At 54.7% G+C, this 57671-nt stretch carries 47 protein-coding genes (2 of these 47 cut by a window edge); 25 read left to right on the top strand and 22 right to left on the bottom strand.

What is annotated here, in order from left to right; translation table 11 throughout:
* The 12 genes from K7H08_RS06695 to K7H08_RS06640 form a co-directional block, all read left to right on the top strand.
* Window positions 1-631: the 3' portion of an MFS transporter gene (locus tag K7H08_RS06695; protein ID WP_231657520.1), read on the top strand. It extends 518 nt beyond the left edge of the window; only the last 631 of its 1149 coding nucleotides appear in the window; its start codon lies off the left edge, out of view; it ends in the stop codon at window positions 629-631.
* Between the two features lie 30 nt (window positions 632-661).
* Window positions 662-1282 (top strand): hypothetical protein, encoded by a 621-nt coding sequence (locus tag K7H08_RS06690; protein ID WP_231657519.1) that lies wholly within the window; start codon window positions 662-664, stop codon window positions 1280-1282.
* A 163-nt stretch (window positions 1283-1445) separates the two neighbouring features.
* Window positions 1446-1781, top strand: coding sequence for a zinc ribbon domain-containing protein YjdM (locus K7H08_RS06685; RefSeq protein ID WP_038477126.1), 336 nt, complete (start codon window positions 1446-1448; stop codon window positions 1779-1781).
* A gap of 281 nt (window positions 1782-2062) precedes the next feature.
* Complete coding sequence (locus tag K7H08_RS06680; protein WP_231657518.1) at window positions 2063-3487, top strand: bifunctional diguanylate cyclase/phosphodiesterase; 1425 nt, start codon at window positions 2063-2065, stop codon at window positions 3485-3487.
* 84 nt (window positions 3488-3571) lie between these two features.
* Complete coding sequence (locus K7H08_RS18490; RefSeq protein ID WP_269438844.1) at window positions 3572-3736, top strand: hypothetical protein; 165 nt, start codon at window positions 3572-3574, stop codon at window positions 3734-3736.
* 99 nt (window positions 3737-3835) lie between these two features.
* Complete coding sequence (locus tag K7H08_RS06670; RefSeq protein ID WP_269438833.1) at window positions 3836-4144, top strand: nucleotidyltransferase family protein; 309 nt, start codon at window positions 3836-3838, stop codon at window positions 4142-4144.
* 81 nt (window positions 4145-4225) lie between these two features.
* Window positions 4226-4924 carry an esterase/lipase family protein gene (locus K7H08_RS06665; protein WP_231657516.1) on the top strand — a complete coding sequence of 233 codons (699 nt, stop codon included), beginning with the start codon at window positions 4226-4228 and terminating at the stop codon, window positions 4922-4924.
* Between the two features lie 462 nt (window positions 4925-5386).
* Window positions 5387-6436 (top strand): DUF2235 domain-containing protein, encoded by a 1050-nt coding sequence (locus K7H08_RS06660; protein WP_231657515.1) that lies wholly within the window; start codon window positions 5387-5389, stop codon window positions 6434-6436.
* 146 nt (window positions 6437-6582) lie between these two features.
* Window positions 6583-6951 carry a DUF427 domain-containing protein gene (locus K7H08_RS06655; RefSeq protein ID WP_231657514.1) on the top strand — a complete coding sequence of 123 codons (369 nt, stop codon included), beginning with the start codon at window positions 6583-6585 and terminating at the stop codon, window positions 6949-6951.
* 140 nt (window positions 6952-7091) lie between these two features.
* Entirely contained in the window at window positions 7092-7892 is an 801-nt protein-coding gene (locus K7H08_RS06650; RefSeq protein WP_231657513.1) for a hypothetical protein, read from the top strand.
* 123 nt (window positions 7893-8015) lie between these two features.
* On the top strand, window positions 8016-8903 hold the full coding sequence (locus K7H08_RS06645) for a hypothetical protein (RefSeq protein ID WP_231657512.1): 888 nt from the start codon (window positions 8016-8018) through the stop codon (window positions 8901-8903).
* A gap of 82 nt (window positions 8904-8985) precedes the next feature.
* On the top strand, window positions 8986-9435 hold the full coding sequence (locus tag K7H08_RS06640; RefSeq protein WP_231657511.1) for a hypothetical protein: 450 nt from the start codon (window positions 8986-8988) through the stop codon (window positions 9433-9435).
* A gap of 162 nt (window positions 9436-9597) precedes the next feature.
* On the opposite strand, the gene recD is transcribed toward K7H08_RS06640, so the two are convergent.
* Together recD and recB are read right to left on the bottom strand one after the other, a co-directional pair.
* The gene (gene recD, locus K7H08_RS06635) at window positions 9598-12012 is read right to left on the bottom strand and encodes an exodeoxyribonuclease V subunit alpha (protein WP_231657510.1); all 2415 of its coding nucleotides are present in this window, start codon (window positions 12010-12012) and stop codon (window positions 9598-9600) included.
* Window positions 12009-15848 carry an exodeoxyribonuclease V subunit beta gene (gene recB, locus K7H08_RS06630; RefSeq protein WP_231657509.1) on the bottom strand — a complete coding sequence of 1280 codons (3840 nt, stop codon included), beginning with the start codon at window positions 15846-15848 and terminating at the stop codon, window positions 12009-12011. Before recB ends, recD begins: the two co-directional genes overlap by 4 nt.
* Before the next feature lie 145 nt (window positions 15849-15993).
* On the opposite strand from recB, the gene pncB reads away from it, so the two are divergent.
* Window positions 15994-17175, top strand: coding sequence for a nicotinate phosphoribosyltransferase (gene pncB / locus K7H08_RS06625; protein WP_231657508.1), 1182 nt, complete (start codon window positions 15994-15996; stop codon window positions 17173-17175).
* Window positions 17176-17192: 17 nt separating this feature from the next.
* Here pncB and K7H08_RS06620 read toward each other — a convergent pair whose 3' ends face one another.
* On the bottom strand, window positions 17193-17681 hold the full coding sequence (locus K7H08_RS06620) for a DUF2938 domain-containing protein (protein ID WP_231657507.1): 489 nt from the start codon (window positions 17679-17681) through the stop codon (window positions 17193-17195).
* A gap of 221 nt (window positions 17682-17902) precedes the next feature.
* On the opposite strand from K7H08_RS06620, the gene K7H08_RS06615 reads away from it, so the two are divergent.
* On the top strand, window positions 17903-18367 hold the full coding sequence (locus K7H08_RS06615; protein ID WP_231657506.1) for a helix-turn-helix domain-containing protein: 465 nt from the start codon (window positions 17903-17905) through the stop codon (window positions 18365-18367).
* Window positions 18368-18421: 54 nt separating this feature from the next.
* Here K7H08_RS06615 and recC read toward each other — a convergent pair whose 3' ends face one another.
* A complete protein-coding gene (recC, locus tag K7H08_RS06610; protein ID WP_231657505.1) occupies window positions 18422-22048 on the bottom strand; it encodes an exodeoxyribonuclease V subunit gamma in 3627 nt (1208 codons plus the stop codon).
* Window positions 22049-22200: 152 nt separating this feature from the next.
* Between recC and ilvD the strand changes: the two genes are divergently transcribed.
* Window positions 22201-23877, top strand: a complete 1677-nt coding sequence (ilvD, locus tag K7H08_RS06605; protein WP_120386581.1) for a dihydroxy-acid dehydratase — start codon at window positions 22201-22203, stop codon at window positions 23875-23877.
* Window positions 23878-24117: 240 nt separating this feature from the next.
* On the top strand, window positions 24118-25311 hold the full coding sequence (gene chrA / locus K7H08_RS06600) for a chromate efflux transporter (RefSeq protein WP_231657504.1): 1194 nt from the start codon (window positions 24118-24120) through the stop codon (window positions 25309-25311).
* Between the two features lie 19 nt (window positions 25312-25330).
* Here chrA and K7H08_RS06595 read toward each other — a convergent pair whose 3' ends face one another.
* The 4 genes from K7H08_RS06595 to K7H08_RS06580 form a co-directional block, all read right to left on the bottom strand.
* Window positions 25331-28426 (bottom strand): molybdopterin dinucleotide binding domain-containing protein, encoded by a 3096-nt coding sequence (locus K7H08_RS06595; protein ID WP_231657503.1) that lies wholly within the window; start codon window positions 28424-28426, stop codon window positions 25331-25333.
* Window positions 28419-29606, bottom strand: coding sequence for an NrfD/PsrC family molybdoenzyme membrane anchor subunit (nrfD, locus tag K7H08_RS06590; RefSeq protein ID WP_231657502.1), 1188 nt, complete (start codon window positions 29604-29606; stop codon window positions 28419-28421). Before nrfD ends, K7H08_RS06595 begins: the two co-directional genes overlap by 8 nt.
* Window positions 29590-30366, bottom strand: a complete 777-nt coding sequence (dsrO, locus tag K7H08_RS06585; protein ID WP_231657501.1) for a sulfate reduction electron transfer complex DsrMKJOP subunit DsrO — start codon at window positions 30364-30366, stop codon at window positions 29590-29592. The genes nrfD and dsrO overlap by 17 nt, the downstream gene beginning before the upstream one ends.
* Window positions 30367-30622: 256 nt before the next feature.
* Window positions 30623-30895 carry an XRE family transcriptional regulator gene (locus tag K7H08_RS06580; RefSeq protein ID WP_038477068.1) on the bottom strand — a complete coding sequence of 91 codons (273 nt, stop codon included), beginning with the start codon at window positions 30893-30895 and terminating at the stop codon, window positions 30623-30625.
* 218 nt (window positions 30896-31113) lie between these two features.
* Here K7H08_RS06580 and purE point away from each other — a divergent pair, with 218 nt between their 5' ends.
* The gene (gene purE, locus K7H08_RS06575; protein ID WP_120386585.1) at window positions 31114-31626 is read left to right on the top strand and encodes a 5-(carboxyamino)imidazole ribonucleotide mutase; all 513 of its coding nucleotides are present in this window, start codon (window positions 31114-31116) and stop codon (window positions 31624-31626) included.
* Between the two features lie 12 nt (window positions 31627-31638).
* Window positions 31639-32814 (top strand): 5-(carboxyamino)imidazole ribonucleotide synthase, encoded by a 1176-nt coding sequence (locus K7H08_RS06570; protein WP_231657500.1) that lies wholly within the window; start codon window positions 31639-31641, stop codon window positions 32812-32814.
* 53 nt (window positions 32815-32867) lie between these two features.
* Here K7H08_RS06570 and K7H08_RS06565 read toward each other — a convergent pair whose 3' ends face one another.
* From K7H08_RS06565 to K7H08_RS06550, 4 genes are all read right to left on the bottom strand, one after another.
* Window positions 32868-33686: a TraX family protein gene (locus K7H08_RS06565; protein WP_231657499.1), complete on the bottom strand. Its 819-nt coding sequence runs from the start codon at window positions 33684-33686 to the stop codon at window positions 32868-32870.
* 104 nt (window positions 33687-33790) lie between these two features.
* A complete protein-coding gene (locus tag K7H08_RS06560) occupies window positions 33791-35419 on the bottom strand; it encodes a serine hydrolase (protein WP_231657498.1) in 1629 nt (542 codons plus the stop codon).
* 57 nt (window positions 35420-35476) lie between these two features.
* Complete coding sequence (locus tag K7H08_RS06555) at window positions 35477-37153, bottom strand: ShlB/FhaC/HecB family hemolysin secretion/activation protein (protein WP_231657497.1); 1677 nt, start codon at window positions 37151-37153, stop codon at window positions 35477-35479.
* The gene (locus tag K7H08_RS06550; protein ID WP_231657496.1) at window positions 37150-38448 is read right to left on the bottom strand and encodes a serine hydrolase domain-containing protein; all 1299 of its coding nucleotides are present in this window, start codon (window positions 38446-38448) and stop codon (window positions 37150-37152) included. Before K7H08_RS06550 ends, K7H08_RS06555 begins: the two co-directional genes overlap by 4 nt.
* A 215-nt stretch (window positions 38449-38663) precedes the next feature.
* On the opposite strand from K7H08_RS06550, the gene K7H08_RS06545 reads away from it, so the two are divergent.
* On the top strand, window positions 38664-41393 hold the full coding sequence (locus K7H08_RS06545; protein ID WP_231657495.1) for an AAA family ATPase: 2730 nt from the start codon (window positions 38664-38666) through the stop codon (window positions 41391-41393).
* Between the two features lie 325 nt (window positions 41394-41718).
* Here K7H08_RS06545 and K7H08_RS06540 read toward each other — a convergent pair whose 3' ends face one another.
* The 5 genes from K7H08_RS06540 to K7H08_RS06520 form a co-directional block, all read right to left on the bottom strand.
* Complete coding sequence (locus K7H08_RS06540) at window positions 41719-42489, bottom strand: transporter substrate-binding domain-containing protein (RefSeq protein ID WP_038477046.1); 771 nt, start codon at window positions 42487-42489, stop codon at window positions 41719-41721.
* 197 nt (window positions 42490-42686) lie between these two features.
* Entirely contained in the window at window positions 42687-43418 is a 732-nt protein-coding gene (locus K7H08_RS06535; protein WP_038477043.1) for an ABC transporter permease, read from the bottom strand.
* A 1-nt stretch (window position 43419) separates the two neighbouring features.
* The gene (locus tag K7H08_RS06530) at window positions 43420-44121 is read right to left on the bottom strand and encodes an ABC transporter permease (RefSeq protein ID WP_038477040.1); all 702 of its coding nucleotides are present in this window, start codon (window positions 44119-44121) and stop codon (window positions 43420-43422) included.
* Between the two features lie 15 nt (window positions 44122-44136).
* Window positions 44137-44907 (bottom strand): ABC transporter ATP-binding protein, encoded by a 771-nt coding sequence (locus tag K7H08_RS06525; protein ID WP_038477037.1) that lies wholly within the window; start codon window positions 44905-44907, stop codon window positions 44137-44139.
* Between the two features lie 239 nt (window positions 44908-45146).
* Window positions 45147-46130: a succinylglutamate desuccinylase gene (locus K7H08_RS06520; protein ID WP_231657494.1), complete on the bottom strand. Its 984-nt coding sequence runs from the start codon at window positions 46128-46130 to the stop codon at window positions 45147-45149.
* A gap of 329 nt (window positions 46131-46459) precedes the next feature.
* Here K7H08_RS06520 and wrbA point away from each other — a divergent pair, with 329 nt between their 5' ends.
* Window positions 46460-47059 (top strand): NAD(P)H:quinone oxidoreductase, encoded by a 600-nt coding sequence (wrbA, locus tag K7H08_RS06515; RefSeq protein WP_231657493.1) that lies wholly within the window; start codon window positions 46460-46462, stop codon window positions 47057-47059.
* 63 nt (window positions 47060-47122) lie between these two features.
* On the opposite strand, the gene K7H08_RS06510 is transcribed toward wrbA, so the two are convergent.
* Entirely contained in the window at window positions 47123-48196 is a 1074-nt protein-coding gene (locus K7H08_RS06510) for a tartrate dehydrogenase (protein ID WP_231657492.1), read from the bottom strand.
* A gap of 17 nt (window positions 48197-48213) precedes the next feature.
* Window positions 48214-48729: a lipocalin family protein gene (locus K7H08_RS06505; protein ID WP_231657681.1), complete on the bottom strand. Its 516-nt coding sequence runs from the start codon at window positions 48727-48729 to the stop codon at window positions 48214-48216.
* A 225-nt stretch (window positions 48730-48954) separates the two neighbouring features.
* On the opposite strand from K7H08_RS06505, the gene K7H08_RS06500 reads away from it, so the two are divergent.
* Together K7H08_RS06500 and K7H08_RS06495 are read left to right on the top strand one after the other, a co-directional pair.
* Entirely contained in the window at window positions 48955-49383 is a 429-nt protein-coding gene (locus tag K7H08_RS06500) for a secondary thiamine-phosphate synthase enzyme YjbQ (RefSeq protein ID WP_038477024.1), read from the top strand.
* Window positions 49384-49434: 51 nt separating this feature from the next.
* Complete coding sequence (locus K7H08_RS06495) at window positions 49435-51672, top strand: glycosyltransferase (RefSeq protein ID WP_051626342.1); 2238 nt, start codon at window positions 49435-49437, stop codon at window positions 51670-51672.
* An 8-nt stretch (window positions 51673-51680) separates the two neighbouring features.
* Here the strand turns inward: K7H08_RS06495 and K7H08_RS06490 are convergent, their stop codons facing one another.
* Window positions 51681-52376, bottom strand: a complete 696-nt coding sequence (locus K7H08_RS06490) for a TVP38/TMEM64 family protein (RefSeq protein WP_038477021.1) — start codon at window positions 52374-52376, stop codon at window positions 51681-51683.
* A 209-nt stretch (window positions 52377-52585) separates the two neighbouring features.
* Here K7H08_RS06490 and K7H08_RS06485 point away from each other — a divergent pair, with 209 nt between their 5' ends.
* The 3 genes from K7H08_RS06485 to K7H08_RS06475 all read left to right on the top strand — a co-directional run bounded on the left by K7H08_RS06485 (window position 52586) and on the right by K7H08_RS06475 (window position 55151).
* A complete protein-coding gene (locus K7H08_RS06485; RefSeq protein WP_038477018.1) occupies window positions 52586-54037 on the top strand; it encodes an alanine/glycine:cation symporter family protein in 1452 nt (483 codons plus the stop codon).
* Window positions 54038-54218: 181 nt separating this feature from the next.
* Window positions 54219-54824 (top strand): FMN-dependent NADH-azoreductase, encoded by a 606-nt coding sequence (locus tag K7H08_RS06480; protein WP_231657491.1) that lies wholly within the window; start codon window positions 54219-54221, stop codon window positions 54822-54824.
* A gap of 27 nt (window positions 54825-54851) precedes the next feature.
* The gene (locus K7H08_RS06475; RefSeq protein ID WP_038477012.1) at window positions 54852-55151 is read left to right on the top strand and encodes an MGMT family protein; all 300 of its coding nucleotides are present in this window, start codon (window positions 54852-54854) and stop codon (window positions 55149-55151) included.
* A 49-nt stretch (window positions 55152-55200) separates the two neighbouring features.
* On the opposite strand, the gene K7H08_RS06470 is transcribed toward K7H08_RS06475, so the two are convergent.
* Both K7H08_RS06470 and K7H08_RS06465 read right to left on the bottom strand, forming a co-directional pair.
* Window positions 55201-56769: a carbon-nitrogen hydrolase family protein gene (locus tag K7H08_RS06470; protein WP_038477009.1), complete on the bottom strand. Its 1569-nt coding sequence runs from the start codon at window positions 56767-56769 to the stop codon at window positions 55201-55203.
* Window positions 56770-56811: 42 nt separating this feature from the next.
* Window positions 56812-57671 carry the 3' portion of a DMT family transporter gene (locus K7H08_RS06465; RefSeq protein WP_038477006.1) on the bottom strand. 58 nt of this gene lie beyond the right edge of the window, so 860 of the gene's 918 nt are visible here — the last part of the coding sequence; its start codon lies beyond the right edge, outside the window; it ends in the stop codon at window positions 56812-56814.

Raw genomic sequence — 57671 nt, 5'->3', positions numbered from 1 at the left:
TTATCCGAAAACAACTGGCGCTGAACCAATGCAGCGTACTGAACGGCATCAAACGTTGGTGGCATATACAAGGCGCGCGCTGACTGACAATACGCTGCTCATTGCCTATCTCGCGGGTTTTGCACTGCTCTTCACGCAAAGCGCGGTGTTTACGGCACTGGGTCTATGGCTTGCCCAAGAACCTTATTATTGGGATTCACAGCAGATCGGCACGATCTATCTGGCGTGTCTGCCCGCACTTTTCTGCGTGCTAACTGCCAGCGTATTGCGGCGCTACCTAAGCGAAGTAGCGATTGCCATATCACTCATAGCGTTGATTTGGGCAGCGCTGTGGCTGATTAGCACAACACGCATGTCTATCATGCTGAGCGTTGCGCTGTTTGCCATAGGAACCTATCTGTTCCAAACAGTGATGACCCAGTTATTAAGCAGCACGCGCCGCGTACCCGCCGGTGTTGCCGCTGGCATCTATCTCTCTTGCTACTATTTAGGCGGCGCAATGGGCGCAAGCCTTGCGGCGTATGCCTTTGCGATATGGGCCTGGAAAGGGGTAATTGCCTGTATAGCGATAGCTCAGACAATTATCTTTTGCCTAGTGATGGGGGCTCGGCATTGTGCCAAGGAGCGGTGAGCGAAAATCTTCTTAATCTTGATGGGCGCCATGCTCTCTGGGGCGGATTGCCTGATTCTTGATGAGCCAAACAACCATCTCGATCGACCAAATCGGCAGGCACTCATCGAACAGCTGCAGCGCTGGCCGCGTGGGCCAATAGTGGCCAGCCATGACCGGCAACTGCTGGAGGCCATGGAACGTATTGTGGAACTGTCGCCCTTAGAGCTGCACAGCTACGGCGGCAACTACACGTTCTATGCTCAAGCAAAGGCGCACGAGCAGCAGGCTGCCCTTGATCAGCTCAGCCAGCAAAAGCTCGAACGCCAACGCGAAGAGCGCGCGATGCGCAAGCAGCATGAACGTCAGGAGAAACGACAGGCTCGCGGCAATCGGCTGGGCAAGGAAGCCAACCAGACTAAGATTCTGTTAGAGCGCCTGAAAGGAGCGCTGGCTTGCATCCTCTACGCCGATTCCCCACCGCAACTATTGCTCCTTGACGAGCCGAATAACCACCTTGATTTGCCTTCAGCACAAGCACTGGAAACCATGCTGCGCAGTTACCAAGGCGCGTTAGTGGTGGTATCCCACGACGATACCTTTCTGGAAAACCTAGCCCTGACAGACCGCCTGCTAGCAACCGAACAAGGCTGGCATCTGGAGCCGATTTGATCGTACTGCACCTCCTACCACATGCCCCGTAGGAGGTGGCTTTAGCCCGCGACGATTCAAACACTGAGCCATCAACAGGCACCGCTTACCCTGAACCTGCCTGGATGCATTCGCCAAGGCTCAGTATCATAAGCAGCCAACCAAATCACAGAAGTCACCTTCCATGTCATGCCCACCTTGCCCCAATTGCCAATCTGAATTCGTCTACCAGGATCAAAGCCTGTTCATCTGCCCAGAGTGCGCCCACGAATGGAACCCTTCCGAGGTTGAAGCGGAAGACACCGTCACGGTGAAAGATGCCAATGGCACCTTGCTTGCTGAAGGCGATAAGGTAACGCTTATCAAAGACCTCAAGGTCAAAGGCAGCTCAATCGTGCTTAAGATTGGCACCAAGGCCGTGATCAAGCGGCTTAAGGAAGGCAAAGACCACCAGCTCGACTGCAAGGTCGATGGCGCTGGCGATATGATGGTCACCGCCCAATTTGTCAAAAAAGCCTGAGTCACCTTCACTCACCTAGAGAGCCATCATGGAGGTCAGACTCAACACTTAAGAACAGACCATAAAAGGGATTGTGGAACGGCGATCCATGGGGAGCCATTTAAAATGCGATGCGATATGAGGTGTCAGGTGTTTGAGTACATCGTAGAGTACAACAAACAACGGCGGCACTGTGCTAACGGGGCATGATTAGCCCATAGGCCTTCGAAGCCCGAATGATTGCTTAAAACAGTGTCAACTATTGCTGGATAAAGTCACATGGTTTCATGAAAGGTGTGTCTATGAAAGACGATAAGCTAGGAGAAACGACTAAAGCTTTGGTTGATGACGGCGACGTAAATTCGATTTCACCATCACTATTCACCGAAGTATTCGACGCTTTTGAAGAAGCTGTTGTCATTACCGACGCAAGTCGGCGTATTGTTTATGTGAATTCTGCGACAGAGCGGCTGTTTGGATACTCAAAGAACGAGCTGTATGGTGAAGAGACAAAAATACTTTACGCCGATGAAAACGATTTTTCCGAACAAGGTCGGAGACGCTTTAATACTTCTAGCAAAATAGCTGCGGAGAACTACAGAGTTGCCTATCGTCGCTCGGATGGAGAACAGTTTTTTGGCCTGACGACGGGGGCAGTTATGCGGGCTAAGGATGGGAAAGTAGCCGGGTTTATTGGCATTGTTCGTCCAGCTCGCTCAACAGATCAGTCTTTGGATACTCTACAAAAGATCCACAATATAACTTCAGATGTCGCGCTGAGCCATAGTAATAAAATAGAACTATTGCTTCGGGTTGGCCTGGACCACTTTGGTCTCGAAAAAGCTATTGTTTCTCGTATTGTGGGAAGCCAATACACCATCGACTACTGCGTTGATCTCAAAGGAGAGCTGGAACCATTAACAACGTTTGATTTATCGGGAACTTATTGTGTTCACACGTTGAGTGCGGGTAAGTCGGTCGGTTTTCATTTCGTGGCGAAAAGTAAAATACAAAATCATCCATGCTACGCAAACTTCAAACTGGAGTCGTATATTGGAGCTCCGATAAGATTGTCTGGTCAACTATATGGAACTATTAATTTTTCTAGCCCTTCTCCGGTTGAGCCATTTTGCAAGGATGACCATATTCTTATTACATTGCTCTCAGATACTGTTAGTTATCTCCTATATAAGAAGCAGTCTGAGGAGGAAATGAAACGCTTGGCTAGTGTTGATGGATTAACTGGGTTGCCAAATCGGCGCGCAACAATGGAGCGCCTGAATGAACTAGTAGATCAATCATCACGGTTTGGTAATAGTCTCAGTGTTCTTTCGATAGATATTGATCATTTCAAGAGCATTAATGATAAATGGGGGCATGCTGCAGGTGATCTAGCCTTGACCGAATTTGCTCGTTTGGCGTCAGAGGTAAAGCGCAAAACCGATTTTTGTGGCCGCATGGGGGGAGAAGAATTTGTCTTTTTCCTACCTGGTGCAAACTTGGAAGCCAGCCAGGAGTTGGGTAATAAACTGAGAAAGCGTTTAGCGGTTGCGCCTGTCGATTTTGGCAGCGGAGCGTCGACTACCCTAAGTATAAGTGTTGGGGTCGCCATGTTGGAAAATGGAGAGTCTCTTGAAAGCTTACTTGCTCGTGCTGATGAGGCTATGTACAAAGCCAAGCAAGAAGGTAGAGACCGTGTCTACCTTGCATCTCATACAATCAATTAAGATGCTCGCAAACTCGCGCTAATCCATGCAAAAGACCACTTGAGTAGCGCTACACTTTAGAGTCCGATCCTATGCGTAAGGAGATTGGACAGGAAGAAGCGTTTCAACGAAGAACAGATCATTGGCTTCGAAGCGGGGCTCCCCATCAAAGAGCTCTGCCGTCGGCATGGCTTCGCGAAGCAAGCTGCCAACTCGCCGCCAGGCGAGGAGGGTGGCACCGTCGAGATAGTGGATAATGTGACTCAATAAGCTCATACCCGAATGAATGAGTTAAAAGCCATCAATCGGCAAGTCTACAGCCCGAATAATCTGATCCCTGAAGTGGGATAGGGACGACAGCTTGAGCAGCTGATCGCGAGCGTCTTGGATTTCCCATGGTCGGTTAAAAACCAGGCGCGAATGCATAAGCGGAACTACGATAGACCCTACAAGCCAACTTCAGATGCTATGAGCTATTGGGTTGAAGTCGAAACGGCGCTCGGAGCTGCTTTGGACAACTCTGGAGACGTTATACTAATGTCACCTTTTGGTTTCGACTCTCTGTTTAATTATACTGTAACTATGAATTCCAAAAGGCCAAAGCCACAGGGTTTCAATGAGCGATTGACGACTAAGCGGTGGCTGCAAATTTGGCCAAGGTTAGTAGTAAATACCTAACCAGGAAGTTAAATTTGCTCCCTACGGCCGCCGGACGCTAGTTTCTCGCGCCATTTATAGCGCGCATCATGGATATTACGTATGAAGTTTATATTGTTAGCTTTCTTGCTGGTTTTCTCCAACAGTGTCCAAGCGTCATGCGTGATTCTCCTCCACGGCTTAGCACGAACACATGGCTCAATGGAGCCACTAGAGAATGCGCTGAAAGAAGAAGGCTTCTTGCCTATTAATGAAGGGTATCCATCAAGGGAATACTCAATTGAGCAGCTTGCAGAAATAGCGATAAGACCTGCCCTTGAAAAGTGCCCAAAGGGCGAAAAAGTCAATTTTGTGACTCATTCCCTTGGCGGAATTTTGGTAAGGCAGTATCTGAGCAGGCATGATATAGCCAACTTAAACCGTGTAGTGATGCTTGGCCCTCCAAACCAAGGCAGCGAAGTCGTCGATGAACTCCGGGATGTCCCTGGCTTCCACTTCATCAACGGTGATGCAGGTATGCAGCTTGGAACAGATGAGTTAAGCATTCCCAGTACCCTAGGTAAGGCTAACTTCGACGTGGGTATTATTGCCGGGACAAGCAGCATCAATTGGATACTGTCCTCGCTGATACCGGGCACAGATGATGGAAAGGTCTCGATAGAAAGCACGAAACTAGACGGCATGAATGACCATATCGAAATGCCTGTTACGCATCCTTTTATGATGAAGAACGATAGAGTCATCGCTCAAGTTGTTAACTATCTAAAAAATGGGAGTTTTGAGCATGATGACAATCCATAACAAGCACAGCAAGTAGAACATCGATAGACACTCTTTCGTGGGTTAGCCATTGACTGGCAAGACGCATCCGCAGCTCCGTGGCATAGCGCAGGGGCGGCATCAAATGTGTCGATGCTCTGAAATGACGTCTCCGCATCCGATAGAAGCTGATGCTTTCCACCTTGAGGTATAAACACAGCGCTCCCCGTTCCACGCCCAACCAGCTGTGCCTTTGATGCTACAGACCAACACCTCTTCGTTACTTCGGCATGGCTTGGTTTATCCAAAAGCCAGACAGCAAGAGCGCCCGCATCGGGGGCGCTGCTTCGAGTTGACTATCAACAGGTGACGGGATGAATTGTCGACTAACCTTCATTAAATAATGTGGAGGTCGCAGGTACGCGTTGGCCAAGAGCGCATCGTCTGCCCCTCATTTAGTGATCATGAGTACTGTTCAAAGGCGTGCATCATCATGGGGGCACCATGGCAAAACAAAAATTGATTCTGCTATTCGATGGCACCTGGAACGACCCTGAAGATCAAACCAGTGTTTATCGTATTACCCGGCTGCTCCATGATGACGATGACGGTATCAGGCAGCGGTTCTATTACGACCCCGGCGTAGGGACATCCAAATTTCAGCGCTTTTTTGGCGGAGCCTTCGGTTATGGGCTGAGCAAAAACCTACGGGAAGGCTATGACTGGCTGGCAAGGCATTACAGTGAAGGCGATGAAATCTGGATATTGGGATTCAGCCGCGGTGCCTACACCGCCAGAAGCCTGGTGGGGATGATTCGTAAATGCGGGCTAGTGCATGTCGTTACGCCAGGGCTGCTCGATAAGGCCGAACGTATTTATCGAGACCGTGATTGTCATCCCGATTCTGAGGTATGCACAGAGTTCAAGGAGCGCTTCAGTCGCCAGCCCAGGGTTCATTTCATTGGTGTGTGGGATACCGTTGGCGCACTAGGCGTGCCCGGAACCAACCTGTTCAAAAGCAAATACGATTGGCACGATACCGAGCTTTCCAGCATTGTCGATCATGCCTATCAAGCGGCCGCGCTGGACGAACACAGGTCGGCGTATAACGTATCGCTCTGGACGAGCAAGGATGGCAAACAGAAAACAGGCAATCGCAACGTAGAACAGCGCTGGTTTATCGGCGCCCACGCCAATGTCGGCGGCGGTTATGGCGCTGACGACACACTGGCCGACATACCGTTGAGCTGGATGTTAACCAAAGCGCAGCAGGCAGGCCTAAAAGTGGCCCCTTTCAATGTTGCAGAGGATGCTTGGAAAATGGCACCGAAAGATTCGTTTGCTGATTTTTTAAACGGGCTCTACGCCAAGTATGCACGTCTTAGATACAAGGGCGACGGCCGATTTTACCGGCAGTATGCGCAGGGCATGCAGGGGCTGCCTGCGGTGAATATTTCAGTCGATGAGAGTGTATGGAAGCGTTGGGCCGATACCACGTGTGAGTACCGGCCACGTACCTTGACCGATGCCCACCTTTCCCCGCCGGAGGAGTAGGCTGGGCGTCAGCGTGGAAGTGATGAATGACCTAGGTCATGAAGTGACCAATATCGACTAAAAACTAAGTGCTCAAAGTAGGCTAAATATAATTTAACTGCTAGGATCGAAGCATTAGAGCGAACAACGCCGCAGGGAACAACCTAATGCCAAATCCCCCACGCATTGAGCTTCACCCTATTAGCCAACGCGTGCAGGCGCATGTTGATGGCACGTTAATCGCCGACTCCACCAATACGCTTGAACTCCGCGAACGTGACTACCCGCTACGCCACTACTTCCCACGTGAAGACGTGCGGATGGACTTACTCACCGTTTCAGAAACCACCACGTATTGCCCGTTTAAAGGGCATACGATGTATTTTTCGTTGGGTGAAAGTCAGGATGTCGCTTGGAGCTATGAGCAGCCGATTGAAGGCATGGAAGCTATTGCGGGCAGGGTGGTTTTTTATAAGGAACTGAGCGGCTATGTCGGGAAATGCAGCAGGCGCGCGAATTTTGGATATATTGCCTAATTAAAATAAATGTTTTTAAGAATCATAGGTTTGGGAGAATCTGGCAGGCGGCATTTGCCGGGAAAAAGTGCCGGCACGTTCATTCAATCATAGAGTGCGCCGTCTAATACACTGTTAGCCATTTAAAGGATTATGCATTCATGCAAGGCTCTAAAGAAGTTCTAGAATTACTTAGTAAATTAAAAGATACACGCTTAAATTTGGCTATTTTTATAGTGTCTAATTTAGTTCTTGCTTTAATAAAATTGGATTTAATTACATTGAACCATGTTTCTGAAGCGGTGCTTCAAGGTTTAGTTTTTGTTACCAGTATTCGGTTAGTTTATGCGGTTATTGGAGCGGCTTTAGATGTTTTAAATAATAAAAAGGATTTAAAAAACAAGGAAGCTGAAGCAGTATTAAAGCTAGAGCAAGAAAAAATAGCTGAAACTCAAGCTAAAGAAAAAATGTTAGCTAATTTTAGAAAATTAGATATATTTCAACTTTATGTAATCCAAGAGCTTAAAAGGCAGAATCATATAAGCATCCCTAAGGGAGCACCTTTGTTTACGTTAAAGAGTATGAATATTATCTACACTCCTGCTGTTGGTGAAAGGTCCGAATCAGCCTCCTTAACTAACACAGCAAATGAATTATTAACTACAATGGTTTGGGGTGAATTTGATGATTTAAAATATAGTGCAGCAAAACGTTTTTTTACTGGTCTTCAGCCAGGAGAAGTAAAATGTTTTATTGAGTTCCTAAAACAAGATGATATCAAAACCACTTTTAATTACCATGGTAATACAAAGTATTATGATAACTACTACGTATTTAAAAAATATGCGGATACTACTTTATTCTCACAGCCTCGCCGAGGCACGGTGTATACAATAGATCCAATCTCTAAAAATGTCATTTTCAGTATTTATGGAGAAGAGAGAGCAGCAGTAAATGGCTAACAAGTCGTTTAAAAGGGCAAAAAACAGTTGGCTTTTGCTCCTTCGTCGCTAATTTTAGCCAACAATTTTTTGCCTCTTAACGAGGTGTTAGGGCATCTGAGCGTAATTTAGGGAAATGATAAGATGAGTCTAGAAATTATAATTGGAATGACGGTAAGCATTGCTTCCATAATTGCTGTCTTATTTATAACTAGATTCCTCCAAAAGGGACGAGTAGAGTCCTCTCTAACTAGAAAGGAGGTAGAGTATCTAAAGGAAGAGTTAAGAGAAGCACAGAAATATAGCGATAGCCGACCTAAAGACCTTATCAATTTGGTTAACTCGCTTAAAAATGAAGTTCATAGCATAAAAAATGAACTTTCACATCTGAATGATGAACAACGACAAGAGATTGTTCTCCACCTCAAAGAAAGCTTAACAAAAACAACCGCTGAAGATGTTCTTGATTCAATAAAAAAACAAATCTCTGAAGAGTTAAGCGCCAAACAGCGCTCATCAATGGTTGAGTCTAATTTTGAAAATACCGTTAGTAGGCTTCGTGAGGAGCTCTTTTCTTTAACTAAAAGGAGTAACCTAAATTTGGCCATAGGAATTGTTACAACCATTATAGGTTTGGCGCTCTTGGGTATGTTTGTTCTTACATCTCCCATTTCATTCGAAGAGCCAATTGATTTCATAGAAAATTTTGTACCAAGGCTATCACTGGTTGCCTTTATAGAAATTTTTGCCTACTTTTTCCTACGTTTGTATAAAGACACCTTGGCTGAGATAAAGTACTTTCAAAATGAAATAACAAATATTGAATCCAAGCATCTAGCTGTGGCTTTAGCGTTGGCAAATGATTCTTCAGATGGGGTTGCTTGCGCCATTGAGCAGCTATCAAAAACTGAAAGAAATCACATTCTTAATAAAGGCCAAACAACAGTAGAGATTGAGAAGGCTAGGACTGAACAGCAATTAACAAACTCTGTGATGGAAAAGGTTTCTTCACTCTTCTCCAAAAAGCCCTAACAAGGTTGTCAACGCGGATTGCCAAACCGCTGCGCGTTTTATCAACCGGTTACAACGGCGTTAGACCGACGCAGGAGGATCAATGCAGGGAAAGGATGCAAGGCTCGCAGAGATTTGGCGCAAAGCCAATCCACCTGTGATCTTCAAAAGAAAGTCGGGAGAGCCTCTTCTTGTGCGATTGTGCTTTAGCTCAAATAACTTCGACATCGTGCGTGGCGACAAAAATCACAAGCCGAAGTGGAATGAGAAATTCAAATGCTGGGAGACTCCAGTCGCTTGGTATGACGACCTCGCAAGGCGTTTGCTCAGCCGTTTTGGTGGTGTATATCTGATTCAACTTTATCGCGAACAACAAAAGTGTGCCCCTGCTTGCTGGAATGCCTCTGGCCTACACTGTGAGTGTTCATGCATGGGGGCAAACCATGGGTCAGGACATCCTGGTGGGAACTGGCATGAGGTCAGCGAAACATTTGCTTTCGACTGGGGTGAAAAAAAGTATGCCAGCCGTTTGCTGCTACCAAAATCGACGTGAGCGCTGGCCTAACAATCGGCAGTATGGTGACCGCTTTTCCGCCGCTCTGCGACTGCAAATCGACACGTGTGCCGAGCGTTATATCAGCACTCCCTCAAAGACCGCTCATGGCCGAAGACCGCCACCACCAGCCCCACTAATGTCGGTTTTGATTACAACCTTCTACATCCCACTCACCCTCATCACTTCCCTAGTAACCGCCTCATTCAACACTCCGCGCTTGGCTTCCACTAGCGTGAGCCAGTCGCGGGCGCGGGTGATGCCGGTGTAGACCAGCTCGCGGGTGAGAATCGGGTTGATGGTGGGCGGTAGCAGTAGGGCGGTGTGCAGGAACTCCGAGCCTTGGGATTTGTGTACCGTCATCGCGAATACGGTTTCTACCGAATGCAAGCGGGAGGGTAGTACCCAGCGGATGGGATTATCGGCATCGCTCGTGGCATTTGATGAAGGAAAGGCCACTCTCAACAGTTTCTGTTGCGGATTGCGCGGATCCGGCACGGCCAGGGTGATGCCGATATCGCCGTTCATCAGTTTTAGGCCGTAGTCGTTTTGGGTGACCAGTACTGGGCGGCCTTCATACCAGCCTTTCTCCAACGTGTAATCACTGCCAAACAGCAGCTTTTCGCTGCGTAGGGTTTTGGCGATATGCAGGTTTAAGCCTTCTACCCCCCAGGGGCCTTTGCGCAGCGCGCATAGCAGTTGAAAGTGGCTGTAGGCACTTAGCACCTCTGCGGCCCAGGCGTTATAGGCCGCTGGGTTGTCCTCAAACGATTCCCCACGCGGGCGCTGTGCGTTCAGCACCTTTAGGTAATGGCGATAGCCGGTGGGCGGGGCGATGGGTTCATATTTATGGTTGGTGCGGCCTTCACCGCCATTGAGAAACTTATCCGCGCTGCCGTGAATGACCAGCTTATCCAGCGCGGTGTCCTCTGCAAGCGTTAGGTAGTGCAGGTCTGGGTAGCCATGGCGCAGCACTGCGTTAACTGCCTGCTGTTTTTCCCGGTCAGTTTGGGCATGGCTGGGCTGGTTAATCGCCTGGGCCAACTGGCCGATGCCGCTGTGTTCGTTAAAGCGGTGGCTTACCCGCAGCATGGTAATGGCTTGGTCGAGCGGCTGACCTTCAGCATCCAGGTACTCTGGCGGCAGCGGCTGGCCGGTGGCGCTTTCCAGCCATTGGGCGGTTTCTGGGGTGTAGTGGGCGGCCTCGGCACGGCGGCATAAATCGCCGAGTACCGAGCCAGCTTCTACCGATGCCAACTGGTCTTTATCCCCCAGCAGCACGCACTGGGCATTGGCGGGCAGGGCACTCAGCACGGCGGCCATCATTTCGATATCCACCATGGAGGCTTCGTCGATCACCAGTACGTCCAGCGCCAGCGGGTTGGCGGCGCTATGGCGGAAGTGGCGGGTGTCGGGGCGGGCACCTAGTAAGCGGTGGAGTGTGGTGACTTCAGTGGGAATTGCTATTGCGCTTGATGATACTGTGTTGAAGCGCTCCTCAAACTGCTCATTTACAGGATGTAAACTCCGCGTTTTCGTCGCGCTTCGCCTTGTCTCATCTTCGCTCATAACGCAATTCGTTAAGAGTTTTTCTAACTGTGCCAATGGCAAACTGCTTACCTGCCCGGCGATGGATTCATTTAGGCGGGCGGCGGCTTTACCGGTGGGGGCGGCTAGGCGAATGCGCAGCGGTTGGCTGGGGGCGTTGGCCAGTTGCAGGGTTTGCAGCAGGGCGAGCAGGCGCACCACGGTGGTGGTTTTGCCGGTGCCGGGGCCGCCGGTAATAATGCCGAAGCGGCTGCGGGCGGCCAGCGCACAGGCGGTTTTTTGCCAGTCGAGGTTGCCGCTTGGCTTGAACAGAATGTTCAGGGCCTGGGGGAGAAGGCCAGGGTGACTATCGTCACCCATCGCCCAATAAATTGGCCTCCTACAACGGTTATAAGTTGCCGTCGTGGCGTTATCATTCATCGCCTGTGTGTGTGTGGTGTTTTCATCTTCTAGGCGGCTGGCGATTTGCTGGTGCAGGGTTTGCTCGTACTGCCAGTAGCGGCGTAGGTAGAGCCGCGTGTGGCTCTTATCACCGGCGCCTGAGTGAGTCGTTACTACCACCAGCGGTGTATTGCCAGGGCCTTCGCTGGTGAGCAGTGGGTGATGCAGCGCGGCTTGCCATTCGCTTAGCGTGAGCGTTGCTAGCACATCGCTGGGCAGCGGTGGCGGGTCGGTTAAGTCATCCCCTTCGGGCGGTAGCGAGAGGGCGAAATCCGGTGCGTTAAGCGTGGCGTTTAAATCCAGACACACATGCCCTCGGCCTAGCTGGTGGCTGGCCAGGGCGGCGGCTAACAGCAGCAGCGCGGGGGCATCCGCTGCTTCGGCCGCTAAAAAGCGCACCAGAGCGCGGTCTAAATCACGCAGCCAGCCCCTGGCTACCCAGCGCTCACATAGGGTTAGCAATTCAGCGGTATCGCTTAACGCAGGGTGAGCGCTCACTGGCGCGGGGGCCATTGAGGGCTGGGCATCCTGTGTTTCAACGGCATCGCCAAACAGGTCGAAGGTGTGGGTGTCTTTGGGCTTACTCATACCGTCGCTTCCTGTGCGGGGCTTGAAAACGATGCGCCTGCAAACAGGCTATCCAGTGCTTCGATCAGTTCAACCGGGGCGGGCTCGGAAAACACCCCGCGCCCTGGGCTGCGGCTGCCGCGCAGAAATACCGTCATCGAACCGCCTAGGTGCTGGTGCGGGTCGTAGTCGGGCAAGCGCGCTTTTAGCAGCCGATGCATAGCCAGCAGGTAAAGCGCGGCCTGGAGGTCGTAGCGCTTGGCCAGCAGCGCATGGCGCAGGGCTTCCGGTTCGTAATCGCTGTCATTCGGCCCTAAATAGTTCGATTTCCAGTCCAGTACGTAAAAGCGCCCTTGGTGCTCGAAGGCTAAATCGATAAAGCCTTTGAGCATGCCGTTTAGGGTATCGGCATCCAGCGCTGGGCGCTCAACCCCTGGCAGTAAGTGCTTGCTTACCAGGGCATCAATCGCTTGGGTGTTGACCCGCTTGGCGGCTAGCCAGAACTCTAGCTCTACTTGGTAGCTGGTGAGTTCAGTGAGCGCGACGCTTTGTTGATTCGGCGCGGCCAGCGGTAACGGTGTGGTGAGCAGCGCTGAAAGCCAGCCAGCCAGCGGTTCCTGCCATGTTTGCCAGCCGCGTAGCTGCACGCGCCGCCATAGCATGTCGTTGAGTGAATCTTGATCGTTAGCAGCGGCTGCAAACCCTTGCCTGCCTGCCCATTCCAATAGCCCGTGCAGGAAAGTGCCCGGCCCTGGCCCCCTGGGAAATTTATGCAGGTGGAAAGTGTCTGCGCTCGCCCATTCGTTGTTAATCGTTCGCTCGAAATGCTCATTTAACCCCTCGTAAACTCCGCTTTCTCGCGAAAGATTGCCTAGACTGGCCTTCGCTCGAAGACTTTCCATGTCATCAGGCATGAGCGAAATATCTTGTGGTTCATCCAGTACTTCAAATGTTGTGGCTTCCTGGGCGGTGGTGGGTTCCAGTGGCGTGGCCGTGGGGGCAGTGAGCGTGCCGGAAAGGCGCAGCGCCGAGTAGCTGGCAATCCACCAGTGTTCCTTGGCTGGGCGCGTGGGCGTGCGGGCGTGGCCAAGCGCGGCGTTTTGTTCGGCGCTTTGTGCAGAGAGGGCAAGGCGCTGGGCCGTGGGTGCCGGTGGCTCGCTGACAACAATCTCGCTGCCTTGTGCCAGCGCTTCCAGCGCGCTGGTTAGCTCTGCCGGTGCAATGGTTTTTCCGCCGCTAATCAGGTAGCCGAGGGCGCTATTTTCCAACCCTTGCAGCGAGGCTAGCCCCAGCCAAGTCGCGTGGCGGGCGCGGGTAAGCGCTACATAAAGCTTGCGCAGGTCTTCTCCTAGGCGTTCGCGATCGGCGGTGGCCAGCGTTTCTTCATCGGCGCTTAGGCTGAGCTGAAGGTTGCCGTGGGCGTCGTGCCAGCGCAGCGGTATGTCTTTATCGCTCACCGGGCGGTGGTTGGCGATAAACGGCAGAAATACCAGCGGGTACTCAAGGCCTTTGGATTTGTGGATGGTGACCACTTTGACCAAATCCGCGTCGCTTTCCAGGCGCAGCTTGTGGCTGTCGCCGTGGCTTTCCGGGTCGGCAATGGCTTCATACAGAAAGCGAATCAGCGCGTGTTCGCCATCCAGTTCTGCGCTGGCTTGCTGCAGCAATTCGCCCAAGTGCAGCAGGTCGGTGAGCAAGCGCTCACCCTCTTCGAATTCCCCCAGTAGGCGGGCGGGAATATCGAAATCCACCATCATACGGCGTACCAGCGGCAGCACACCTTGGCTCTGCCATAGGCGATGATAGTGGCTGAATTGCTCCACCCGCGCTTCCCAGGCCAGTTCGTTTTGTTGCAGGTGATCAAGGTCGGCCAAACTGAGCCCCAGCACTGGCGTCGCCAAAGCGGCGCGCAGATGGGCTTCGGCTTGGCGAGAGCTGGCCAGTGGCTCAGCGCTGGCGCGCAGCCAGCGTTCTACCTGCTTCGCCATGGGCGAGCTGAACACCTTGTCGTGGTCGGAAAGGTAGACACTCTTCACCCCACGGCTGGCCAGCGCTAGGCGAATGGCGCGGGCTTCCTGCAGGCCGTTGACCAGCACTGCCATATCGGAAGGTTTTAGCGGGCTTAGGCCATCGCCTTTTTGGAAGCCGCTTTGGCCTTGTTTATTGCCACTTTGAGCTGCCGCGAGCAGTTCCACCATATAAGAGGCGCAGCGTTCGGCCATTTCGGTTTGGTAGGCGGTTTTGGAAAGTGGCTCTTCGCTTGTTAACGGCCACAGCGTCATGGCGGATAGCGGTTGGCCTTGGTGAACCAACTGTTCGTCGCGGCCTTTGGCGGCTACTGATAAGAACGGCAGCGGGTTCTCACCGCCTTCTTCGCGAAATAGAAACGCCCCAGCCGGGTGCTGATCGGCGTAGTGGAAGCAGTGATTGACGGCTTCCACCATGGCGCGGCTGGAACGGAAGTTGGTGCCCAGCGTGACGTGGCGGCCTGCGGTGTCTTGGCGGGCCTGCAGGTAGGTGAAGATATCCGCGCCGCGAAAGGCGTAGATGGCCTGCTTGGGGTCGCCGATCAGTAGCATAGCGGCGTCGCGGCGGGGGTTAGCGACGTCATAGACCGCGTTAAAAATGCGGTACTGAATCGGGTCGGTATCCTGGAACTCGTCAATCAGCGCGACGGGGAACTGGCGCAGAATCTGCGCGGCCAGGGCATCTTTGTTAGGGCCTTGCAGGGCGCGGTCTAAATGGGTGAGCAGGTCGTTGGGACCCATTTCAGCACGGCGTTCCTGCTCGCGCTCCATACGTAGTTTGCACCACTGCACGGCGTGAATCAGCAGATCGTTGCGCGGTTCGGGTAAGGCGTTGAGGGCGGCGGGCATGTCTGCCAGCGCTTCCCAGGCGGCTAGGCAGGGTGGCGCACCGTCTTTCCATATCTCGGTCATGCCGTCTGGGGTCAGGCGTTTCCAGGCGGCGGGGGTGAGCGTGGGTCGCTCAAGGTCGCTCTCGCACCATTCGCGCAGTGCGCCAAGCCAGCTGGCGCGGCTTTTGGCGTTGAAGCTTTGGCCTTTGAAGGCTTTACGTTTAGCGGCCTCTTCCAGTGCGGGCACCAGTTCATCTAGCCAAGCGGGCCAGGGAGCTTTTAACGTGCCTAATGTGGCGCTTCGTTCGGCTTCGGCTGCGCTTAATGTGTCGGCTGGCGCGGGGCGCTGGCTGCCCAGAACGTCGCTTTCGTGGAGCAGTTTGCGTACATCTTCGTGGAGTTTATCCGGCGATTTCCAGTAGCGGGTAATGCTGCCCAGGGCGTCGGCATCCAGTGGGTAATAGAAGGTGCGCCAGTAGTCGCGCACCACTTCTTGCTCCAGTTCGCGCTGGTCGTTTTCTAGGTTGAGCGAGAACAGACTGCCGCTGTCGAAGGCGTGTTCGCGCAGCATGCGGTAGCACCAGCTGTGTATGGTGGAAACCGCGGCTTCGTCCATCCATTCGGCCGCTAGCTCCAGGCGGCGGGCGCAGGCGGGCCAAGTGGCCTCGGGGTATTGCTCGCGGAGTTGGAGGAGCAACGGGTCGTCTGAAGGCTCGGAAGCAGGGGCCTTGCGAAAAACACCAGCGGCTTCTACCAGCCGGTGGCGGATACGTTCGCGCAGTTCCTGGGTGGCGGCATTGGTGAAGGTGACTACCAGAATTTCCGGCGGGGTGAGCGGGCGCACAAAGGCGCTGTCGTCTTCGCTGTGCTGCCCGCCCAGCACTAGGCGCACGTAGAGCAGCGCGATGGTGAAGGTTTTGCCCGTGCCCGCGCTGGCTTCAATCAGGCGGCTGCCGTGAAGCGGTAGCGTAAGTGGGTTAAGCGGGGCGGGCTGACTCATCACGGGTCTCCGAAAGTAAAGCGCCCCAGCGCGGGGCCTAGACTGTATGAGTGCTTCGCCACCTGATAATCTTGTCGCCAAGCCACTCTTAGGACGCTCAGTTTACGCTACCAGCGGCTTCGGTTCACTCACACGAAGGGATCTCATGCTGACCTCGCTTCTGGACAATGACTTCTACAAGATCACGATGCAGAACGCCGTGATCAAACGCTTTCCCTATGCACATGCACGCTACGCATTTATCAATCGTGGCCAGCACGCGTTTCCTGAAGGCTTTGGTGCTGCGCTTCGTCATGAGGTCGATAAAATGGCGATGCTTCGCCTGACCGACCAGGAAAAGCGCTACCTGGAAGTTACCTGCCCTTATCTTGACCCGACCTATCTCGATTTTCTGGCCGGCTTCCGTTACGAACCCTCCGAGGTAATCATCGAGCAGCAGGGCAGTGAGCTTTCGGTGGTCATCGAGGGGCCTTGGTACCGCACGATTTTATGGGAAGTGCCGCTGATGGCGTTGATCAGCGAACTTTGGTATCGGCTACGTGGCGTCTCGGTGACCCATGATGACGATGCCCTGATCGAGCAACGCACCCAGGAGAAGATTGAGCTTTATCGCCGCTTAGGGCTGAAAATTGCCGAGTTCGGCACCCGGCGGCGTTTCTCCTTTGAGGTTCATGATCGAGTGGTGGAAGCGCTGCGCCACTACGGTGGTGAAGCCTTCAGCGGCACTAGCAATGTACTGCTGGCCATGCGCCACGACGTGAAGCCGATAGGCACCCACGCGCACGAGTGGTTTATGTTCCATGGTGCCCGCTTTGGCTTCAAAATGGCCAACAGTCTTGCCCTAGAGCACTGGGTGGATGTGTATCGTGGCGATCTGGGGATTGCCCTAACGGATACCTTCACATCATCCGCTTTCTTCGACAGCTTCGATAAAAAATTCGCCAAGCTGTTCGATGGCGTACGCCACGATAGCGGCGACCCGATTGAGTTTGCCTCCCAAACCATCGCTCACTATGAACGCCTGGGTATTAACCCGCTGAGCAAAACCATTATTTTTTCGGATGCCTTAACGCCGGAAAAAGTCGAGCGCATTCAAGCGTTTTGTCAGAACCGGATTGGGATGGCGTTTGGCATCGGCACCAACTTCACTAACGATGTAGGCGTTGAGCCGATGAATATGGTGATCAAAATGGTCGAGGCGCGCCCCGAAGGGCAGGGCTGGCTGCCGGTGATCAAGCTCTCCGATGTGCCGGATAAGCATACCGGCGACCCGGAGATGATTTCGTTAGCAAAACGGATACTCTCGTTAAGCGAGACGAGTATTTAAGCCGGTTTTATGCTGGCCTAAAGAACCCGCATCACTATGACGCCTGCCAGCCAGAGGCCAGCGCCAAAACTGGCATGCGCGAAAAGACTACGCAGCCTGGCGGTGGTTGGCTGCGGCGTCTTGCGGGCGGCAACCCCTGCGCCCATACCAGGCTGCAGGATTAGAAACGGCGCAATTACCGTTATCACACCGAAGCCTAACGGCGGTATGAGTGTGGGGCGTGCCAGCCAGTTTGGCCCAACTAGCACTAAGAATATGATCGCGAAAGCGATGCCAATCAGGTAGTGCGCCAGCCACCCTAGCGCCATTTCTGCCTGAATCGGGGCGCTTTCACCAATCGGCCGGTGGATGAACCTGCCTTTCGGCAAGTGCCCTAGCCAACGCCCAACCATGGCGTAATTCAGCGAGGGAATACCCAGCAGCCGCTTCTGCAGCAGCGCGACTATGTCCATAAAAGCGGTTGCTCCTAGGCCGAGCAGTAGCGCATCGGTCAGCAGCCCATTCATTGCTGCGCTCCTGGCATTTTTGTCCCGGTCGTCGCTGTGCTTGCTATCATTGCTTTTGTTAACGGTTTAGCAACGGCGTATGGGCGGCTGTGCGTATTGAAAATAGGCATGCTTGTTAGACTCCAGACAGTGTGGATAGAAGTGTGGCTAGAAGCGTGGGTGGATACGTAGGGGAGAAGCGTTGTAGCCTATTACTTCAAGTCAACTTTAAGTCAAGTGCCATGCTCGATATTTCCGAACTGTCTCGAAAAAGTGGTATTCCTGCCTCGAAATTGCGTTATTACGAGGAAGTTGGCCTGATTAGGTCGGTGGGGCGCAATGGTCTGCGGCGGGTTTTTGAGACCAGCGTTTTAACACGCTTGTCGCTGATTGCGTTGGGGCAGGTCGCGGGTTTTTCACTGGCCGAGATGCGCGACATGCTCGGCACGCAACGGCAGCCGGAAATCGACCGTGAAGCGGTGAGTGCTAAGGCAGATCTTCTGGACCGCCGCATTAACGAACTGACAGCCCTTCGTGACGGTTTGCGTCATGTGGCGACCTGCTCCGCGCCGAGTCATCTGGAGTGCCCGACGTTTCAGCGTCTAATGCGCATCGCATTGGCTCGCCAGACTGGGCGAAAGCCTGAGCAGAAAAAGCGCCTTACGCAGAAAAACAGCCGTGCCAAGCAGAAAGGGAGTAAACCCTGATCACCACATGGCACGGTTGGGCTTGAATAGGTGCTAGACGAGGCGCTTAACGCATTACGATGCCGCTTTCTTCGCGTTATCTTTGTTCCCATTATCTTTGTTCGCATTACCTTTCACGGCCTTGAAAAGCGGAGCGTACAGCGCTTCCGTGAGTTCGGCAAAGGTGTGCTTTTCGTTGGCGGTGCGGTCAAAAAACAGCCGCTCGAAGCGGGGCCATTGATGGCCGAGATAAGGGCTTTGCTCGGCTTCGCCGGTGGTTTTAAATCCGCTCTCATAGACTTTTTCGGCTGCGGCGTAGGCGTCGCTTTCCCTGCCTTTCTCAATCGCAATGTCAGGTGTGCCCAGTTTTGTCAGCCAAGCAAAGGCGGCCTGGGGAGCTAGCGGAAGCGGCTCTTCCAGGCCGTGTTGCCAGGCGCTTAGCTGGGTTTCCAGGTGGGCGTGGGCGATGTCGGCAGCGATAGGTTCCAGGGTGATGTTGCCGGCCTTGGAAAGTAGCTGGGTGGTCATCGGGCCGCTGAGGTTACCCGCTAGGTGGGCAACCCAGTGGCGTAGCAGCAGATGCCACTGGTACTTGCTGTTTTTAACCAGGCTGCTGCTAAGCAATAACAGGCGGCAGCGGTGGCCCGCGTCATCCTGGCGTAGCTCGCCCAGCCAGTCTTCCAACGTAATTCCGCTACTGCCTTCCAGGTGAATGGCTGCTGGGTCACCTAGCGCAATCGGCCAAGCGCCCAGGGCTTCTTCGTAGTCGCTGAACAGGGCTTCCATGGGTTCTGCTAAGGCATCGCGCATGCGCTCGCCAAAGGCACCCATGGCCAATACGCCTTGGCCCTGAAAACGTTCAAGGGCTGCGTGCAGTGCTTCAATGCGTGGCTCGCCGCGGTCAATGGCGTGGCGCTGGGCGGCGATAAGTTGGTCTTGTAGCTGCCAGTTTTGCAGGCCATCCAGGGCGAACGGTTCTTCGTCTAGCTCGGCAATCGCTTCCTGCTCGAAATATACTCCCAGCCGGGTATTGAAGAAGGCGCGTACTGGCTCGCGTAGGAATTGGCCTAACTGGCCAAGCGTCAGGCTGGTTGGGATGTTTTCCGGTGGGGGAAGTGTGGATTGGGCAGCTTGAGGCGTGCGCGGTGCGTGTACCTCGCGCCATTCATGTGCATAGGTAAACAGTCGCGAGACTTGCGGGTTGCTAGCAAAATAAGCGCGGCTAAACGGCTGCAGCGGATGCTCGGTGGTTAGCGCTTCCAGCAGCGGCGTGCCGTTCTCGATCTGCCAGCCTACTTCCAGGTGGTCACGCAACTGGCCGACCAGTACCGAAGGCGGTAGCGGTGTGTTGTCGATTTGGCTTCTGCCGACCCAGCTTATGTAGAGCTGGTCGCGGGCGGAGAGCAGCGCTTCCAAAAACAGATAGCGGTCGTCTTCCCGGCGAGAGCGGTCACCGGGGCGGTAGTCACTGCCCATTAAATCAAAGTCTAGCGGTGGCTGAGAGCGGGGGTACTCACCGTCGTTCATGCCCAGCAGGCACACGCGCTTAAACGGAATGGCGCGCATGGGCATTAGCGTAGCGAAGTTGACGGCACCAGCTAGAAAACGCTGGGAAAGACTGTGTTCATCAATCTGTGCCAGCCAGTGTTCGCGCACCATGGAGAGCGGCAGCGGTTCGTTTAACTGGGCTTCCTCGCTGCTTTCCAGCATTTGCTGCAGGCCGTTTTCTAGCTTGGTGAGCATCACGCTTTCTTGGGCGTCGTCGGTCAGAAAGAAGGTTTCCAGCAGCGTGCGTAGCCGTGCTACCCAGTTAGCGGCATCGGTGGGCTGGCAGAAGGTTTCCCAGGTCTCTTCGAGCTTTTCCAACAAGGTGACTAACGGCCCAGCAAGGCCCGCTTCCAGCCCGCCGATATCGTCAAACGGCTCGATACCTTGCCATGCGTGGCCTTCGCCCACGGTGTAGCCCAGCAACAAGCGGCGCAGACCAAACGCCCAGGTATTTTGGCTTAGCCCGCCGGGAAGTTCGAGAGTCTGGCGCTGCTTGGCATTTAGCCCCCAGCGGATACCTGCGCCTTCCATCCAGCGCTCGAGTACCGGCAGGTCACGCTCTTCCAGCCCAAAGCGCTGGCGCAGAGCGGGTACATCAAGCAGATCCAGTAAGTCGCTGACCGAAAGGCGCAGCTCTGGCAGGCGCAGCAGCTTTTCCAGGGCAATCATCAGTGGCAGGCGGTGGCGGCTGGCTTGGTCGGAAAGCGTGTAGGGAATATGCCGCGGGTCGTCGTTTTGTAGCTGGCCAAACACCGCAGCGATATGCGGCGCGTAGCGGTCGATATCTGGCACCATGACGATGATATCCCGCGGGCGCAGGTCAGGGTCGGCACTGAAGGCGGCCAGCAGCTGGTCGTGAAGAATCTCAACTTCCCGCTGAGGACCATGGGCAATATGAAACACGATGGAGTCATCTGCCGCGTTTAGCGCGGGCCAGTGGGTTTGGGTTTCCGCTACGGGGCGCAGTTCGCGAATATCATCTTGCAGTTGGCTGAGCAGGCAGTCGCGATCAACGCCGTTAAACGGCTCGAACATATCAATACGCAGCGCCTGCTGCTCAAACAAGGTTTGATAATTGCCCGAATCGTCGTGTTCATCCAGCAGGCGCAGGTAGTCGCGGCCCTGTTTACCCCAGGCGGCGAGTAGCGGCTGGGCGTGCAGATGCAGGGCATCGTCGGCGTCGCCAGTGCCCAGTACATCCAACGCTTCGGGCATGCCGGATTTGCGCCGCTGGCGGTAGCGGTTGGCGCGCAGTAAATCTTTGTGTTCGATGATATCTGCCCAGTAGTACTGGCAGGGGTTGTGTACACACAGCACGATTTGGCAGCAGCGAGAGAGCGCTGCCAGGGCTTCCAGGGTTTGTTGGGGCAGCGATGAAATACCAAAAATAATCAGCCGCCGAGGCAAGCCTCGTGGGCAGGGCTGGCCTTCCAGCTGTTCTGTCGCTTTCAAAAAGCGCCGATGCACCTGGGCACGGCTACTGTTAAGGCCTGCATCGCCTTGGGTGGCGGCGACATCCTCGCGCAGAATGCGCCATAGCGCGGGCTGCCAGCGCTGGTGCTCTTCCAGCGGGCGGGGTTCGCCCCGAGCGGTAATCAGTACGTCGTCACCGTTGGCCCAGGCATCCAGCCAGTCGGCGCGGTAGACCTGGTATTGGTCGAACAAATCCGCCAGCCGCTCGGCCAGTTGGTAGTGTTTGCGCTGGTCGCGGTCGACTTCCAAGAACTGTGCCAGCGGCGCGAACACTTCCTGCCCCGCTAGCGTGGGCAGTAGGCGTAGCAGCCGCCATACCAAGCGCGATTTATCAAACGGCGAGGTTTCAGGCACCGCGTCGCCATCTTGATCTACGTGGGTGAGCACCGTGCGGTAGGCCTGCCATAGAAACCGCGCAGGCAGCATGACATCCAGCGCGGCGGCGATGCCCGCACCGCCGTTTTCTGGGTCTTCCGCCAGCGCCAGCTTTAACCACTGCCCAATGCCGTTGCTCTGCACCAGAATGGTCTCATTTTCCAGCGGCCCCAACGGGTGCAAGCGCATCCACTGCACCGCCAGCCCGCGCAAGTCTTCCAGGCGATTAGCGTGCACCACCATAAAGCCAGGGGTAAGCGACGTTGGCGAGAATGGCGTTGGTGAGCAGTGTGAATTGGCAGACATGCGGTGGTGTTCCTTCACGGCATTAGGCATTGGGAATAGCGCGTAGCGCTATGGTGCCATAAGTTAAGTGTCTTGCGGGATGCGCGTTATATCGCCAAGCTATGTGGATACCGTGCGTAACGCGATGTGAGTCAAGCAAAGAGGAATTCCCCATGACCGAGCCTACTAATAATACCCGCCGCCATTCAGCCCAGGTGGTGGATGGCCCTGGCAAGGCGGCTAGCCGCGCAATGCTGCGGGCGGTGGGGTTTAACGATGATGACTTTACTAAGCCCCAGGTGGGCGTTGCGTCTACCTGGAGCATGGTGACCCCGTGCAATAGCCATATTGGTGAGTTGGCAGAGTTCGCCCGTGACGGTGCCGACGCGGCGGGTGGTAAAGGGGTGATCTTTAATACCATCACTATTTCTGATGGCATTGCTAACGGCACCGAAGGCATGAAGTACTCGCTGGTTTCCCGCGAGGTGATTGCCGATTCCATTGAAACCGTAGCGGGCTGTGAAGGCTTTGATGGGCTGGTGGCCATTGGCGGCTGTGACAAAAATATGCCGGGTTGCGTGATGGGCTTGGCACGGCTGAATCGTCCCAGCGTGTTTGTGTATGGCGGCACCATTATGCCCGGTAAAGGCCATACCGATATCGTCTCGGTATTTGAGGCGATGGGCGCGCACTCCCGTGGTGATATTGACCTGATCGAACTGAAAAACATCGAAGAAACCGCGATTCCTGGCCCGGGTTCCTGTGGCGGTATGTACACGGCCAATACGATGGCATCTGCCATTGAAGCATTGGGTATGAGCCTGCCGGGTAGCTCGGCGCAGAACGCCATTTCCCAAGATAAGCGCGATGACTGTAAAGCGGCAGGCGAGGCCGTGCTGGCACTGCTGGCCAGTGACATCAAGCCTTCTGACATCATGACCCGCGAAGCGTTTGAGAATGCGATTACCGTGGTGATTGCGCTGGGTGGCTCTACCAATGCGGTGCTGCATTTGATTGGCATGGCACGCACCATTGGCGTGGAATTGACGCTTGCCGACTTCACCGAGATCGGCAAGCGCGTGCCGGTAGTCGCTGATCTGCGCCCCAGCGGCCACTATATGATGAGCGAGCTGGTGGCGATTGGCGGCATTCAGCCGCTGATGAAAATTCTGCTAGATGCTGGGTTGCTGCACGGCGACTGCTTAACAGTGACCGGTAAAACGCTAGCCGAAAACCTGGAAGAGGTTGAGCCTTATCCCATGGATCAACAGATTATTGCGCCGCTGGGTAACCCGCTTAAAGCCGAAAGCCATCTGCGTATTCTGTTTGGTAACCTGGCGCCGGAAGGTGCAGTGGCCAAAATTACCGGCAAGGAAGGGACGCGCTTTAGCGGTTCGGCGCGGGTGTTTGGCTCTGAAGAAGAGGCCCAGGCGCGCATTAACGACGGCACCGTGGTGGCGGGCGATGTCGTGGTGATTCGTTATGAAGGGCCAAAAGGTGGCCCCGGCATGCGCGAAATGCTTACGCCAACGTCTGCGATTATGGGGCGTGGCTTGGGTAATGATGTGGCGTTGATTACCGATGGGCGTTTCTCCGGCGGCAGCCATGGCTTTGTTGTCGGGCACGTATCGCCAGAAGCTTTCGATGGCGGCCCGTTGGCGCTGGTACAGGATGGCGATGCCATCACCATTGATGCGGAAGCCGACACCATTGAAGTGGACATCAGCGATGAAGAGATGATGCGCCGCCGCGCCGCCTGGCAGCAGCCAGAACCGCGCTACCGCAAAGGCGTGCTGGCGAAGTATGCCAAGTTGGTCAGTTCTGCCAGTACCGGTGCTGTTACCGATTAACCTGCATATCAATACGTGAAGGTGCCTGGATCAGCCCGCGGGTGCCTCATTCGCTCGTGCCTCGCGAGATTCGTTACCACGCGCTACTTAAATCATTGAATAGGAAGATTTTGTAGCGCGGTGTAAGCGTCAGCGCACCCGCGTTGATGAAGCCCCAGCGGATGATCGTGCACACTGTCATCACTGTGTCAGCTTTAATCAGTAGATTAGGTCTTTTGTCCACACGGGGAAGCTTACGCCATGGCTGAAAAGCACCATCTGAACGGGCGGGTAAGCGAGGTGTTTTGGGCGTTCTTGGCCTTGGGGTTAACCTCGTTTGGCGGGCCGGTGGCGCACCTGGGCTATTTTCGTACGGCCTTTGTGGAGCGCCGCCAGTGGTTAAGCGAAAGCGCCTACGCGGATCTTGTGGCGCTGTGCCAATTTTTGCCGGGGCCAGCCAGTAGCCAAGTGGGCTTTGCTTTGGGATTAATGCGCGCCGGACCTTGGGGGGCGGCCATGGCGTGGCTGGCATTCACGCTGCCTTCCGCCATAGTACTGGTGCTGTTTGCGTTTGGCGCGGCGGTACTGGATGGTCCGATTGCCAGCGGCATTATTCATGGCTTAAAAGTTGTCGCGGTAGCCATTGTGGCCCACGCGGTGTGGGGCATGGCGCGTAACCTTTGCCCTGATAAAACCCGAGTGGGGATTGCGCTGGCGGCGGTGTTTGTAGTGGTGATAGTCAGCGGGCCGCTGGGGCAGGTAGCTGCGATTGTGCTAGGTGGTATCGCCGGGTTGGTACTGTGCCGCATGGTTGCCGCAGCTACGCCTAGTGAACCACTGCAGTTTCCAGTATCTCGCCGTGCAGGCACGATGGCGTTGGGGCTGTTCGCTGCGCTGCTGATCTTACTGCCGTTGTTGGCAGGCAGCGCCGCGTGGCTAGAGGTGGCAGATGCGTTTTATCGTTCTGGCGCGCTGGTATTTGGCGGTGGGCACGTAGTGTTGCCGCTGTTGGAAGCGGAAGTGGTGCAATCCGGCTGGATTACCGCAGATGAGTTTTTGGCAGGCTATGGGGCTGCCCAGGCGGTGCCAGGGCCGCTATTCACCTTTGCTGCGTACTTAGGCGCGCTACTGCCCGGTATGAATGGCGTGGTTGGCGCGCTGCTGGCATTGTTGGCGATCTTTATTCCTGGCTTTTTGCTGTTGGTGGGGGTGTTGCCCTTTTGGAATCATTTTCGCCGTTGGCAGAGCGCTCAGGCGTTGATGCGCGGGGCTAACGCGGCAGTGGTGGGTATTTTAGGCGCGGCGCTGTATCAGCCGGTATGGACCAGCGCGATTATTGGGCCTTATGAATTTGTTCTGGCGCTGACGGGTTTTTTACTGCTGACCGTCTGGAAACTACCGGCGTGGATTGTGGTGATCGTAATCGCCTTGGGTGGGGTAGTGATCACGCTGTAGTGTCACTACCCCAACCGGTTTAAACGCGGCTTACTCTCACCGGTAGGCCTTGGCGCACGCTGGCGCCGCTAATCGGTTCAAGCCACGTGCCGCCTACCTCCCGTGTAGGGTCTTGAAAGCCCAGGTCGTTGATGTTGATACCTGCGCGCATCCAGGGCATATCTGGCTGGGATTGACCGTCAATGATGTGTGGCGTGGCACCTAAATCTTTGTGCCCGTAGCCGTGTTCAATACCCAATGCACCGGGCACAACGCTTTCGCTAACCAGCGCAAGCCCCACCACGCTACCGCCTGGGCTTTCAATGCGGATGGTGTCGCCATGCTGGATGCCGAAGCGCTCGGCATCTTGGCGGTGCATTTGCACAGGGTTATACGGCTTGATCATTCTTAGCCGCTCGTTACCAATGGCGTAAGAGTTCATCAGGTTGGACTTGAATGAAAACGCTAGCAGCGGCCACTCCTGCTCGGAAAAAACCTCACGCATGGGTTGCTTGTTGGCGAGCTGTGGCAACTTGTGACAGGGCACGCCGCTATTGGGTAACCCGTTAGTGGTATCAATGCTGGTGCCCACCGCTTCGTTGTAAATACACAGCGTTTTTTTCCACTGATGTTTCAGGTGTTCGCCAACAAAGTGTTCGCTTGCCTCTTCGAAACGCCCACCCCGAGCGTAAAGATAGGCAACGCGGCCGCGCTCGTCGGCTTTAAGTGTACGTTCGAGTTTGGGCAGTAGCGGGGTAATTCCGCCATGGGCAATGTCCGCGGCGTTCGCTTCTGGCAGTGGTTCATCTTGAAAGGCAATATTGGCGGCCGCCCGTAGGTAATAATCTTCAGCGCGGTTGAGCGGGTGAAGATTTCCGTCGGCGTCGGGAATGGCGTTGTCGCCGAAGCCTGGCAGCCCTAGCCGTTTAGCAACGGCGATAAAGAAGCTGTCCATAGATACCGGCTCACCTTCAGCGGTTTTTTGCTGGCGGGGTTCTACCACTGGCCAGCAAGCGGTGGAGAGTTTACCCAGCGTGCCTTTCCAGGAGCCTGCAAAGCCCCATACCTCGTACATCACCGAATCAGGCACAATGTAGTCGGCATAGCGGTTGGTTTCGTTGATAAACCCATCGATTGCAACAAAGAGCCCTAACCGTTTGGGGTCTTTCAGCTTATCGACAATTACCCCTTTCAGGCCCGCTTGGCCATAAATTGGGTTAGCCATACAGCCAATTACCGCTTTGATGGGATAGGGGTAGCCATCCAGTGCGGAAGGTAAATGCTCGGTGAGCGTTGGCGGTGCCAAGGAACGCCAGGGCGCTTTCGCGGGATAGGGGTTTTCGCCTGTCGCGACCTTGCGCTGGTACTCCGATGATTTCTCATAGGGAAAGCGTGAACGGGAGAGAAACACGCCTTGGGGCCCACGTTTGCCAGGGAAGTTGGCGAGGTCGTAGCGGGGGCCTTCGCCGGTGCCGCTGTAGGTGCCGCCGCCCACGGCGCTGCCACCTTTCATATTGTAGTTGCCAGCCAGCAAGTTAAGCATTTGCACGCCAAACGCGGCGTAAAAGCCATTGCCTGACATCATGCCGCCGTGGCAGTTAACGGCGGCTTTTCTGCCATGGCTAGCATAACGTTGGGCAAGCTCGATAATCGTTGCCTTGGGAATACCGCAATGTTCAGCGTAGGTGTCCAGGTCGTACTCATTGGCGGATTCACGCAGCAGCGCTAGGCTGGTTTTGACGGTGACGGTGGTGCCGTCGGCAAGCTCCACTGGGCGTTCGGCAAACAGGTCTGCGGTCATTACCTCTTCGCATAGTGCAAGGTCGCCCCCTGACACCACGACGGGTAGGTCGGCATTGCTACCTGGCTCGGCAAAACCAAGGTCGCTGGCGCGCAAAAAGTAGCCTCGGCGCGGGTGCTCGAAGGTATCAATCACTAAATGGGTGGCATTGGAGTGAGTGGTTTCCCCTGCTGCATCGGCGGCGGCTTGACCGGGTAGTTCAAGAAATTCCTTTGCATAGCCGTGGTTATCCAATAGCCACTGAATAAGCGCCATGGCAAAGGCGCTGTCGGTGCCAGGGCGGATCGGCACCCAGCGGTTGTTGTCTGCGGCATGGGAAGTCGCAGCATTAAGCGCGGGATCCACCACCACATATTCCAGCGTGCCAGCGGCGCGTGCCTGTGCAAGCAAGCGGCCCTGGCGTTTAAACGGGTTGCCTGCCTGGCTGGGCGCGCAGCCGATATACATGATAAAGCGTGCGTTCTGTATATCTGGCTTTACGTGAGCGTTAGTGACAATGTTGTTCATCACTGCCCCAGAGCCCATGCGGAACGCTAGGCCACAGTATGCGCCATGATGGCCATAGTTGCGGGTCGCAAAAGCGTTCAAGGTGAAGCGTTTAAGTAAATCCGAGCGCCCGTAGTCGGTGGCTTCCATGACCATCAGTTGATTAGCCTTGGGGCCGTACTCAGGGTTGTCGGGGTCAATCAGCGTGTCGTGGTCGCGAATGTCACGTAGGCCGTCTACCTGACCTTCACCGAACAGATCGCCTCCTTCGCAAATTTCCTCGATAAGTTGCTCAAACGATATTTTTTGCCACTCGCGACTGCCTCGTTCACCGACCCGTTTAAGGCAGTGATCAATACGGAACGGGTTGGTGATCTGGCTCATCATTGCGTTGCCACGGGCACACGCGGTAGAGCGGTTAACTTGCCCTTGTTCTTGGTAAGCACTCACGCTGCGTAATGCATCTGCCACCGGTGTGCGCATTGGCAAATGGTCATCGGCAGAAAGTGGATGATAGGGGTTGCCAGCTACTCGCAGCACTTCGCCGCGAGTGTCATCGACCCGCACGCGCACACCGCACTGGGTGGTGCAGCCGTAGCAAATAGTAAAAGCGACCCGTTGATCGGGGGTGAGCGTTAGTTCGCCGGTCGCTAAATCGACACGATATTCAGGCGTTAGCGAATTGCCATGAATATTATGCTGCGGTTTTTCACCTGCGCTGCCGGTAATGCCTTTGGCCATTTTAGCCAACGGGTCGGCGTAGCCCACGGCAAAGGTAGCGGCACCACCAGCGGCAGCCGCACCTTTTAGAAAGCGACGGCGTGAGGGATCTTGAGCAGACTTAGCCATGACTAGGCGCTCCTTTGTTAGCAGTGAGTGGGGCGCGAGATGCAGCTTGGTCGTTTCCTGGTAGCTGGCTGCCTTGTTGGGCCTGTCGCCATGGAATAAATAGCTCGATCAGTAAAATGGCCGCCAGCCACAGCCCGAAAGTGCCGACAATGCCTAAGATGCCGGAAGAGCCAGCAGGGATACCGTAGTGATGGAAACCTGCGCTGTTACGGGCTACATGTTGAACATCCATCAGCACTACCCAACGGAACATCCAGCCCATGTGGATTGCCACCAGCCCTAGCAACCATGCCCAGGCAAACAGTGCTGGTTGGCGTTGAGCCGAACGCGTTAACAGAAATACCACGCTGGCAAATAGCGCAACGCCGGTAAGGCCACCCCAAAGTGCGGTGCTGCGCCAAGAGGGGCTGAAACGGACAGATTCTAGTGCCGCCGCCACTGAGCCAACGTGGGCATTCAGGCCGTCTAACAGCCAGCTGAGCGCTATAAGCCCCGCTAGCGCACAGAAGGCTAACAGGACATAAAGCATCTGCCGGGTGGCGGCGGGCGCGCAGAGTCCGCTCACGCGATTGAGGACCAGTATTAGCCCAGCGGCGGCAATAAACCCGCTCGCTACCAGCATGGGCGGTAGCCAAATGGTGTTCCATAGCGGGCGGGCTTTGACGATAGCTAGCTCCGCTCCGGTGTAGAGCATAATGCCGCTTGAGAGTAACAGCGCGATTAGCCCCGTCAGAGCCACCAGCGCTTTGGGTGTTGCACCACTGCCCATGCTCAGCCACTTGGCGATCAACCCGCTCAGCCCAGCTGCCTGTTGCCGGGCCTGCAGCGCGGGTCGCCAAGCCAGCCAGGCGAAGCCTAAAACGCTGATCAGATACAGCGGCAGTACCACACTGCCAATCGACATCCACGAATGCGTATTGGCGTAGGCGTAGAAATGCCAAAAGCGCAGTGGCTGGTGTAGATCTGCCAATAAGGCCACCGGTGCGACTAGCGTTGTGCTGACGCAGGCGATCATTGCCAGACGTGCTGTAGGCAACCAGGATTGCTTGCCAAACACCAGTGCGGGCGCCGCCAGCCAAAGGCTGGCGTAGGAGACCGCGATCATAAAAAAGTACTGAACTGCCCAGGGATACCAGGCGATGTCATAGCGTGGGGCGAGTAGTTCAATGGTGGAATTCATAGCCCATCTCCTGGCCGTGGGGGTCAAGCACTTCAAGCGCCACGGGTTCTGCCACGGGGCGTGTAGTGAATCGTTCGTCCATACCTAAATAGAACACTTGGGGAAGGGTGTTTTTTTCTGGCTGAAGCACCATGAGCGCGTCGCGATGCTCGTTGATCAGACGGCTGATTTGGCTGTCTGGATTGCGCATATCGCCAATAATGCGGGCGCCGCCCACGCAGCTTTCAACGCAGGCAGGCAGTAGCCCTGCTTCTAAACGGTGGGCACAGAAGGTGCATTTGTCGGCAGTTTGAGTGCGCTCATTAATAAAGCGGGCATCGTAGGGGCAGGCATTGACGCAGTAAGCACAGCCGACGCAGCGGTCACTATCGACGACAACGATGCCATCTTGCTGTTGATAGGTCGCCTCAACAGGGCAAACCGGAACACAGGGCGGATTTTCGCAGTGGTTACATAGCCGCGGCAGCATAAACGTTGCCAGTTCACCACTTTCTTGGTGGTGCACTTCGTATTGAGAGACAGTGGTTCGAAACTGGCCAAGCGGTGCAGCATTCTCGATATGGCACGACACCGTGCAGGCTTGGCAGCCGATGCATTGGCGAAGGTCGATTAGCATGCCGTAGCGTTTGCTAGGATCGCCCTCGCGGCGGGCAGGCTGCTGATTAATGCCAGCTTGAGCAAGACTGGATAGCGGGACTAGCGCAGCGCCCGCGCTTAGTCGGGCCAACTGGCCTAGCAACGACCGACGAACGGCGTCCATAACGCCTCCTTAGCTGATTAAGATGTTGCTGATAGAAACAAGCCGTTGTTTCACAGCGAATGATCTGGATACGCTAAGGTTACGCCTTTGGTATTATAAAAAATTGATACGTGTCAATGGGTTAGCGAGGGTTTCTTAATGTTCCCTTAATCTTGAAACGCTAATTGGCTGTTTTAAAACGAAAACAGGCCTGCCCAGCGGGCAAGCCTGTTAGCAAACAAAAGGGATGAATGATTACGTTAGGTAGCAACTATTGCTATGGCGTCTCCAGCTCTAACGTGCGACGCAAGACATTGAGTTCATCAACATCTAGGTGCTCTAGCCTTCCGGCGAGCAGGTCGCTGATCTTTTGTACTGGAAGCCCAGCCCGGCGGGCTATTTCGCGGCTTCCCAGATCTGATACGGCGATCAGGCGGGTAATGATACGCATGAGGCGCGTACGTTTTTCTAAATCCCTGACATCGAGGTCAGGGCTGCTTCGCGGAGGATCTAGCGTTTCTGCGTGAGCAGTTGAGTATGCCGTACTCATGGGACTCCATCAGTCTGAAATGACAAACACACAATGCCGCCAAGTCGCGCGCATTTCAATGCTACTTTGATTAAAAATTCGATCTATTTACAAACGCGCTCTAAGCGACTAGCTCTGGTAGACTATGCGCCTTCTAATTTCCTGGTGAGCCGCTTGCGGCACACGGCACATTAAACGCTTGATTGCTTTAGTAGGCCCTTTGGCCGAGGAGTTTTTGCATGTCAAACAGCGCACCCAAAGTGGGCGTGATCATGGGGTCAAAATCTGATTGGCCCGTCATGGAACACGCGGTGGCGATGTTAGAGCGGCTGGGCGTCCCTTATGAGACTCGCGTCGTCTCCGCTCATCGTACCCCTGACTTGTTGTTTGACTATGCTAAAAGCGCCGCTGAACGTGGCCTGCAAGTGATTGTTGCAGGAGCGGGCGGTGCCGCCCATTTGCCCGGCATGGTGGCTTCCCAAACGGCGTTGCCGGTTCTGGGCGTGCCAGTAGAATCCAAAGCGCTTAAAGGCTTGGATTCATTGCTTTCAATTGCGCAGATGCCTGGTGGAATCGCTGTTGGCACACTGGCGATTGGTAAAGCAGGGGCGACCAATGCAGGCTTGTTGGCAGCACAGATTGTCGGTTTGCAAGACACCACCGTGCGTGAAGCGGTCGAGGCTTTCCGCGCTGAGCAAACTCAAATGGTGCTGGATAACCCAGACCCTCGCCCCGATGCGGAAGCGAACTAAGGAATCCCGGCCATGAATTCTGGTATCTCGAAAAGTTCTGGTAGCTCAAAATGCGCTGGCATCGCTAAAAATATTGGTGTGCTCGGTGCAGGCCAGCTTGGTCGTATGCTGGCATTGGCTGGCTACCCGCTAGGTAATCGCTTCACCTTTTTAGACACGACCGGCAATCCGAGTGCGGGCATTGGCAACGTGGTTATCGATCCCAACAACCAGCATTTGGCAGAATTTCTCGATAAGGTCGATGTAGTAACCTATGAATTTGAGCATCTGCCCGTAGCGCTGGTTGAGCAAATTGAGCAGCACAAGCCCGTTTATCCAGGAAGCCGCGCAATTGCGGTGTGCCAAAACCGTGTTGAAGAGAAAGCCTTATTCGACCGCTTAGGTATTCCCACGCCTGCTTACCGTGTCGTTGAGAGTGCCGAGCAGCTTGAAGCGGCAGCGAATGAATTGGGCTGCCCGGTGGTCGCCAAATCGGTGACTGAAGGGTATGACGGTAAAGGGCAGGCGGTGCTGAGAGCGCCGGAGCAGGCTGAAGAGGCATGGAAGAGCATTGGTCACCGTCAACTGATCGTTGAAGCGTTTGTCGATTTTGTACGGGAAGTCTCGATGATTGCCGTGCGCGGTCGTGATGGGGATGTGGTGTTTTATCCCATGGCGGAAAATCAACACGTAGATGGCATTTTGCGCTATTCCGTTGCGCCGTTACCGGATTTAGCTGCCAGCGTTCAAGAGACAGCCGACAGCTACATTCGCATGCTGTTGGATGAGCTGGATTACGTGGGCGTGATGGCGTTGGAACTGTTTCAAACGCGGGATGGCAGTCTGTTGGCTAACGAGATGGCTCCACGCGTGCATAATTCTGGCCACTGGACCATGGACGGTGCGGTCACTAGCCAGTTTGAAAACCATCTACGCGCTGTGCAAGGCCTACCGCTTGGCAGCACCCAAGCTATTGCGCCTACTTGCATGGTGAATGTAATTGGCCAGGAAGGTGACAATGTCGCGATTTTGGCGATTGGCAATACTCACTTGCATCGCTATGACAAAGAAGAGCGGGCAGGGCGTAAGCTGGCACATGTCAATGTCGTCGCTGAGACGCATGCCGAGCTGCTTGAAAAAGTGCGTGCTTGCCAGGCATTACTACCTGATGCACCGCCGGTGGCGTGGAGTTTCGAACGATTACTGTAAAGTTGATGGATTATCACTACGAAGCCGCCTGATTAGGGCGGCTTCGTCGTTGATTACCCCGCCAGTTGGCCGCTAAGCAATAGCCACAGCGCAATTAAAGCAAAGTGTCCTGGATACCAAGCAAGCCATAGGCTGCGCGGCATGGCCAGGGCTAGGGATGGCACGCGTTGGGCTGCACCTGCTGCCAGCATCAATACCACCACGCAAGTGCCAACAGTAAACGACTTTGCCATATCTGAAGCATTCATTTGACCGGCTATCCAAAGTGCGGGAAATGCGGCTAAACCTGCCCACAAGCGCGATTTTAGCGCGTCGCTGGTTTCGTTAAGTGCCTGCATAGCGAACATTAATAGCGGAATCAGTAGCAAACCGTTATGGCCGTACTCCACCCAGAAGCCCAACAAATACCAAACGGTTACGCCTACCGCTGCACCAAGCATTAGCCAGGCTAACCCTAGCGTCTGCTGTTGATAGTGCTGCCAACCTTGGCGAACCAACGCACCCAACGCTAGGCCACAGGCAAGCGTGAAACAGACGTTCAAAATAAAATCGTCAGACGTGCGTGGCATCAGCATATAAGGCAACTGAGCCACTAAACCAATGATCAGTATGCGGCGCGAGTAGCGTAGTGGGTTGCGGGTATTAAACAGCCCGTGCCAGGCAACCATTGCCGCAAACAGGGGAAAGGCGATACGGCCAATGGACGAGCCTGCCCAGCTTAAGTCCCAGTCACCCGGTAACACATAGCGGGTAAGGTGATCTACGGTCATGGTGAATAGCGCCAGCCATTGCCCCCAGGCGGTCCAATGAGACGAGGGGCGCGCATCGTAAGCCGCCTCGGTGGAGACGCTTGCATTGGTTTGTTCAGCCATTAGACTTCCTTGTGAGTTTCCTTACTGGATTACAGACCCAATTTGGCTGAGCAAGTTCGGTACAGGTTTAAGTACTAGTTTAAGTACTGGGGTGGCCGAGCGTTTCAGCTAAATGGCTGATGAAATTCTCCAAGGCCCGCCTCGTTCAGATGTTCGACGGTTATCGTTTCTGCCTTCCCATCCGCGTCCATGGTGAATTCGACCTGCGAAACTGAGCCCTCTGGTTGGTTCTCTGTCACCGGGAAGGCGACAAAGCGGTCGCCGTCCCAGTGGGTCAACCGCAGCCGCTGTGGTGCGGGGCCAACCTCGAGCACCAAGCCGTCAGTGGTCTCACGTACCTCAGCCGCCCCGAAATAGGCATTGTCATAGTCCCCAGTATAAGCTTCGGCAGGCCGGGCTTCGGTGGGCTCAGCCGGAGGTGTCACACCCACCAGATCTCCGGCCGGGGCAGAGAGCGGTGCGATGCGTGGCCCGTAGGCCGCTAGCCAGTCGCGCTGTTCCACACCAAACTCTGCCAGATCAAGAAAACTGGCCGTCAGCGCCTCGGGGAGACCAGTGGGGGTAGCATTGGTCATCACGATGATCCCAAGCCCGAGGTCCGGCAGCATCGAATAGGAGGTCGCCGCACCAAAGGCGAAGGCGCCCGAATGACTCAGCACGACACGCCCGGTGGGACGCACGCCGACACCAAAGCCGTAGCCATAGGTGCCAGCCCGATCAGCCGCGTCACCAGGGCGGCTACTGATGGCATGCGGCGAAAGCGCAGGCACGAGAGCTTCGGGCGCAATCAGTTGCTGCCCTTCAAAACGCCCGCTGGAAAGAACCAGTTTCATCCATTTCGCCATGTCTCGCGCGCTGGAACTCACCCCGCCCGCCGGACTTTGCGCATCGGGCTGGCGCAGGTCTGCTACTCGGAAGCCGTTGGCATCCGGCACATGGCTTGCCGCGCGATTATCGCGCGCCATGTAATCCGAGTGGCGCGAACTGGTCACCTCCATGCCGAGCGGACCATAAAGCGCCTCTTCCGAGAGCGTGGACCAGTCCTTGCCGGTCGCAGTGGCTACCGCCTCGGCCGCAGCGGTCAGGCCGAAGTTCGTATAGGCGTAATCGTCCCTGAACTGCCCCATGGGCAGCTGCGCCAGACGCTCCAGCACCGCGCGGCGGTCATAGCCCACATCCTCGAGATCGTCACCGGCGTGGTCCGGCAGGCCCGAGCGGTGCGCATAAAGATCCCCGATGGTGACATGATTGCTGACCCACGAATCTCCCAGGTCGAACCATGGCAAGTGGTTGCGAACCGGATCGTCCCAACTGACGATCCCATCTGTGACCTGCGTGGCCACCACTGTGGCTCCGACAGATTTGGACAACGAAGCGAGCATAAAGACTGTATCCGCATCAACCTGTTCCTCCGCGCCCTCCGCCCGCAGCCCCCAGCCGCGCATCAGCAGTGTCTCTTCTCCATGCACCACGGCAACGGCGAGGCCTGGTACTCCGGTCCGCTCCAACATATCCTGCACCAGCTCATCCAGCGAGGCGACTGCTTCGTTGATCCGCGCCTGCGGCACCGGTAACAGGTTCGCCCGCGCAGGGGAGACCGCTGGGTCTGGCAAGGCAATGGCCGGCAGCGTTTCCGCATGGAGCGGGGCATTGAGGGCAAGCAACGTTGCGGCAGCGCTTAGAACGCCCAAGGCCGACCTCAGAAGGGGGCGTGCGGCTTTCGGTGTGGTCATATCAGGGTCTCCTGTGGGATGGATAGCGCGACGGGCGAGGCGATGCCTCCTGCCGGATTAGAATGGCATTGCCAGCTGGAAAATTAGCTTGCCCCCCTTGTCCTCCACTATGTCAGAACGGGTCCAGGGAAGCGCACCGATAACCTGGAAATTCAGCCGTTCCTCTAACGTTCCACCAAGGCCTACTCCATAGGAGCCAAGATACATGTGTCCGGTGACGTCGTCGGACCAGGCTGCGCCGTAATCCACGAAGGCCGAGGTTGAAAGCGTGGGCAGGAATGCCAGCCCGATATCGACCTCGTGGCTTACCTGGGCCGAGGCCGCTGCACCTTTGTCGCCAGAGATAGTGCCGCTATCGAAGGCTCTGCCATACGTCTCGCCGCCGATACCGAACTGAACAGCGCCCGGCAGGGGCCTGCCAGCGTATTGGCCGCGAGCCAGTAATGTCATTGTCGTCGTCTCGCTGAAAGCCTGTGTGTAGTCCAGTTCGGCGGTAACAAAGTGGAAATCATCCGGCACCGCGCCCATATCAATATCCGAGTTCGTGCCGAGATTCACCGCTCCTTCGAGGTTGATCTCGGATGTCTCAAAGCTCTGACTATATTGCAGTGAGTTCGTCACCCAGCGGATCCGGCTACGGGCAGCGGCCGAGCCAAGAACGTCGACGTCATCGTTACGCACCGTCAGTTCAGCCTGCCCCCAGAGCGAGCGGTCCAGCGTCCTCAGAAACGGGTAGGACATAAACGCCGTGCCCATGGCGGATGTTACATCGATGTCCGGCGCGCCGGCTCCCCCGTCGGGGTGTTGGCGCAGGTAAACAAAACTGTAGCCCGCGTTAAGGCCGTTCGATCCGAGCGGATAGCTTTGCATCATTTGAAGCAAGGTCATCCGGTCAGGGTGTTGCGGTGTGATGACACCGGTCAAATTGGTGGTCTCGAACTGGTTCAGGACATCGTTAAAGGTCACCACACCGGCCATTTGTAATGGGCCAACGGTGTCGGATCCCAGATTGTCGAGTCCGATCATTCCTGAGCTGCGATATTGTCCGATCTCCAGGCGCAGCACCCCGCCGCCCGTCGCGCCTTCGGGGCGCACAAAAGTCCCTTCAATCGAAAGTCCGGCAAGATCACTCATCAACAACAGTTCACGCTCGGCCGCCTTTACCCGAATAGGATGCATGTCGAGAATACGTTGCAGGTAGGGTGCCAACCGTGTCTCGATGCCAGGAATATGACTGTTGATCTCGATGCGGTCGACATAGCCTTCAAATACCTGCAGCCGGATCTGTCCGTCAGAAAAATCCTGCACCGGCACCACTGTCTTGGAAAAATAGCCCGCAGCGAGATAGGCCGCGTCAACAGCATCTGCCATGAGGTAAAGATCAGCCAACGTGATTTCGGCACCGATTCGACCCTGCCAGATCGGCGTCAACGTCGACAAAGGTAGGGTTCGCGCCCCATCAACGCTCACCGAAGCCAGGCGAATACGGATGCTTTTGGCACGCTCCAGGTCGATCTTGTCGCGCTCGTCCTGCACGCCGATGGCGACACGGCCCACCTGAGGCGGCGGTTCATAGCGCTGTAGGATGACAGTTTGCCCAGATAGGATGCGGTTGACGTCCGGCAAGCCCTGCGACAACGCCGGGCCCGCGTAACAGGCACAAAGCAGAGCGACAGCACCCAAGCGGAGAGCTGAGGACCGGCTGTGCTGGAACAGCAATGTCAGCGTGCTCACTCTGCTGAGGCCGTCGGTGTCATTGAAAACGGATGCCCGAGGGCAACGGATAGCGCTTCAAACACGCGACTCGCGGGCGAGCTGCACGCAAGGTCAGCGGGGTTGTCCGGCAGCACGTCCTCATCCCCACAATCGCCCGAAGGGATGTCGCTGTTGGCCTGAACGACTACCGTTGTGTCCGTCGTCGTATCGTAGAACACCGTCGTGTTGTAGCCTGGCAGCTCACCCGTGTGGCCGACCCAGCCGTCAACGCAGCCCATGGCGATGCCGTAGCCCGCCGGCTCGGGGAAGGACCGCAGACGCTGCTGCTGTGCCTCCGCGCCCAACAGGCCCTTGCCTGTACCGAGGGAGCGTCCATAAATCAGCAGGTCATCGAGGGTCGAGATCATTCCGCCTGCCGTCCATCCCCAGGACGGGTCCCAATGCGTCGCGTTCGAGGGCGCAGCCGGCGTGGCAGCATCACCTTGCAGAGTAAATCCCTGCGGATAAGGTTCTGGCATGAGGGCAGCACCGTCAGGACCGATGGTCTGTGTCAGGCCCAGCGGGTCCAGGATCATCGAAGTAAAGACAGTGTCGATATCTTGCCCAGCCACCTGTTCGATCACGAGACCCAGCAGCACGGTATTGGTGTTCGAATAATTGAACTCTTCCCCCGGCGCAAAGATAGGCGAGCCAGGGAAGGCAAAATCAAGCAGGTCCTGCGGCGTATAGTGCAGACTAGGATCCGCGAAGAACTGATCAAGGAAAGGGTCCGCCTGCGTATAGCTCAGCAGGCCGCTGGTCATGCTGGCCAGATGGCGCAGGGTAATGATGTCGCCGTTGGGAACGCCTGACACATACTGGTCGATCGTATCATCGAGCGACAGCTTACCAGCTTCGGCCAGCTGCATCAGGGCGGTGCCGGTGAAAGTCTTAGTGACCGATCCGATCCGTGTGTGCATGCCGACTTCCATCGCCGCATCAGTTTCGGGGTCCGCAACGCCCCAGGCACCGTTCCACCGGCCCTCGGGTGTGACAACGCCCGCAATAATCCCCGGTGCAGCGGCCCCGTCCAGCGCCCCACGTGCGGCCGCATCAAGCGCGTCGGCCAGCGCCTCAGGCAGCGGCGTGTCGGGTAGCGTGATGGCTGCACGGGCTGTTACTGCTGCCGGGTCGGTCACGCAGAACTGGTGCGCCTGATCTTGAGCCTGAGCCTGCGCCGCAACGGGGGCCGCGAGGGCAAAAGCCACGGTGCAAACCGAGAGGCCGGGCCGAAACCGACGAGTTGTTCTGTGATGGATCCGAATCGCTGTCATGTGCCTGTTCCTTGTCTGTTATGCACTTTCTGCTTGGATTGCTTCGAAAGCGAAGATAGCCCATTTATGATTGCAAACAAAGAAATGTAAAGTTCAATTAAAGTGCAATATGGGTATAATTTGCGCTCTACTAATCCCCTTATGCCCCTTACCTAACGGCTGCCGCCATTCGTGTGCTATGGCCTGGGGTAGCCAGTTTCGAGGCCCCCTACGGCATGATTTCGAAAGATATCAAGGTAAACCTAAGCGAAGGCATTCTGCTGTGCGGCGACGTACAGGTGCGCTTGCGCCCCAAGACACTGTCTGTTCTGGTGGCACTGGTGGAGCAGCAAGGCGAAGTGGTCAGCACGGCTGATTTGCGGCGCATGATATGGGGCAATAGCCATGGCAACGAGGCAGGGCCCAAACAATGCATCCGCGAATTACGCCGGATGCTGGACGACAACGCCCAAGCCATCGGGCTGATCGAGACCGTGGGCCGCCGGGGCTACCGGCTGACGCGCCCGATCCCGCTGATCGGCGCTGCGCCAGAGGGGCTTATGGCGGCGCCAACAGTGCTCTGCCTCGGGCGGGATAAAGAGCTGGAAGTTCTGAGTGAAAGGGCCGACGCCGTCAAGCGCGGTCGACGGGCGATGGCGTTGATTTCAGGCGAGGCAGGAGCCGGCAAGACACGCCTTCTGGAAGCATTTGAGGCTAGCTTATCCCAGCGCACGCCGCTGTGGATCGCCCGGGGGCAGGCCATCGCTCACCCTGGCGCACGCGAACCCTACGGGCTGCTGATGGATGTGTTGACGCAACTCATGGTCGGGCCTGAGGGGGCCACGCTGGCGCGACTTCTGCCACTCGTCGCTCCCTCTTGGGTCAAGCAACAACCCGGGCGTCGCTTGGAGGCGGAAGCGTTGGATCGTACTCACCGCGACTCAATGCTGCGGGAGTTCTCGGAGCTGATGGAGCGGCTGACCCGTGGCCGCCCTGGCGTTCTCGTGCTAGAGGATCTGCACTGGGCAGACCCCAGCACGCTAGCCTGGCTAGCGGCTTGGGGGCTACAACGCACACCGGCGCGATTACTGGTTCTGGGTAGCTATAGGGATGACGAACTAGATCGAGCTGGGACACTTGCGACAACACTGAGTCAGCTAAGTCGGCAGCCAGACTGCAGGTTGATCACCCTTGGAGGTCTCGATGAGTCGGCAGTGTTTGGATACCTTGCAGAACGGTTCCAGGGCAACTCCTTTCCTCCCGATTTGGCGCAGGCCCTCGCCCACCGAACCGAGGGCCATGCCATGCTCGTTGATGCTGCGGCAGACTTTTGGCAGGCGCAAGGCCTTGTGTGGCGCAGCGAGGCCGGCTGGCAGCTTTCTTCCACACCCGAAGCGCTGGTCGCAGCCATCGCTCCAAGTGTCCGCACCCTGATCGAGACCGAACGCACCAGCCGCCTGCTGGCCGAGGAACGCAGCTTGCTTGAAACCGCCAGCGTGGCGGGACCGACCTTTTCCGCCATCGATCTAGCCGATAACCGCGACGGGGTGGAAGCGGCGGAGCGGCAGCTGGAGCACCTCGCGCGGAACCGACGGTTTATCACCCGCGCGGGACTCAGCCATCGGCCTGACGGAGCGGTAGCCACGCGCTACGCCTTCCGGCACGCGCTACATCACGAAGCGCTCTACGATGGGCTGCCTGCAGCAAACAGGCAAGGTACGCACCGAAGGGTCGGTCTGCGGTTGGAGATCAGCCACGGTCACACAGCGGGCGAGATCGCCCCCATGCTGGCCGATCACTTTGAACGTGGCGCCGACTGGCCGCGCGCCGCACACTATCGCGTGCTGTCGGGGCGGCGTGCGCAGGCGCGCGGCGCCCCCATGGATGCAGCAGAACAGTTCCGCCGTGCACGGGATCTGCTGACTCGAGGCAGCGGGACCGGTACGGCGAAGCCTGAGGCCGACCGCGCGACCGAACTCGACGCCCTGCTCGGGCTCGGGGCGGCGCTCATCGCCTCAGATGGATTTACTGCGGAAGAGCTTCGGGAGGTCTACCGCCGCGCGGGTCAACTAGCCGCCGAGGTCGGTGATCCCGCCACGACGATCCCAGTTCTCGCAGGGCTCTGGAACGATCATCTGACGAGGGCTGAACTGACCCGTGCCGAAGATCTCGCGCTAGGGCTGCAGGCACTCGCGGGGCAGGCTCCGGCCCATATGGCGATGGTAGCCCATAATGCCGTCGGACAGACCCGGTTTTTCACCGGCGCCCTACCGGCCTGCACCGTGGAAATTGCCGCTGTGCTGGAGATCGCGCCGCGATATGCCGAGCAGGACGGTAATGTCCTCTTCGGTGAGGACCCAGAGGTTGTATGTCGCCAGTACGCGGCCTGTGTCGCCGAATTAACCGGTGCCTCGGCAGAGGCAGAGCGGCACCTCGCCGCTGGCAGTGCGCGTGCCGACCGATTGGGCGCCGCCTTCGGGCGCGCCCAGATGCTCTGGTGCGGAGCGGTTTGCGCACGTCTACGTAGCGATATTGAACTAACCCGTGACCGGGCAGAAGCGTTAGTCGCTCTGTGCCGGACTGAGGCAGTGCCCGTTTGGGGCGATGCAGGCGAGATGCTGGCAGGCTGGGCGCAGGCAATGTCCGGCGACACAACCGGGGCCTCGCGGATTGCGAAGGGGCTCTCGGCCTTCAGTGCGATGGGCGTCAGGATCACGCTACCCTTCTGCCACGGACTCGCCGCAGAGGTTGCGGGGAACATGGGTGATCCAGTCGCAGGGATGCACGCCTTGCGTCAGGCTTTCGCAATAGTCCGGGCGAGCGGCGAGCGCTGGTACCTCGCCGAGCTTCACCGACTGCGTGCTGGGCTGGCCCAAGAGGCAGGCCGCCTCGACATCGCCCGCCAGGCGCTCGCTCGTGCCGAAGCCGTGGCACGGGCACAGGGGAGGGTCGAACTGACCATGTGAAAACGGCGCTACGAAAGTTGGCCACGGAAGCTGCGGAACGAGTCGCTTTGTAGCAGTTAAATCTCAGCTTTTGTCTACAAAATTGTACATTACAGAATCACGCTAGAGGCGTTAGGTGGCACGGGCGTGGCAAAAAGGGGAAGGCTATTCGTCGAACCATTAGCTCAGCTAAAAGCAGGCGATATCACCGCTAGTGCCTGGGAGGAGAGTGCCTAGAACTGGTATTTGCAACCATAATGGCACTGAAAGAAGAGTAAGTGTGCATGATAGCTTCTCGCGGTATAAGCCTCCCCGATAGGGGGAGGCATACACATGCTGCTAGCGCTTACTCTTCGCCAAAGTAGCGAGCGAAAATTTCGTCGTAAGTGCCGTCTTCTTTCAACTCAGCAAGGGCTTCGTTGAATTTCTCAGCAAGGGCTTCGTCACGCTGACGGAAGGCGATACCAAAACCTTCACCGAAAACTTCCTTGGGCTCGGTAACCATCTCTCCGACCACTTTGTAGTCGCTATCTTCGTTTTCAAGCAGGGTAGATTTGCCCACTGAAAACTCCAGGAAGACAGCGTCCAGGCGCTCTGCATCCATATCCAGCACCATGTCATCGGCGGTGGAGTAGCGGTTGATAGTAGCGGTATCGCCAAAGGTATCGGTGGCGAAGTTATCATAGGTGGTGCCGCGCTGTACGCCGATGGATAAACCCTCAAGGGTTTCCACTGTAGCCTCTTCTAGGTCGCTGTCTGCTGGAGCGAACCAGGCGCCGGGCATGGTGATATAGGGGTCGGAGAAGAGCAGTGTCTGGCGCCGCTCTTCGTTGATGGTCATCGACGACATGATGGCATCGTAGTTGCGCGATAGAAGGCCAGGAACAATGCCATCCCATTCTTGCTCGACCCACTCACAGGTCACGCCCATCTGATCACAAAGGGCGTTGCCAAGGTCGATATCAAAACCGGTCAGTTCACCATCGGCTGTGCGGTATTCCATTGGTTCGTAGGGGACGTCAACACCAATGCGCACATGATCGTAATCCCGCGCTTGGGCAGAAGAGGCGGCAGCAATGGCTAAACCAAGCACAGATACTGTTAGTAGTTTCTTCATTCTTATACTCCGTAGAAAGCAGGTTCACTAGAGGTGATCCCCTTTAACGTACCCTAGGTTAGGGCGAACGAAAAGAGGGAGCGTTGCTATGAACCAACGTTTGTTTGACGGTACAACAAACGAGGCTGTTTTTATTACTCGATGCTTTTGTTGTTAAGTGCTCTTGGTACGGTGTTATTGATACGGTGCTCTTGGTACTAAGTGTTTTGCGGCCTTAAGTGGGCCAACAGCTTTTTCTCCAGGAAACGGAAGAAGTACAAAATGGCAAATGTGAGGCAAAGATAGATCACTGCTACAAATAAGAAAGCATCAAACGGTGCGTAGAAGCGGGCATAAACGAAGCGTGCAGCCCCTGTCAGATCCATTAGCGTGACGACGCTGGCAATGGCGCTGGCATGCAGCATAAAGATAACTTCGTTGCCATAGGCGGGCAGGGCACGTCGGAAAGCGCTGGGCAGAATAATACGCCGCATCATGAGGTTTTGTGACATGCCGTAAGCCCTGGCAGCTTCAATTTCCCCTTTGGATGTCGCTTTGATAGCCCCTCGGAAAATCTCAGTCGTATAGGCCGCCGTATTAAGCGTGAAGGCAATCAGCGCGGGGTAGAAAGCTTCCCGCAGGATTGGCCACAAAAATGTTTCCTGAATGCCATCAACAAACACCACGCCATAGTAAATGATGTATAGCTGAATCAGCAGTGGCGTGCCACGAAAGACATAGGTGTAAAAATAGATGGGTAAACTAATCCATTTATGCTTTGAGCTGCGCATAACGGCAAGTGGCACTGCCAGTATTAAGCCCGCTACCAAAGAAAGGAATACCAGTTGGGTTGTCGTAACTAGCCCTTCCCAGTAGTAGCCTAACGTATCTGGGGTGAAAATTACGTTGCCAGCTAGCAGGTCGTTGAACCACGCAGAAATATCCAGCATCTCATTGCCCCCCAAAGCCAATGTCGTAACGTTTTTGTAGCCGCACGAAGATCCACTCGGATACGCTAGCAATCAGCAAGTAAGCCGCTGCGACGGGAAGTAAGAAAGTAAAGGGTTCATGGGTGGCTCGGGAAGCCTCCGCAGCGACGCGAACCATATCCGTCAAACCGATCACTGATACCAGTGCCGTTGTTTTAAGCAGCACCATCCAGTTGTTAGATAAGCCAGGGAGTGCGTGGCGCATCATTTGCGGAAAGCGAATACGCCGAAATACCAAAGCGCTGCTCATGCCGTACGCTTTTCCCGCTTCAATCTGGCCGTTATCCACTGCCATGAAAGCGCCGCGGAAAGTTTCACCCATGTAAGCACCAAAAATGAACCCAATAGTGAGAACACCCGCCGCGAACGCATTGAAATTAATATAGATATCAATGTCATAATGGTCATAAAGCATATCGCTAATGGCGTTAACACCGATCTGACCACCAAAGAACAGCAGCATCATCAGCACCAAGTCCGGTACGCCGCGAATAACGGTGGTGTATACCGTCGCAGTGCGGTGCAGGAACCAGTTGCGTGACATTTTGGCAGTCGCCGTTAACAAGCCAAGTAAAATGGCTAGAATAAGCGACAGAACCGCTAATTGAATGGTAACGCCCGCCCCTTCGATCAGGCGGGGGCCATAACCTTGCAAATCAAGCATGGTGTGCCTCGCTGATCAATATTTGGGGGCCAGAAATTGCTTTAAGCGCGGTGATTGCGGGTTGCCCAGCACATCAGCAGGCGCGCCAGCTTCTTCTACCAAGCCTTGGTGTAGGTAAATTACTTTGCTGGATACATCGCGGGCAAAGCTCATTTCGTGAGTGACCACCACCATGGTGCGCCCTTCATCGGCTAAGCCGTGCATTACTTTCAAAACGTCGCCGACCAGTTCTGGGTCAAGCGCCGACGTTGGCTCATCAAACAGCATTACTTCGGGATCCATCGCGAGCGCTCGGGCAATTGCACCGCGCTGTTGCTGTCCACCCGACATTTGCGCCGGGTAGGCATCAGCGCGTGCGCTTAGCCCAACGCGCTCGAGCAGTGCACGTGCGTGTTCGATAGCTTCTTTTTTGGGTTTTCCCAAGACATGAATAGGTGCTTCGATAATGTTCTCAAGCAACGTCATGTGGGCCCATAGGTTGAAGCTCTGGAAAACCATCGACAGCTTGGCACGCATTTGCACGACTTGTTTCCAATCGGCAGGTTCGCGGCCATGTCTGGTCGTTTTAAAGCGAATCTGCTCGCCATGAACGAACAATTCACCCTCGTCAGGTTGTTCCAGGAGGTTCATACAGCGCAAGAAGGTACTTTTGCCAGACCCTGATGCACCAATGAGAGTGATGACATCACCCTTTTGAGCTTCGAGAGAGAGGCCTTTGAGAACTTCTGTATCGCCAAAGCGCTTTTTTATATTGCGCACTTCAAGAGGGGTAGGCGTATCAGCCATAACAGTGGCTCCAGTACAGGGTTGCCGCATCAGCAACAGGTTTAAAACACGTGCTTGATAGACGGCTGGCGCGAAAAAAGGGGCGATTCTATCAGGCCTTGTGCATATTGCGTGCTTTCCTTATGCGATTAATAAGAAAAACGTTCGTTTCAACATACATTGATAAGCCTTGAAAAGCCTCTACGTTATTGTTGTTAAAGCGTTTTTTAACAAATTTTCTTGATATGATGCGTAGGTCGTTAGCTGGCGTGAGAGGGGACAACTAGTAGTGCTGCCCGTGCACCAATCTCTACCTTTGCATTGGGAAATACCACATGCAAAGGCGTGTCCCCAACAATAAAATCACCCGCTACGCTATCTTTGGCGAGACAAGTGCCCGGCTCAAAGCGGCTGAAATTGGGGACATCTTCATCGAAACAGAGACAAAAGGTTTCTGCCTGACGCATTAGCTCATGTTGAACTTGGAAAAACCTCATCGTTTCAGCGGGCTTTTTAGGTGGCTGCTCCCCAGCGCTAAGCGCGCTAATAAGCGTTAACATCGGCGCTAATGCAGCCATATCGTTTTCTCCAAAGGGCGCAACGCGGCCTAATTCGAAAGTGAAGGCTTGGGCAGCATGGTAGTGCTTACTGTAGTGAGAAAACGTCCAACTGTGCTGGTGTTGGTGTAGCACCGCTTGCATATCCGCCGCCGCAAGCCATTCCCACTGCTCTGGATTGATCATGGTTTCTGCGAACGGCTCTACGACAAAGCGAGTATATAGGCTACCGCGAATAGCCGTGTGTAAATCGTAGTGGAGTTTAGGGAGTGCCTGATGACGATTATAAAAACCGTCTACCGCTGACATTAACTCGCGAGCCCGATCAGGTTCTTCGCCTGTTTCGGCGAGTTCGCGCTGAAATAAGCGGTTGAGGTTCGTCTTAATAAACCGCTGCTGGGCCTTTAAGGCAGGTAGGTTGCCTAAAATCACTAGTACGGGAGCACCAATGGTGACCGTGCCGGCCTCTATCGCAGATAGCCAGTTACCCAACAGTTCCACGGGGGCCGTTTCGTTACCGTGTATCGCAGCAGAAAACACGCAAGCGTGAGCCGCTGGGCGAACGGTCGCCGGGGTTATCTCTAAAATCCCCGGTGCATGTAATTGATAGGTGCCGCTGCCAAAGCGGCCGGACCGCGGAGAAGGGTGTTTGTCATCGAGAGTCCAATCAAGCCATTGGCCAAGCATGAAGTTTTCCTTGAGCAGGGAGCGTCAGCTTTTTGTAATGTTGTACCTTTAACACGCTGAAGCTTAACCACAAGGGGGGACGTCGATAGCATGAAAAACGCAGGTGCGAACATGAAAATTAAGCGCAAAAAGTATCCATGCTCATTGATGTATATTAAAGGGTGCTAATCGATAAAATCGAAGGAGAGCATCGAAAACATTCGCTTTTTTCTACGCTAGGCTGAGCTATTTTATTAACAGATTTTCATAAGCCTTTTTCATAAACCCTTTTCATAAACCTGAAAGGGGCAAGACACAGCACTACCAGAAAACACTACAAGGAGTGAGTAATGACAAAGGTATTAGTTCTTTATTATTCCATGTACGGACATATTGATACGCTAGCTGCCGCGGTGGCAGAGGGCGCTGAAAGCGTTGATGGTGTTGAAGTTACCGTTAAACGTGTACCTGAGACTATGCCAGAAGAAGCTTTCAAGAATGCTGGCGGTAAGCAGGACTTCACGACGCCAGAAGCGACGCCACAAGAGCTTGCTGACTACGACGCAATCATTTTTGGCACGCCAACGCGGTTCGGCAATATGGCTGGCCAGATGCGTACCTTCTTAGATCAAACCGGTGGGTTGTGGGCCAAGGGCGCGCTGCGCGGCAAGGTGGCTAGTGTGTTTACCTCTACTGGGACCGGCGGCGGTGATGAAATGACCATTACTTCCACCTGGACAACGTTAGCCCATCACGGCATGGTGATTGTGCCGATTGGCTATGGTATTGAAGAGCAGTTTGATATTTCCAAAGTGAGCGGTGGAACACCCTATGGCGCATCCACGCTTGCTGGTGGCGACGGTTCACGTCAGCCGGATGATCGCGAGCTAAAAATTGCCCATTTCCAAGGTAAGCATGTCGCGGAAATTACTGCGAAGCTGGCGAGCTAACGCCCGTTTGCCAACACGCTTGAAACGCAATGCCTCACTGTTTTTACAGTGAGGCATTTTTGGTTAGCCGCTAATACGTTCAGCAATCGCTTGACCCAGACTTAGCGTATTGCCTAGCCCGCCAATATCTCGTGTGAGTACTTGGCTATTGCCTTCGCTCAACACGTCTTCAATGGCTTTCACCATCGTATCGGCGGCTTCTTGATAGCCCAGGTGCTCTAGCATCATGGCACCGGACCAGATTTGGCCAATAGGGTTAGCAATACCTTTGCCAGCGATGTCTGGTGCGCTGCCGTGAACCGGTTCAAACAGGCTGGGTAACGTGCCTTCCGGGTTGATATTAGCAGAGGGCGCAATGCCGATAGTGCCGGTGCAGGCGGGGCCAAGGTCTGAAAGAATATCGCCAAACAGGTTGCTGCCGACCACCACATCAAACCAGTCTGGGTGCAGTACAAAATTAGCGGTCAGAATATCGATGTGGAATTTATCCACCGCAATGTCGGGATACTGCTTGGCCATTTCGGCTACCCGCTCATCCCAGTAGGGCATGGTGATTGAGATGCCGTTGGACTTGGTGGCCGAGGTGAGCTTTTTACGCGGACGGGTTTGCGCAAGCTCAAACGCATACTTCAGCACTCGGTCGACGCCGACGCGGCTCATCACCGTCTCTTGAAGAACAATTTCACGCTCGGTGCCTTCGAACATTTTGCCGCCGACACTTGAATACTCGCCTTCGGTGTTTTCGCGCACTACGTAAAAGTCGATATCGCCTGGCTCGCGGCCTGCTAATGGACTTTTGATGCCCGGCATCAGTTTGCAGGGGCGTAAGTTGATGTACTGGTCAAACTGGCGACGAAACTGTAGCAACGAGCCCCACAGTGAAATATGGTCGGGCACTTTGTCGGGCCAGCCGACGGCACCGTAAAACAGCGCATCAAAATCCTTGAGCTGCTCGAACCAGTCGTCGGGCAGCATTTTACCGTGCTCTAGATAGTAGTCACAGCTGCCAAATTCAAACGTTGTGAATGCTAGGTCAATGTTGAAACGCTTTGCGGCAGCTTCCAGGGCGCGAATGCCTTCGGGCATGACTTCGGTGCCAATACCGTCGCCAGCGATGACTGCAATGCGGTGGGCCATAGTGGCTCCTTCTGTGATTAGCGTTCGGGGCAGGTTTGATCTTGTACGACGTCAATCAATTCATTAGTGGGGAAATTAAGCTCGGCGGCGCGCTGGCGTAGTTGCTCTTCCACCGCGCTTTCCATGACTGGCGTACGCGAGAGAATCCATAGGTAATCGCGGTTGGGGCCTGATACCAGCGCCCACTGATAGTCTTCATCCAGTTCTAAAACGTTATAGCCGCCATAAAAAGGGCCAAAGAAGCTGACTTTTAACCGCCCGATGTTTTCTTCGTCAATAAAGTAGGCGCGGCCTTCAGCTTCATTCCATTCTTGCTCTGTGAGATTGTAGCCCCGGTTGATAACGCGCACGCCGCCATCGTCACGTAGGCTGTAGCTAGCCGTTACGCAGTCTAAGTCTCGTTCAAAGGAGTGATCCAGGCGGGCGATTTCATACCACTGACCTAAATAGCGGTTAAGTTCAAAGCCCGTGACAGGCTCGGTGCCGTCAGGAATGCCGGTGCAGCCAGTTAATACAAGGCTACTGAAGGCCATAAGCCCAGCAATTTTCCCCACTTTCTTCTTTGGTGTTTGGGCGGAAATGAGCATTACACGCTCCTAATGACTGCATGGTATATAAGTGTTAAATCTATCAGTATGGCGAAATAAGCGCTATTAACGGTTTCTTTTGGAGGTGCTATTGCCGGAAGGAAGTGAAAATAGGCTATGGTATTTCTGTACCGAGTAAGCCCTTACAATACCTACAACAAAGGAGTGTTTATGTGGCATCAACAAGAGATTCACTTACCCGAAATGCCTAGGGGCTTTCATCTAATTACGGATGAAATCGCCAGGGCATTGCCGTGCTTGGCCGAGTGCAGTCAAGGGCTACTGCATCTGCAGTTAATGCATACCTCTGCCTCACTTACGCTAAATGAAAACTCCGATCCTGATGTCCGTCACGACCTGGATGCCTTTATCCGCCGCTTAGTACCTGAAGGACTAAGCTATTTTCGCCACACTCTTGAAGGCCCCGACGATATGCCTGCTCATGTCGCCTCTAGCTTACTGGGTACTCAGCTGACGCTAGCCATACGTGATGGCCGCTTGGCGCTGGGCACCTGGCAGGGGTTGTGGTTAGGTGAGCATCGAGAGCAAGGAGGTTCGCGCCGTTTGTTGGCAACGATAAACGGTCGTGAAGCGAATTGAACATCCGATCTCTTTCTTTTCTAACGTTTTCTATTCAATAAGCGCCTCTACATGCTTCGACGCTCTTTTCGCCTGACTCGTCAGCGCTGGCTGAGACTTCTGTTTGTGCTCAACCTCGCGCTGGTGGCGGGGCTGGTTATTCACCAAATATGGCTCTATGTGGCTGAGCCTAAATTTGAGGCATTGCACACTAGAGAAGTAGCGGATATCCGTGAGCAACTCGCTGGACGAAACACCTACCGTTTTGCGGTGGTAGGTAATATCAATAATTCAGTGAATGTGTTTCAGGATGAAATTATTCCCAGGCTGAACCAAAGCGATATTGATTTTATGGTGTCAGCGGGGAACGCAGTGAGTGGGGGGCAGCAGGAGAGTTACAAGGCGATTTACCAAAGCTTAGAGCAGTTAAACGTGCCGTATGTGCTGACTTACGGTGACCATGAAAGCAATGATTTTGGCAGTTATCTTTTCTATGAATACTTTGGCCCGCATTTTTATTCCTTTGTTGCGGGTAACAGCCATTTCATCTTTTTGGATGGCACGGGTAAGTCGTCTACCTCATGGCAGCTAGATTGGTTAGAGCGCGAGCTGGCTGCCTCGGAAGCGCAGCATCGGTTTTTGTTCATTGGCTTGCCACTGCATAACGTGATTAGCGATGCGCCCTTATTTGAAGCCGATAATTACCTCAATGATCCACGGTTGAGTGAAGGTATTATGCGCCTGTCGGAGCAGTATGCGGTGGACAGCGTGTTTTCGGCAAACCTGTCGCTTTATTCACACCAAACGGTAAATGGGGTGGATTACGTCACCACGGGTGGTGCTGGCGGCATTTTGATGGATGCAAATGACAGGTTTCATCACTATGTGGTGGTCGAGGTAAATGGCGAAAATGTGACAATAACGCCCGTTCGGCTGAATGTGGATAGTCCAGGCTGGTGGCGTATGCTAAGCAGCGTTGCCTCAACGGTTTATGCGTTTTTTTACGTCAGCTACCCTCGCTTCCTGCTCATTGTCGGAGTGTTGTCACTACTGGCGATGCGCTTGTACCGACTGATTTTTGAAGAGCGCCACTATTACCCAGATTTTGATATCGATCCAACACCGTATCTAGAGAAGCCCCTGCGGGTGGCGATGATATCGAATAACTATTTCCCGTTCGTATCCGGTGTGTCGGTTTCCGTGGAGCGACTTCGTCAGGGGCTTAGCGAGTTAAAACATCAGGTGCAGTTGTTGGTGCCCCGTTATCGGGAAGCGTGGCAAGACGATGATACGATCTTGCGTGTACCCACTATGATGGCCTTTGGTGAAAAGCGTGAGTTCCGTTTGACCAATCCGTTTAGTGCACGTTTTCGCCGCTGCCTGCACCGCTTTAAACCGGATATTATCCATGTCCATCATCCTTTTTGGCTGGGGTCGATGGGGCTATGGATGGGGCGCCGGCTACGTGTGCCGGTTGTCTATACCTATCACACGCGGTTAGAGCATTACGCACACTTTGTGCCGCTTCCTGGGGCTCTGTTTCGTAATTTGATTTCCCATTCGTTGATCAAACACTTCTCTAACCGTTGCCAAGGCGTCATCGTGCCCACCTACTCGGCAGAAGAGTATCTGCGCATGATTGGGGTGAAAACACCGACGCTGATACAGCCTACGGGCATTGATGCGGCGCGATTCGCCGACACAGATCGTGATGCGTTGGAAGAGCTGCGCCATCAGCTTTCCATCGACCCAGCCGATACGGTGTTGGTGAGTGTCTCGAGAATTAGCCAAGAAAAAAATATTGGTTTTATGCTGGAGGCATTGGCGGAGTTGAAAAGCCAGGGGAGCCAGTCGTTGCGCTTGTTGTTAATTGGTGATGGCCCAGATCGACAAACCATTCAGCAGCATATAGAAGCGTTGGCGTTGCAGGAGCAAGTGACCTTGGTGGGCGCTGTGCCGCCGGAGGATATGGCACGCTATTACCACTTAGGTGACATCTTTGTGTTTGCATCTACTTCTGAAACTCAAGGCATGGTGATTTTAGAAGCCATGGCCGCAGGCTTGCCAGTTGTTGCGGTACGCTCTAGTGGTATTGATGACGTAGTGCGTGATGGCTTTAATGGCTATAAAACGCCGCAAAATCGGCAAAAGTGGGGTCAGCGGGTGATGGCGTTAGCCGAGGATAACGCGTTGCGGGTTACCCTGGGCAAGCAGGCAAAAATATTTGCTAACGACTATGATATCGCTAAGTTTGCAGGGGCGGTCGCGCATTTCTATGCCGAAGTACTGGCCAAGTATTACGCGAAATAGCCCACACTTTAGGCTGTGTCGTTGTTGTTTTTGCTAGACCGAGAGGTCGCTACTCGCTTTAGCAACCATAGCAGCCCCACGCCAGCGCCAAGGCCTATTACCGCCCACGCTAATTCTTGATGAGACGCCGCGGTGAATAGTGCGCCCAATTGGCTTCCTAGCAGTATTACTGCCGCGAGCCCAGGCACAATTCCCAAGGTCGAACCGATCATGTAGTCGCGAAAATTAAGATGAAACGCGCCGGCCAGCATATTGGTGAGCGTGAAAGGGGCCAAGGGCAACAGATTGATCACCGTCATGGTGCGAATGCCGCGCCTGGATAAGTAGCCGGAAAGCCCACGCAAATGGCGTCCGCCATAGCGCATTAGTGCATCGCGCCCCATCCAATGGCCTACCCAGTAAGACGCTACCGAAGAACTAAGCGTACCCAGCGTGGCATAAGCCAGTCCCCAAAGCGGTCCAAACAGTAGGCCGGTCAATACGACTAGCAGGCTTAATGGAAACATGATCAGTAGCGAGCCGGTATAAACGGCTATCACGGCGACAAACATCCAGGGAGCTTGCTTCCATTGACTGATGGTGGACGCTAACTCGGTCAGGTGGGTTTCGGTGAGTAAGCCTTGCTGCTGAAGCCAGCGCCACATGATACCCAGCATTACTACTACAACGACTAGCCCAATGCCTTTTAGTAACGTGCGTGACATCTGTTTCCTCGTCGCTGGTACTAAAAAGCGACAGCATACGTTAGAGGCGTAACAGGATGAAATCATATTCGGCGTTTAAGCGCGGCTAATGAGACCAATTTAGTTAGTGGTAATGGCTGTCTGATAGGAATTTTTCCATTTTTCTTGCCATTTTGGTGCAGCCGTGAAGAATGAGGCGCCTCCACTGTTATACAAAAGGCGCGTTATATATGGATTTTACTCTTCCTCCTCTGTTGACGGCGATGGTTGATCGCGGCAACGGACTGCTATGGGGCAGTGTGCTGATCTACCTGCTGATCGGTGCTGGCCTCTACTTCACTATCATGACCCGCGGTATCCAAGTACGTTATTTCGGGCACATGTTCAAACTGCTGCGCAGTTCACGTCAATCTAACGGCGGTATCTCTTCTTTTCAGGCACTTTCCACCAGTCTGGCGGCACGGGTAGGTACCGGTAACCTAGCTGGTGTGGCGGTAGCGATTTATTTTGGTGGTCCCGGCGCGATCTTTTGGATGTGGATGACCGCCATGGTGGGTATGGCGACCAGTTTTGTGGAGTCCACTCTAGCCCAGGCCTATAAAGTTGATCACGGTGATAACACCTTCCGTGGTGGCCCGGCTCGCTATATTGAACGTGGCCTGGGGCTTCGCTGGCTGGCAGTGCTGTTTTCAATCTGCTTGATCATCGCGTTCGGGTTGGCGTTTAACAGCGTACAGGCCAACTCCATCGCCCAGGCCATGGAACAGGCATTTGCCATTCCCACCTGGGCCATGGGGTTAGTTCTGATGGCGGTGGTTGCGCCCATTATATTTGGCGGCCTGAAGTCGATTGCTAAAGTAGCTGAGTTAGTGGTGCCGCTGATGGCACTGTTGTATTTGCTGCTGGCTCTCACGGTGGTGGCGCTCAATATCAGCGATTTGCCCGCTGCCTTTATGACCATTATTAAAAGTGCGTTTGGTTTAGAGCAAGCGGCTGGTGGCGCAATGGGGTATGCCATTTCTCAAGCCATTATGAACGGTATTCAGCGTGGTCTGTTTTCTAACGAGGCGGGTATGGGGTCGGCGCCCAATGCTGCCGCGACCGCCAGCACTCGGCCAGACCATCCTGCTGCACAGGGTTTTATTCAAATGCTGGGCGTGTTCTTAGACACCTTGGTCATTTGTACTGCCACTGCGGCCATCATCATTATGGCTGGGCCCGAGCTGCTGGCTGGCGAAGAAAACAACGGTATTCAGCTTACCCAAATAGCGCTCTCTAGCCATGTGGGTGATTGGGGCGGTATGTTTATTGCCGTGGCGATCTTGCTGTTTGCATTCACCTCGGTGATCGCTAACTACTCATACGGTGAATCTAATATTGAGTACTTGGCAGGCCGTCGTGCGCCTATTGCGGTGCTGATTTATCGCTTGGCGGTACTCGGCATGGTGATGATAGGCTCGGTTGCGAGCTTAGGTGCTATCTGGAATTTTGCCGATCTTTCAATGGGTATGATGGCAGTGATTAACTTAGTGGCTATTTTGCTGCTGTCGCCGATTGCCTTCGCACTGTTCCGTGATTACGACGCTCAGTTGAAAGCAGGTCAAGAGCCTGTGTTTGATCCCAGTAAATTCCCTAAATTGGTAAATAAAGTAGATCCTAGCGCGTGGCCAAAGCGGAAATAAACGCTATTTGTTGACGCGATAGACGAAAGCCCCGTTACTGCGAGCACAGCAGGGCGGGGCTTTTTGTTGTTTATAAATTCGATTTTTTCGAATGAGACAGGGGAAACGTTGCGCTTTTTTTAATCGAAAAGCGCCGTAAAATAGTTACCAAAGTTCCCACTAATACGTTAGGAAATTATCCATGACCACACGTGCACTGCTTGTAACTTCTTCTATTTTAGGCGCAAACGGCCAGTCCAATGCGTTGGCCAACCATTTTGAAACCAAAACGGAAGCCCACGATGTAGTGGTTACTCATCGCGATGTAGTGGCTAACGCGTTACCGCACCTTGCGATCGAAGAGCTCGGTGCATGGCAGACGCCAGCAAACGAGCGCAACGCCGATCAGCAGGCACTAGCAGCTCACTCTGACGAATTGTTGGCAGAGCTACGGGCGAGTGATGTCCTGGTACTGGCGGTTCCGCTGTATAATTTAGGTATCCCGTCCCAACTGAAAGCGTGGTTTGACCGCGTACTGCGCGCTGGTGAAACCTTCCGCTACACTGAAAATGGCCCGCAGGGTTTGCTTGAAGGTAAGCGTGCGATTATTTTAGCTGCTCGCGGTGGTCAGTACGCAGGGACTGAATTAGACAGCCAAACGCCACATCTTAAAGCCATGCTCGGTTTAATGGGCATTAGCGATGTGGATGTGGTCTTTGCGGAAGGCTTGAATATGGGTGACGCTCAGCGTGATGCTGCGCTAAAAGAAGCGTTTCAAGCGATCGATCAACTAGTCGAAACACTCTAGTAACACGTTGATTTACAAGAGGTGGTAATGCCACGCCCTGAACTGCTCGAACAGATTTATACCATTGTTGATCAGATTCCTGCTGGGCGGGTAACCACCTACGGGCGTATCGCGGCGATGACGGAAGGCGCCACGCCGCGCATGGTTGGCTCGGCGATGCGCCACTTACCAGAAGGGCATCAGCTACCCTGGCATCGCGTCATTGCTGCGTCGCTAACGCTAGCCGACCACGGCGGTGCTGACCGCCAGCATCAGAAACTGCGCGATGAAGGCGTTATGTTTGATAGCAAAGGGCGTGTTCCTGCCCATCTTGTCTGGCCTGATTGAGCCAGAAGCGCTTTAAAAATAACGCCGCCCATTCGGCGGCGTTATTGGTTTACTCTTCCAGATTAGCCCCAGACTTCCAGGACCAGTCGCGCCAGCGCAGGTCAAATAGATCTTTGCGGCGGTCTTTCAAGTTGGTTACTGAGCCTTCGGCACGCACAACAGTAAGGCGAGTCAGGTCTAGGTCCGAGAAGAAGATCATCTCGGTGTTAGGCGTGGTTTCCGCCAGCACTGCATCGTGTGGGAAAGCGAAGTCAGACGGTGAAAACACGGCTGATTGGGCATACTGGATATCCAGGTTTTCAATCGAAGGTAGGTTGCCGACGCTGCCACACAGTACTACGTAGCACTCATTTTCAATGGCTCTTGCTTGGGCGCAGTGGCGTACCCGCAGATAGCCGTTTTTGGTATCTGTCCAGAACGGTACAAACAGTATATCCATATCCTGATCGGCTAGCAGACGGCCAAGCTCCGGGAACTCAACGTCGTAGCAAATCAAAATGCCCACGCGACCTGCGTCGGTGTCAAAGACCTGCAGGTTATCACCCCCTTCGATCACCCAGTCGCGGCGTTCTTGGGGGGTGATATGCAGCTTCGACTGCTTTTCGATTTCGCCATCCCGGTGGAACAAATAGGCAATATTGTATAGTCGGTCATCGTCACCGACTTCAATCATCGAGCCACCAACGATGTTGATGTTATACGACACCGCCATCCGCGAAAGCTCGCTTTTAAAACGCTCAGTGAAGCCTGCTAAAAAACGAATCGCGCCCATTTGATCCTGCTGGGCCGAGCGGTCTTGTAGGCCCATCAGTGGCGCATTGAACAACTCCGGAAATACCGCAAAGTCACTTTGATAATCTGATAATGCGTCAACAAAGTATTCAATTTGTTGAAGGGCTGCTTCCACTGAAGCGAATTCACGCATTTGCCACTGCACTGCTCCCACTCGTACCTGAGTCGGGCGGGTATCTAGCACGCTCTCAGCTGGCTCGAACAGGATGTTGTTCCACTCCAACAGAGTGGCATAGCCGCGAGACTGCTCATCTTCTGGCAGGTACTTACGCAGTAAGCGTTTTACTTGGAAGTCGTTAGCCAATTGGAACGACAAAATCGGATCGTAAATCTCTTTACGAGAGACTTTTTCGATGTACTCTGCTGGGGTGAGTTCTTGGGCGTGCTGGTGGTACTCGGGAATGCGTCCACCTGCCAGAATGGCACGCAGGTTATGCGAGCGGCACAACTCTTTGCGGGCTTCATATAAACGCCGACCCAGGCGGTAGCCACGGTAGTCGGGGTGGATCAACACATCCAGCCCGTACATGGCATCGCCATCTTGGTCGTTAAGGATGGTTTCACGATGGCCGATCAGGTCGTCATATTTATGCGGGTTAGAAAACTCGTCGTAATCGACCTGTACCGTTAGCGCAACGCCCACCAGCGTACCATCGTCCTCAATGGCAATTTGGCCATCAGGAAATTCCTGAATGAGCTTGTCAATAGTGTGCTTTGGCCACGCACCGCCGATGTCGTGATATACCGCATCCATCAGCGTTTTGAGCTGGTCGTAGTCATCGCTGGTGAGGTTGCGAAGATTAAGGTGCAGTTCTTCTAGGGACATATTCAGGGGTTCCTGGCCGTCGAATGAAGTTAGCCTATTGTATCATTGCTGAGCGCTGCTCGTTTTATCCGTCGCGGGAGTGCGCACCAGGGGGCGTGTCAGCGTTTGCGCCATGATGACCCCCGCAAGGATGAGTAGCCCACCCATAAAGTGGAACCCTGCGATCTGCTCGCCTAAAAACGCCATGGCAATCAGGGCACTAAATAGCGGCATCAAATTGATAAATATACTCGACTGGTTCGCGCCGATTTGGCGCACCGCGCGCATCCATAAAAAAGTGGTAATGATGGATGCGGGAATGCCTGCGTAAAGGATCAGCCATATATTGTGGCTATCTACCGGTGTCATCGGGCCCATTAAATAGGGCGGCAATAGGAATAAAACCGCAAAGCAGACCTGGGCATAGAGCATTACCCAAGGAGGTAAGTTCATCGCCCAGCGCTTCAGCATTACACCGTATAGGGCGTAGCAGGTGGCAGCAATCACCATCAATGCGTCGCCGGCGGCTACCTGCAGTTGCAGCAGAGACAAAGGGTTGCCTCGCCCAAGCAGTACCGTGACGCCGACGAATGCCAGAACGCCCCCGACAATACCGCCTAAGGTAGGCGGCTCGCGCAAGATTAGTGCACTTAGTAGCACGGTGAGAAGCGGCACCATGGCAGCCAAAATGCCCATATTGGTGGCAGTTGTTGTTTCCGCAGCCATATACGCCAACCCTTGCCACAGCCCCATGCCAAGTAGCCCCAGCAACGCCAGTTTCGGCCAGTGGCGGCGTATTTCATCGCGATGACGTAATGCCGCAGGAAGCACAAACGGTGTCATTACCGCCAGTGCCAGCAACCAACGTAGAAAAGCGATACTGCTGGGCGCAATGGCACCCACTGTCAACTGGTTGATTGTCA

It is taken from the genome of Halomonas sp. IOP_6 (genome assembly GCF_021151565.1).
Classification (GTDB): Bacteria; Pseudomonadota; Gammaproteobacteria; order Pseudomonadales; family Halomonadaceae; genus Vreelandella; species Vreelandella alkaliphila.
Note: the sequence above shows the minus strand (reverse complement) of the source record. Positions and strands in the feature narration are given on the sequence as shown.

Coding starts and splice junctions, on each gene's coding strand:
- K7H08_RS06690 (WP_231657519.1), top strand. CDS start 662: ATGCTCTCTGGGGCGGATTGCCTGATTCTTGATGAGCCAAACAACCAT.
- K7H08_RS06685 (WP_038477126.1), top strand. CDS start 1,446: ATGTCATGCCCACCTTGCCCCAATTGCCAATCTGAATTCGTCTACCAG.
- K7H08_RS06680 (WP_231657518.1), top strand. CDS start 2,063: ATGAAAGACGATAAGCTAGGAGAAACGACTAAAGCTTTGGTTGATGAC.
- K7H08_RS06665 (WP_231657516.1), top strand. CDS start 4,226: ATGAAGTTTATATTGTTAGCTTTCTTGCTGGTTTTCTCCAACAGTGTC.
- K7H08_RS06660 (WP_231657515.1), top strand. CDS start 5,387: ATGGCAAAACAAAAATTGATTCTGCTATTCGATGGCACCTGGAACGAC.
- K7H08_RS06655 (WP_231657514.1), top strand. CDS start 6,583: ATGCCAAATCCCCCACGCATTGAGCTTCACCCTATTAGCCAACGCGTG.
- K7H08_RS06650 (WP_231657513.1), top strand. CDS start 7,092: ATGCAAGGCTCTAAAGAAGTTCTAGAATTACTTAGTAAATTAAAAGAT.
- K7H08_RS06645 (WP_231657512.1), top strand. CDS start 8,016: ATGAGTCTAGAAATTATAATTGGAATGACGGTAAGCATTGCTTCCATA.
- K7H08_RS06640 (WP_231657511.1), top strand. CDS start 8,986: ATGCAGGGAAAGGATGCAAGGCTCGCAGAGATTTGGCGCAAAGCCAAT.
- recD (WP_231657510.1), bottom strand. CDS start 12,012: ATGAGTAAGCCCAAAGACACCCACACCTTCGACCTGTTTGGCGATGCC.
- recB (WP_231657509.1), bottom strand. CDS start 15,848: ATGAGTCAGCCCGCCCCGCTTAACCCACTTACGCTACCGCTTCACGGC.
- pncB (WP_231657508.1), top strand. CDS start 15,994: ATGCTGACCTCGCTTCTGGACAATGACTTCTACAAGATCACGATGCAG.
- K7H08_RS06620 (WP_231657507.1), bottom strand. CDS start 17,681: ATGAATGGGCTGCTGACCGATGCGCTACTGCTCGGCCTAGGAGCAACC.
- K7H08_RS06615 (WP_231657506.1), top strand. CDS start 17,903: ATGCTCGATATTTCCGAACTGTCTCGAAAAAGTGGTATTCCTGCCTCG.
- recC (WP_231657505.1), bottom strand. CDS start 22,048: ATGTCTGCCAATTCACACTGCTCACCAACGCCATTCTCGCCAACGTCG.
- ilvD (WP_120386581.1), top strand. CDS start 22,201: ATGACCGAGCCTACTAATAATACCCGCCGCCATTCAGCCCAGGTGGTG.
- chrA (WP_231657504.1), top strand. CDS start 24,118: ATGGCTGAAAAGCACCATCTGAACGGGCGGGTAAGCGAGGTGTTTTGG.
- K7H08_RS06595 (WP_231657503.1), bottom strand. CDS start 28,426: ATGGCTAAGTCTGCTCAAGATCCCTCACGCCGTCGCTTTCTAAAAGGT.
- nrfD (WP_231657502.1), bottom strand. CDS start 29,606: ATGAATTCCACCATTGAACTACTCGCCCCACGCTATGACATCGCCTGG.
- dsrO (WP_231657501.1), bottom strand. CDS start 30,366: ATGGACGCCGTTCGTCGGTCGTTGCTAGGCCAGTTGGCCCGACTAAGC.
- K7H08_RS06580 (WP_038477068.1), bottom strand. CDS start 30,895: ATGAGTACGGCATACTCAACTGCTCACGCAGAAACGCTAGATCCTCCG.
- purE (WP_120386585.1), top strand. CDS start 31,114: ATGTCAAACAGCGCACCCAAAGTGGGCGTGATCATGGGGTCAAAATCT.
- K7H08_RS06570 (WP_231657500.1), top strand. CDS start 31,639: ATGAATTCTGGTATCTCGAAAAGTTCTGGTAGCTCAAAATGCGCTGGC.
- K7H08_RS06565 (WP_231657499.1), bottom strand. CDS start 33,686: ATGGCTGAACAAACCAATGCAAGCGTCTCCACCGAGGCGGCTTACGAT.
- K7H08_RS06560 (WP_231657498.1), bottom strand. CDS start 35,419: ATGACCACACCGAAAGCCGCACGCCCCCTTCTGAGGTCGGCCTTGGGC.
- K7H08_RS06550 (WP_231657496.1), bottom strand. CDS start 38,448: ATGACAGCGATTCGGATCCATCACAGAACAACTCGTCGGTTTCGGCCC.
- K7H08_RS06545 (WP_231657495.1), top strand. CDS start 38,664: ATGATTTCGAAAGATATCAAGGTAAACCTAAGCGAAGGCATTCTGCTG.
- K7H08_RS06540 (WP_038477046.1), bottom strand. CDS start 42,489: ATGAAGAAACTACTAACAGTATCTGTGCTTGGTTTAGCCATTGCTGCC.
- K7H08_RS06535 (WP_038477043.1), bottom strand. CDS start 43,418: ATGCTGGATATTTCTGCGTGGTTCAACGACCTGCTAGCTGGCAACGTA.
- K7H08_RS06530 (WP_038477040.1), bottom strand. CDS start 44,121: ATGCTTGATTTGCAAGGTTATGGCCCCCGCCTGATCGAAGGGGCGGGC.
- K7H08_RS06525 (WP_038477037.1), bottom strand. CDS start 44,907: ATGGCTGATACGCCTACCCCTCTTGAAGTGCGCAATATAAAAAAGCGC.
- K7H08_RS06520 (WP_231657494.1), bottom strand. CDS start 46,130: ATGCTTGGCCAATGGCTTGATTGGACTCTCGATGACAAACACCCTTCT.
- wrbA (WP_231657493.1), top strand. CDS start 46,460: ATGACAAAGGTATTAGTTCTTTATTATTCCATGTACGGACATATTGAT.
- K7H08_RS06510 (WP_231657492.1), bottom strand. CDS start 48,196: ATGGCCCACCGCATTGCAGTCATCGCTGGCGACGGTATTGGCACCGAA.
- K7H08_RS06505 (WP_231657681.1), bottom strand. CDS start 48,729: ATGGCCTTCAGTAGCCTTGTATTAACTGGCTGCACCGGCATTCCTGAC.
- K7H08_RS06500 (WP_038477024.1), top strand. CDS start 48,955: ATGTGGCATCAACAAGAGATTCACTTACCCGAAATGCCTAGGGGCTTT.
- K7H08_RS06495 (WP_051626342.1), top strand. CDS start 49,435: ATGCTTCGACGCTCTTTTCGCCTGACTCGTCAGCGCTGGCTGAGACTT.
- K7H08_RS06490 (WP_038477021.1), bottom strand. CDS start 52,376: ATGTCACGCACGTTACTAAAAGGCATTGGGCTAGTCGTTGTAGTAGTA.
- K7H08_RS06485 (WP_038477018.1), top strand. CDS start 52,586: ATGGATTTTACTCTTCCTCCTCTGTTGACGGCGATGGTTGATCGCGGC.
- K7H08_RS06480 (WP_231657491.1), top strand. CDS start 54,219: ATGACCACACGTGCACTGCTTGTAACTTCTTCTATTTTAGGCGCAAAC.
- K7H08_RS06475 (WP_038477012.1), top strand. CDS start 54,852: ATGCCACGCCCTGAACTGCTCGAACAGATTTATACCATTGTTGATCAG.
- K7H08_RS06470 (WP_038477009.1), bottom strand. CDS start 56,769: ATGTCCCTAGAAGAACTGCACCTTAATCTTCGCAACCTCACCAGCGAT.